Source organism: Nocardia sp. NPDC059229 (assembly GCF_042754165.1).
In the GTDB taxonomy this organism is placed as follows: Bacteria; Actinomycetota; Actinomycetes; order Mycobacteriales; family Mycobacteriaceae; genus Nocardia.
This window is the reverse complement of the sequence record NZ_JBHZAK010000009.1, coordinates 1-56,372: the sequence shown is the minus strand read 5'-3', so window position 1 is coordinate 56,372 and position 56,372 is coordinate 1. Positions and strand designations below refer to the sequence as shown.

Genomic DNA, 56,372 nt, shown 5'->3' with positions numbered 1-56,372 from the left:
AGCCGCTGCTCGTCCCAGTCCGCGTCGGCGTCCGCACCGAGCCGCCCGAGTCCGGTCAGCGGCCGGACATACAGCGGGTACAGGTACAGCTCCTCCGGCCGCCAGGCCAGCGCCGCGTCCAGCGAGGTCTGCCAGGTCGCCTCGGTCTGCCCCTCGATGCCGTAGATCAGATCGATGTTCAGCACCGGAATCCGCGCCGCCCGAATTGCTTCGAGAGCCGCCTCGACCTCACCGCACCGCTGCGGCCGCACCGCGGCCCGCGCCTCGGCGTCGACGAAACTCTGCACGCCGATGCTCACCCGGGTCGCGCCGCGCCGCGCCAGCACGGCCAGCCGGTCCGGGGTCGCGGTCCCGGGCGAGGTCTCCACCGACAGCGGAATCGCCGGCAGCTCCGCGCCCATCACCGATTCCATGATGTCGCACAGCCGTTCCAGCTCACCGGCGGTCAGGAACGTGGGCGTCCCGCCGCCGAAGGCCGCGGCCGCGAATCGCAATGGTCCGTCGCCCAGCGCGGCCCGCACCGCCCCGGCCTGCCGCTCCAACGCGTCGAGATACCGCGTGGTCAGCTCCTCCGGCGCGCCTACCCGGGTGAACAGATTGCAAAAGCCACACCGGTATTCGCAGAACGGAATGTGCGCGTAGAGCGAGAGCGCGTCCTTCGGTTCCGCCGCCCACAGCTCGCTCAGCAGCGGCCGATCCGCACCGAGCGGCCGGTACGCCGTCTTGTGCGGATAGCCGTAGACGTAGCTCTGATACGGCCGCGGCCGGGTGGCAATCGTGGTCATGCGGATCTCTCCAGGAAGAACTGAGCGTAGGGCACCGTCCACACCGCCTCGTGGCCGAGCCGATGCCCGGTGAAACCACTGTCCCCGTAGGCGGTTCCGTGATCGGAGCACACGATGGCGAAGCAGCGGCGGCGGCGGGCGGCCGCGGCGAACAGGCGGCCGATGTGCCGGTCCACGTATTCCAGTGCGGCGGCGTGGGTCTCACGCGAGTCGCCCGCCTCCCGCGGCGCGCCCGGGAGATGGAACCAGTTGGGCTGGTGCAGCGCCGACACATTCACGAACAGGAACAGCCGCCGCTCGGCGGGCAGTGTCGCGATCACCTCCTCGGCGCGGGCGACCTGCGCTTCGAAGGAGGTCGGCGAGGCCACCGAGAAGTCGCTGTCCCAGTGGCTCTCCTCGAACAGCCCGGGCAGCACCGAGCCCATCGGCCCGCGCTTGTTGAAGAACCCGACACCGCCGATGCACACCGTGTGATATCCACGCCCGGCCAGCGCCGACACGAAATCCGGTGTGTCATAGACGAAGGTGCGCCCGGCCGTGGTCTCGCTGCCCTCGAATCGCGCGGCGAACAGCCGCGGATGCGGGCCCGGCGTCGCCGGCGTGGGCAGGAATCCGGCGAAGATGGCCTGATGCGAGGCGTAGGTGAAACTGCCCGGCGCATGCCGCTTTTCCCAGCGGCCGCCCGGCAGATGCCGGGCCAGGTTCGGCAGTCGTCCGGCGGCGGCCAGTTCGGCCGCCACATCGAACCGCAGCGTGTCGAGGGTAACCAGCAGCAGGTCGTCGCGGCCGATCACCTCGTTCATATTCGGGTCCGGCGCAGGGGTTTCCACGCTCGGGTGGTCAGGCGATGACATGCTGCTCGCTTCCGATCCGACGCAGGATCGCGGCCACCTGGGCGTCATAGGTGTCCGCCTGCTCCGCCCCGCTCCCGTCGAGACCGCGCAGCCGGGGCAGCAGGTCGCCGAAGGCATTGACCTCACCCACCGCGAAGCGCCGCCAGCCGGTGGCGGGCAGCAGATCGACGCCCACCCGGGAGAATCCGGGGAAGCAGGCGGCGGCGCGCTCGCAGATGGCCAGGGCGTCGTTCCAGCTGCCGCCCGCGGCGGTGATGGCCGCGCGGGCCTCGGCCAGATCGCCGCGCGCGCCGCCCAAATGGAGATTGGTCATGGGGGAGCCGCTGGTGCGCACCACCGCGTGGGTGGCGCGCCCGTCCACGACCACCACGCGCAGGTCCGCGCTGCGACCGTGCTGGGAGGCTTTGGGCAGCCAGTGTTCGATGTGCAGACCGTCCGGCGCCAGGGCGTCGACTATGCCCGCGACCTCGGATTCGGTGGTGTACCGCCGGACCCGCAGCGAATTGAACAGCCGCCCATCCGGATCGCGCTGCACCGAGGTGGTCGCCTGGACCCGGCCGCGACCGGCGGTCTCGACGGCCAGCACCCCGGAGGCCGAGGAGCCGTGCGCGAGCTTGACGAATACCCGCGGTAGCCGGTGCGTGGTCATGAGCTCCCGGACATCGTCCCAGCCGCGCACCTGCGTCCCGGTCCCCGAGGTCGGTGAGAACGGCACGGGCACACCGGCTTCCCGCAGTACCGCGTGGCAGCGGCGTTTGTCGAAGAGCACGGCCAGCGCTTCCGGGTCGTCGAGCAGCCGTGCGCCGCCGGCGTGCACCTGCGTACCGGCCGTTCGCGCGGCCGCGACGAATCGTTCGTACCAGACGGCCGTGCCCTCGACCCGCGTCGCATCCTCGACATCCCGCAGCCGCCGCTCGACCTCGGGATCCTCACCCGGCGAGTCGAGCCGCACCAGCTCGCCCGCACCGAATTCCGCACGCCCGCAGAGCACAGCCAGCCACGGCACCACCCGCGCCTCGGCGATTCCAGCGCGCTGCACCGCGTCCTGGAACATGGTCACGCGCCGGTTGCCCGGATTGCCCACCACGGCAAGGCGCGTCGCCCCCGCACCGGTCATTCCGCCACGGCCGTGTAGCGGCGATCGGCCGGATTCTCTTCGTCGTTCTCGACCTCGGCCTCCGACAGATTCACCGTGACACCCGGCAGCGCCGCGGTGAGCCGCGCCCGCAGGGAGGCACTGATGAAGTGGTGGTGCAGATCGAGGGTGTGCAGATGGGTGAGCGGCTGTCCGTGCAGCAGCGCCGTCGCGCCCTCGTCGCCGAGCGTGCCCAAGGACAGGTCGAGGGTCTGCAGACGCGCCACCACGGGCGCCCTGGCCACCGCGGCGGCGACCTCGTCCTGAATCTCGCTGTTGCGCAGGCCCAGTGAGGTCAGCTTCGGCAACCGGTCCCCGGACAGCAGCGGGGCGAGATCGGCGACGGTGGCGTCACCGCCGTAATTGGAGACGCCCAGCCACAATTCGAGGTGCGCGAGCGCGGGCAGCGAACTCGCGCCGATCCCGCGCACCACGTCCCCGCCCAGGCCGCCGGTCTCCACGACCAGCGTGCGGAGCGCTGCCTGCTGGGTCGGCGGGAACGCCAGGTGCTCGCCGCCGCGGATCCGAAGTTCCTCCAGCGCGGGGAAATTGGCCAGCAGCGGCGTGACATCCGACTGCTGGATCCAGGAGATCTCCGCCTCCTCGTAGGTGATCTCGCCGAGGAAGACCCCGCGCAGCGCCGGGAACCGTTCCCGCACCCGGATGAGCTCGTCGATCACCAGATCGGAGTTGTGGTCGTAGACCTCACCCCACTGCCCGATCACCAGCGCCCGCACCCGGGTGGTGTCCACCGCCGCGAGGAAACGCGCGAAGGCCGCCGGCCACTCCTCCGGGGAGTCGCCGTACGGATCGACGGCGATTCGCCATGCGGCCGCGTCCGCCGCGGGCAGCGCGACTTCCGCCGCGTCCCCGGGGAACTCGACAATGGGAAGGCCGTGGAATTCCTGCAGATGGGTGGAAATGGTCATATGACGGGCTCCGTACGCCAGGGCTGTGATCTGTCCGTGCCCGCCAGTTCTACCAAGACCGCCCGACAGGTCACCGGCGCGGGGCGCGGCCGAGCGCCCTCGGCGCGCCGACCATTCGGCGACAGCGATGGAGCGATGGCGTGGGGTGTTCGACCGTGACCGCGAATTGTCGTACCCCACCGCTAGTTTCGAGTGAGCCGGACGCACGGGGCGCCGGTGCTCACGGGGAGGACCTCATGTTCCGTCAAGGAGATGTGCTGATCATGCCGATCGCCGAGTCGGAGCTGCCGGCGCACGCGACCGAGACGCCGCCCGAACCGCGGGATGCGCGCGGGCGCATGGTGCTCGCGCTGGGGGAGGTGACCGGGCATGCACACGCGGTGGCCGCACCCGGGCAGCTACTGCGCTCCGGCGCCCGCCTACTGATGCACCTGCCCGAGGGTGGGCGCGTGGTGCACGAGGAACACGCGCCGATTCCCCTGCCCAAGGGCTGGTTCCGCGTCATCCGCCAGCGGGAGTACTTCCCCGGCGCAGTCCGCATCGTCGCCGACTGAGCCTGCCTGGTGCCGATCCGCCTGATAGCCAAGGAATCTCACATGCAGCTTCTCGATGAGTGGCGCGCGGTCGCAGCCGCCACGGGACCCGCCGATCGCTCCGCTGCCGAGCAGGCCGCCCGGCGTGCCTATGCCAGCGCCGGTCTGGCCGCCCCGACCCGATATGTCTGGGTGGCTTCACCTTTGGCGGCTGTCGCCGCCATCCGTGCTCTGGACGACCCGGGTCGCAGCGTCCGCGACGAGGTGCGCACCCGGCCCTGGGCGGCTGAACGCGGCCGTGTGCACGACCAGCTCGGCCCTGCCGGTTGGTCGGAACTGTGGAACGCGACCGGCGCTCGTCTGTGGGATGCCACCCGCACCCTCACCGACCGCATCCGCCTCGGCGTCGTGGACGCCGCCGTCGCCGTCGATCCCGCCGACCGGAAGGCCCGCGCCAAGGCGGAGCGCGACATCCAGGCCATCTTCCTCGATGCCGTCCTCGGCCAGCACGACGCCGCCTGGCTGTCCGCCTTCCCCGACAGCGAACGCCTCGCAGGCCTGGCGGGTGTCGCCCGCACTGCTGGTTGGTGGTGGCCCTTCGAGCACGTCATCGTCTTCTGCGAGCGCCCCGACCGGCTGGAACGTGACGAGGCGGGCCGCCTGCACGCTCAGGACGGCCCCGCCCTGGTCTATCCCGACGGATTCGCCCTGCATGCCTGGCGCGGAATGCCGGTCCCCGCTTCCCTTTTCGACGACCTGACCACCCTCACCGCCGCCCGCATCCGCACCGAGGAGAACGCCGAACTCCGCCGCGTCATGCTCGAATTCTTCGGCTACGACCGCTATCTCGCCGAATCCGGCGCCGAGCCGGTCCACCGCGACGAGACCGGCATTCTCTGGCGCATCCAACTCCCCGACGACGAGGATGTCGTCATGGTCGAGGTGGTCAACTCCACCCCCGAACCCGACGGCACCCATCGCACCTACTGGCTCCGCGTCCCACCGACCACCCGCACCGCCAAGGAGGGCGTCGCCTGGACCTTCGCCCTCGACGCCGACACCTACGCCCCCGTCCGCCAGACCTAGTCCGAGATCGCTTCGGCCGCAGCTGTATCCGGGGTCGTGCGGGTGGTGCGCAGCATGGAGCAGGCCAGGCACACCAGGCCGAAGAACAGATAGCCGAGGGCGACCTTCGGGGCGGCGGCCCAGCCGACCTCGGGTGCGTGGATCAGCCCGACGAAGCTGAGCACCGCACCGGCGGCGCAGGCGAGAGCCGCTGCCCGGAACCGTTTGTCGAGGACGAAGGTGACCATGGCGCCGAGTACCAGTCCGGCCAGCACCGCGCCCTCGCCGAGCGTCTTCAGCCCGTCGTAGACCACCCCGGCCTGTCCCAGCGCACCCATGCCGACCTTGTCCGCGGTGGTGCCCGCCGCGCTGAGCGCATTGTCGATCTGGCCGACGCCCCACTCCGCCAGGTTCGGCAGCAGCGCGGCCACCACCGCCACCGCATGCGGGCGCGGCACCGCCTGGAACGCCTGCGCCCCGATCAGCAGACCGATGTACAACAGGATCGGCACGATCGCCGGGATGGGCAGCAGTGTGGCGAGCACTCCGAAAAGCCCCAGCAGACACATCAATCCGATGATCGCGCCGCTGGCCAGCGAGTACCCGGTGCGCCCGCCGGCGTCCTTCCAGCCGGGGTGGCCGATATAGACGGCGGGCGGGAACGGCGACCCGAATCCGGATCCGATGATCGCGCCGAACCCGTCGGCCAGCAGCACGCTGCGCAGGTTGTAGTTGTCGCCCGCCGCCGCGGCGCTCTCCACATTGCTCATGGCCTCGGTGAAGTTGTAGACGCCCAGCGGAATCGCGGTGGCCAGCAGCGGCGCCAGATGCGCGAGCCCGTCGAAGAGCAGGTGCAGCCGCAGATCCGGCAGTCCGAGCGCGATATCGTGGGCGGCCTTCGACACATCCGGCACCGACATGTAGCCGCCGATCCAGCCGATGGCCGTGCCCGTCAGCAGCGCCACCAGCCCGACCGGAACATTGCCCGGCAGCCGCACATCGGTGAAGAAGCCGATGAGAATGATGGCCAGCACCGGCAATCCGATCCAGGCGGCCTCCCACATCTGCGCGGCGGGCCGCATGGCGATGAACGTGATGGAGATGCCGGCCAGGGTGCCCAGCATGGCCGCGCGCGGCGTGATGCGGCGGATGAAGGGCCCGACGAACGCGCCGATCATGACGATCACGCCGATCATGAACGCCCAGGCCAAGCCTGCCGACCACGCCTTCATCGGGTCGCCGGTCTTCAGATAGATCGGCAGCATGACCACGAACACGACGATGAACATGTGCGGCACGCTGGGCCCGTAGGGCAGCGCCGTGACCGTGGCGCGGCCCTCCCGGCGGGCCAGCCGTCGCGCCAGCATCAGGTAGTAGAGGTTGCCCAGCACCAGCGCGACGCCCAGGGCCGGCAGCACGGTCCCCAGCACATCGGCGCTCGGGATCTTCACCACCGCGACCGACAGGGTGGTGAGGGTCAGGACATTGACGAGGATATTGAACGACAGGCCGAAGAAGGCATTGGTGTCGCCGCGGGTCCACCACGGCAGCGACAGCGGTGCGGCCGAACCGGTTTCACCGGGCAGCTCGGTATCGACGGACATGGGAGTTCCTGTTCACTGGGCCGGGGCGGGGGAGACGGCGGAGGTGAGCGCGCCGAGGACGGCCGCGGAATCGGCGACCCAGCCGAAGATGCCGCCCTGCGCGGCGATCATGGCCAGGCCGGCGCGCTGGAACTCCGGGAAATACGAACCGACGCAATCGGAGACGACCAGGCATTCGTAGCCGCGGTCATTGGCCTCGCGCACCGTGGTGTGCACACAGACCTCGGTGGTGACGCCGGTGACCAGCAGTGCGCGAATCCCCGTGCGGGCCAGCACATCCGCCAGCTCGGTGGCGTAGAACGCGCCCTTGCCGGGCTTGTCGATCACCACCTCGTCGTCGCGGGGCGCGAGTTCGTCGATGATGTCGTGGCCGTATTCGCCGCGGATCAGGATGCGCCCGAACCGGCCCGGGTCTCCGATGCGCTGGGCGGGGTTGCCCCGCGTCAGCTTCGCCGGTGGGCAGTCCGACAGGTCGGGCAGATGGCCTTCGCGGGTGTGGATGACGGGGAGCCCGGCGGCGCGGGCGGCGGCCAGCAGCGCCGCCAGCGGCTCGATGACGGTGCGCAGCAGCGCCACGTCATTGCCGAGGCTCTCGCCGAAACCTCCGGGTAGCAGGAAATCGCGCTGCATGTCGATGATGAGCAACGCCAGGGTGTTCGGGTCGAAGGGGAAATCCGCGGGTTGCGCCGGAATGTGGTGAACTGCCGTCATTGTCGTTCTTTCTGTGCGAGCCGGAATTCCGAATGCGCCACGGCCGGGCGCGGCTCGTCGAGGATGCGGGCGGCCGCCGCGAGTACGGTGTCGTCGGCGAGGGCCGGTCCGAAGACCATGACCGCCAGCGGGCGGCCGTCCGCGGTGCTGCCCACCGGTACCGAAATCGCGGTGAGATCCAGCAGATTCCCGAAATGCGTGTAGTGGCCCAGCACGGTGTTGGTGGCGATGGGATCGGCCTGCACCTGCGCCACGGTGAAGGTGGTGCCGATGGTGGGCACCGCGACCACATCGAATTTTGCCCACATCCGCGCGACCGCGGCCCGCAACTCCTGCAGGCGCTGCTGTGCGCGGAACACGTCGACCGCGGTGAATCGGAAACCCCCGGTGAGGATCTCGCGGATCACCGGCAGGATCGAGCCGGGCCGCGCGGCCACGAAGGTCTCGAACTCCACCAGCCGCTCGGCCACCCACGGACCCTGGTACAGCAGCTCGCCCGCGGCCAGGAAGGGCTCCAGCGTGGTGGGTACACAGTCGAATCCGTGCCGTCCCAGCCGATCTCGCACACCCAGATGGGCCGCCCGGAAGACCTCGTCGCCGAAGAATTCCAGTTCGGCCGCGTCGGGCAGGCCGACCCGCACCCGCCCGCCGGCGAAACGCGGCCCGTGCTCCCGGCTCCATGGATCGTCCGAATCCACGCCCGCCATCACCTCGAAGACCCGGTCCAGATCCTCCACCGTGGTCGCCATCAGGGACAGGCAGTCCAGCGATCGGCAGGCCGGTACCAGGCCCACCGTGCTGATCAGCCCGCGCGAGGGCTTCCAGCCGAGGATCCCGTTGAGCGCGGCCGGCACTCGGCCCGATCCGGCCGTATCGGTGGCCACACAGAACGGCACCTCGCCCAGCGCCACCGCGCGTGCCGACCCGGAACTGGAGCCGCCGCAGATCAATTCGTCGCCGTAGACGCTGCGCGGAATGGGATAGGGCGTGCGGGTGCCGTTGAGCCCGGTCGCGAACTGGTCCAAGTTGGTCTTGCCGACGAACAGCGCGCCCGCGTCCAGCAGGCGCTGGACCGCGGGCGCGGTCTCGGTGGCCGTGTAGGCGAAATCGGGACAAGCGAGGGTGGTGGGCCACCCCGCCACGTCGATGGAGTCCTTCACTCCGAACGGCACGCCGTACAGCGGCAGGGTGCGCGCCCCCGGGCGGCGTTCGATCTCGGCGGCGGCGGCCAGCAGCTGCTCACGCGGCACCGGGGTGATCCAGGTGCCGTCCGCGCCGCGGGCGGCGATGGCGTCGGCGACCCGCGCGGCGGTGTGCGTCGGCGAGCCGCTGCCGCTTTCGTGTGAAGCCAGAATCTCCACGACCGTGGGACCGGTGGTACTCATCTGTCGATTGTCGACAGAATGTATGAAATCGGCGGTCCCGCAATGTATCCGCTGTGTTAGCGGATATCCAGGTCCAGATAGGCCAGCTCGCCGTGCCGCACCAGCGCGTCGCAGGCGACGGCGGAGTCGCCCGACTCCAGGGCGGACAGCAGTTCGGCGTGGCGCCGAATACCATTGCGGCGCTGCGCGATCCGCGCCTCGGTGCGCAGGTTACGAGCCATCGGCAGCTGAAGTTTCAACAGGATCGGCTCATACGCCAGATTCAGTTGCCGGTTGCCCGCCAGCGCCACGATGGCGGCATGGAAGCGCCGATGGGCATTGTCGCGCTCGAACAGGTCCCCGGCGGCGTCGGCCGCGCGCATCTCCTCGAGCGCGGCCCGTACCTCGCGTAGCGGATCACCTTCTGCCGCAAGCGGGAAAGCCTTCTCGATGGCGTGCCGCTCCAGCACCCGCCGCAACTCGAACAGCTGCAGGATGTCGGTGGCCGACCACACCGCGACCCGGAACCCCCGGCGCGGCACATGCTCGATCAGCCCCTCCTGGGCCAGTAGCCGCAATGCCTCCCGGACCGGCGCGCGACTGGTCCCCAGCCGCGCGCACAGCGCCTCCTCGCCGATTCGCTCCCCGGGTTCGAACACCCCGCTGAGCACCTCGGCCCGCACCTGCCGGGTCGCCACCTCCACCAGACTCGGCGGCAATCCCGCCCCATTCGTCCCCGGCACCATGAATCGAGACTATGCTGTCCCGTCCGCGACAGCCCGTTCGCTGCGGCGATCGCGGAAAGGGCTGTGCCCTGGCCGAAACCGGGCCGGGCGGCCGAGGTCAGTCGGCGGGCGACGGCGAGGTGATCGGGGTGTGGTCGAGGTCGGCGATGAGGTCCAGGGCCTGGGCGAGGTTGGCCAGCTTGGTGTCGAGGGTGTCGCCCGCGGGGTAGAGGCGGACGGTGTCGACGCCGACGTCGCTCCACGTCCGGAGCCGGCGTCGCACCATGTCCGGGGTGCCGATCAAGGTGGTGGCGAGGATCATGTCGTCGGTGACCAGGGCGGTTGCTCCCGCGCGGTCGCCGGCCTGCCAGCGTTGCCGGATCTCGCCGGTGACGTCGGACCAGCCCTGGCGGGCGTAGGCGGCGTTGTAGAAGTTGGTCTTCTCGCTGCCCATGCCGCCGATGCTGAAGGCCAGCTCCAGTTTTCGGCCGGCGACGTGGCGGGTGACGGCTTCCTCGTCGTCGAAGAATGCGACCTCCGCGCCCTGGCAGACATCGATGTCGGCGCGGGTGCGGCCGGCCGCGGCGAGGCCGGCGTCGAGGTGGTCGAAGTAGGCGTGGGAGCCCTCGGGGACGAAACTGGTGCCCAGCCAGCCGTCGGCCACCCGGCCGGTGAGCTCGAGCATCCTGGGCGACATGCTGGCGATGTAGATCGGGATGCCGGTGTTGGCGGGGATCGACAGCCGCATCGGTTTGCTGTTGCCGTCCAAGGGGATTCGGATCGTGTCACCCTGGTAGGAGATCTTCTCGCCGGCCGTGGCCTGCTTGATGACGTCGATGGTCTCGCGCATGCGGGTGAGGGCCCGGGCGAACGGGACGCCGTGCAGCCCTTCCATGACCTGCGGGCCGGAGGAGCCCAGGCCGAGCAGGAAGCGGCCCTGGGAGAGTTCGGCCAGGGTGAGCGCGGCCTGGGCGATGGCCACCGGTGACCGGGTGCCGACCTGGATGATGCCGGAGCCCAGCAGGATTCGATCGGTGCGGGCGGCGAGGTAACCGAGCACCGAGGGGGCGTCGGAGCCCCAGGCCTCGGCGACCCAGCAGATGTCCAGGCCCGTGGTCTCGGCCTCGCGGACGAAGTCGATGACCTGCTGGGAGTCGCGGGAGAGTTCGACGGTGGTGGCGGTGCGCATCAGCGGGTCCCCTCCTCGGCACGGCGCTTGATGTCGGCAACCACGGCCTGCATGGCGGCCTCGAATTCCCGCATGCGCACGAACACGATCTTCTCCTCTTTCTCGGGCATGGCCTCGATGGCGATGCTCAGCCCGGACCGGCCGGGGCCCATGCGGACCCACTGCCGCAGAGTCGTGCCGCCGTCCGCGGACTCGACGGTGAAACGCCAGGTGGCTGAGGGATTCTCGGGATCACTGACCGCCCAGGCGAAGACGCGCGGCGGATCCCATTGCACGACATGGGAAGTCGTCGACCATTCGCCCAGCGCCTCGTGCCGGCTGGTGCCCACGAAGGTGCTGCCCACGCCGGGCGGGGTGTCCGGCCGCACCCAGTGCGCCGATTGCAGTTCCGCGCTCATCTCCGGCATCAGCCCGATATCCGAGACGAGCGCCCACACCGCCTCGGGCGTCGCGTCGATCCAGATCTCGGCCTGCGCCGTCGGTCCATCGGCATACTTCGCGCCGGTCCACTCCATGCGTCACCTCGCTGTGAAAGCTGCTACTGGCTCGATAGTTGCATAAATAGACGATGCAGGTCAACGCATGATTCCGGGATGTCACCCGGAATCCGGGAAAGCTACTTGGTCTCCTGCCGGGCGAACCGCGCCTGGATATCGGGCCGCTCGCGCAACCGCTCGGGATAGCCGGGCCCCATGCGCAGCCGCGACTCCTCGATCGGCACCGGTTGATCGCAGTGCTCGCACACCACCTTGAGCTGGGTGTCGTGCCCGCACGCGGTGTGGTTCAGGATCACCGGGGGCCCGTCCGCGTCGGCCAGCCAGCGGTCGCCCCACCGCGACATCACCAGCAGCACACCCCAGAAGTCGCGGCCCTTCTCGGTCAGCACGTACTCGTACCAGGTGGGTTCGGTGTGGTACGGCCGCTTTTCGAGCAGCCCCTCCTCGACCAGCCGCTTGAGCCGATCGCTGAGCGTATTGCGGGCGATTCCCAATTCCTGCTGGAACTCGTCGAATCGCCGCACCCCGTAGAAGGCTTCACGCAGCACCAGCGGCGTCCACCAGTCCCCGAGCAGATCCATGGTCCGGGCGACCGAGCAGGGCCACCGCGCGAACGACGTACGCTTCATCCCCCGAGAATACTGGTCTCACCATAGGACCATGCAGATGACAGCGATGCTCTCAGGCGATCACAGCTGGCACGCCAGAGCGGCCGTACCGGTGCCGTGCACGAATTCGCGATCGCCGTAACGCAGTTGGCCGTCGTTCCACGCGCCGCCGAGTCCGGTCACGAAATTCCGCACCAGATCCTGATCGGCGCGGTCGGCCACCAGCACCAGATCGCCCGATTCGGTGACCGATCCGCCACCGAGCCGGTCACGCACCTGCGGATCCGCGACCAGGGCATCGTGGAAGCGGGTGCGGTCGATGCCCGGGACGGTCACGGTGAAGCCATCGGCGCGGACGTCGTCGCCGGGCAGGTACTCGAAGGTCAGCACCGATTCCTGGTTGTAGCGCACCCGCAGGTCGTCGGCGACCCAGCACAGATTCTTGAAATCGGTACAGGCCAGCTGGAATTGGCGGGACCGCTCGTAGGTGACCGCCCCGGTGTCCGAGGACCAGAACACCCCGTTCAGCAGTTCCGAGCCGACGGGCAGCGCGAGTTCGGTGAGCGCGGTCGCGTCCACCTCCAGCTCGAACTGCGACAACCGGTCGCTCAGCCGGGGATCGGCCGGGTCGGTGATGGTGGCGGTGTTGGTGGTGGCGAACAGCTCGGAGGTGGGCTGGGTGGGATTCCCCGGAACGCACGACGCCGGTCCGTACGCCCGCGCGGGCGCCGCGGCCGGACCTGTCGCGACAGCGCAGGCGCCGGCGATCACGAGGACGGCGGCCAGCGTGGCGGTGATGCGAAGGGCGGTCATAGTTTTCGAGTCTGACTGGCGTCGGGGCCGGGCGGGAGCGGGATGACCGAATTCGGGGTGGTCAGATCCAGGTCGGGGCCGGCGGCACGGTGTCGGCGCCCGCGGCGGTGAGGCCGGTCGCGGCGGGCGGGATCCGGCCGCTGAGCCACCCGAGCAGGTCGGCCTGCGTGCCCGTGATGCCGATCGGCGACGCGTGCCCGTCCCCCTGCAGCTCCCGGCGGAAGTCGCTGTCGGTGGCTCGCAGTCGCAGTGCCGGGCCGTCGGGTGTCCGGCCGGAGAGCGCGTCGGCGATATCGTCGAGAATCCAGCGCGCCGCGGATTCGGGAATGTCGGAGAACGAATATCCGGCATTCAGGTCGGCATGGTGAATCTCCAATTCCCGCAACCGCATCGGCACCAGCGTCTCCGGCGTCCGCAGTTCCCCGGTGCGCGGCCGGACGGTCCGCTCCCACGCCTCGGCCGGCAGCAGCCGCACCGCGTCGGCGAATCGCTGCGCGCCGGCGGCCGCATCGGCCAGCTGTTCGGCCACCGGTCGCGCCGCGCCGGCCTCGATCTCGGCGGCCCGCGCCGCCATGCTCGCGTACTGCGGGGTCTCCACGCCGGTGCGCGCCCAGGTCAGCAGGCGCACCAGGCTGTCCCCGGCCCGGCAGACGTGCGCGATGACATGGCCCCGCGTCCACGGCGGGATCAGCGAGGCACCGCCGATCCGGTCGTCGGTGAGCGTGTCGACCGTCGCGAGGAACCGCTGTGTGGACTCCTCGATCGGTTCCAGCCAGCCCACGCCCTTGCCTGCCACTACCTGCGTCCTTCCTGTCGTCGATCGCCGTCAGGGCCACCCTAGGGCGGGTTCGGTGGCGGATGATGCTGGCGCGCAAAGATATACGGCTCTCGTCAAACGGCCCCGCCGATCCCGTGCCCGTGCGCCGGGCCCGCCCGTGCCGGGTGACCTGCGTCGCGTTCCTTGACTGAAAATTCAGTCAGGAATACAGTCCTTGGTGCCCGGCTCGGGGTCGTCGTGTGCGGACGGCCGTTCTACCAGCGGGTTCAGCGGATTCAGCGCGCCGGAGAGGGAAACGCCGCGCCGTGCCCCTCACACAAGGAGACTGCGAGATGCAACGACGCCGGTTCATGCGATCCGGGATTTTGACCATGGGCGGGCTGCTGCTCGCGGGCTGCGACGGGCCGATCTCGTCGTGGTTCAGCGGCGACACCTCGTCCTCGACGCCCAGCGACGGCCGCTCCTGGGTGATGCCCGACGAGGGCGCGCCCCACAAGCGCACCTGGATGGCCTTCGGCGCGAGCGAAGCCATCTGGGGTAGGCAGCTGCTGCCGCAGGTCCGCCAGAACCTGGCCACCATCGCCGCCACCATCTCCCGCTTCGAACCGGTGTCCATGCTGGTGCGCCAGGACGAACTCGACATGGCGCGAAAGCTGCTGGGCGGCGCGAATGTCGAGCTCATCGTCGCCGACCTCGACGACCTCTGGATGCGCGACACCGGTTCGGTGTTCGTGCGGGGCAACGGCACCAAGGCCGGCGTCGACTTCAACTTCAACGGCTGGGGCGGCAAACAGCAGCACCGCCGCGACGCCAAGGTCGCCACCGTGGTCGACGGCCGTGCCGGGGTGGAGACCGTGCACACCGATCTGGTACTCGAGGGCGGCGGCCTCGAGGTCGACGGCGAGGGCACCGCGCTCATCACCGAATCCTGTGTGCTGAACAACAATCGGAATCCGGGCTGGAAGAAGCCCGATGTCGAGGCCGAGCTCCACCGTTTGCTCGGCCTCCAGAAGGTGATCTGGTTGCCGGGCATCGCCGGGCACGACATCACCGACGGCCACACCGATTTCTATGCCCGCTTCGCCCGCCCCGGCGTCGTGGTCGCGGGACTCGACAACAACGAGGAGTCCTTCGACTACGACGTGACCCGCCGTCACCTCGATATCCTGCACAATGCCACCGACGCGCAGGGCCGCCCGCTCGAGATCGAAACCCTCGAAGCGCCTTCGGAATTGCGCTACCGGGGAGCGGGCGACGACTTCGCCGCGGGGTACATCAACTTCTATGTCTGCAACGGCGGCGTCATCGCCCCCGAATTCGGTGACCCCGAGGCCGATTCGGCGGCGCAGTCCACCCTGCAGCGCCTGTTCCCGGATCGGACCGTGGTGCAGATCAATATCGACGCCATCGCGGCCGGTGGCGGTGGCATCCACTGCACCACCCAGCAGGAACCCGTCGACTGAGGCATCCGAGCCCCCGGTGAAGCCTGTAATTCGCCGGGGCGCGGCCGGTTCGGAGACGCCGCCCGTTCCGGACCGGCCGCGCAATCGTTCTAGAGTGAGGAATCGTGTCGGACCGTCAGAGCCAGATCCTGGAAGCCGCCGTTCGAGTCATCGCGCAGGACGGAGTCCGCGGACTGCGGGTCGAGAAACTGGCCGCCGCCGCGGGCGTGTCCACCGCGCTGATCTACTACCACTTCAAGGACCGCGCGGGCATCCTGCGCGCGGCTCTCGAACACATCAATCACCGGGCGGAGTCCTACACCGACCAGGCCTTCGCCGACCTCGTGGACCCGCGCGCGCAGGTCGAGCGCATGCTGCTGCTGGAACTGCAGGACACCGACGAGGTCCGCGAGAACAGCGTCGCCTGGGGTGAACTGCGCGCCAGCGCGGCCTTCGATCCCACACTGCGCGAACCGCTCCGGGCCAGCACCGAATCCTGGAACTCCGATGTGGAGACGCTCATCCTGCACGGTCAGGAAACCGGTTCCATCCCACTGGATCTCGACGCCGCGGCCGTCGCGGAACGCCTCACCGCCCTGGTCGAGGGTCTGAGCGAGCGCTGGCACAGCGGCTCGCTCACCCTCGACCGGGCCCGCACCCTGCTGGCCGGCGCGATTGCCGCCGAGCTCGGTGCGGGCTAGCGCTGTCCGGTTCCTTCTCTCGGGGATGGGGCCGGAATCTGCTGGGGCTCAGGCGTGCCCGTCGGTGAGGAAGTCGATGATGGTGCGGTTGATCTCCTCAGGGCGTTCCAGATACCCGTAGTGGCCGCACTTCTCGATCTCGACGAAGCGCGCGCCCGGAATCGCCGCGGCCACCTCCCGGCCGAAAACCGGTGGCAGCATGCGATCGTCGGCGAATCCGACGACCAGGCTGGGGATGGTGATCCGGGCGTAGTCGGGGAGACGATTGCCCGAGCGGTCCATGCGCATCTGGGCCAGCACCCCCGGCGCGGGCTCCGTCGCGCTCGCCGAGTATTCGAAGATGTCGAGCCACTGCTGGGCCTGGTCGTCGGCCTCGAGCGTGTGCGGGGAGAGGTTCAGCATCGCCTTGATGGCCGCCGCGTATTCCGGCGGCAGTTTCACGCCCTGCTCCTGCAGGGCCTGCTCGCCGCGGCTCAACGTGCTCGTCAGCGGATGCGGCCGCCCGGCGGTGGCCAGCATGACCGCCTTGCGCACCAGCTCCGGCCGCGCCAGCGCGAGCTCCTGCGTCACGCGCGCACCCAGGGACGTGCCCACCACATGCGCTGGGCCGCCGAGGTGTTCGATGAGGGCCGCGGTGTCGGCGACCAGATCCTCGATGCGCATGCCGTGCGCGCTCTCCTCCGAGGGCGCGATGCCGCGATTGTCGAAGGTGGCGACCCGGAAGCCCGACTTCACCAGTGCCGGAACCTGATACGTGCGCCACACCCGGCCCGGGCTGCCGGTGCCCATGACCAGCACGACCAGCGGCCCGCTGCCGGTGACGTCGTAGTTGAGTCGGATGCCGTTCAGGGTGGCGAGGGGCACGGTTGGTCTTTCTGGTAGGCGGTCCGGCGAACGACCGAACGTACCATGCACGCGGAATCTCATCGCTCGGCAAAACGGTTCATCCCTGGCTGACACGCGCGGCCGTCGCACGTCCGTGCCACGCCGGGGCGCGTGGGCCTTGATTGGCCTGGTTGCTAAACTCTGCAATTGCCGGGTGGGTCGTGCGCAGGGATGATCCGCCGCCAGTGGAAGGAGTGGCTCGCAGGTGCCAGGAATGCAACGGCCGCTCTATCAGATGAAGGCGGACTTCTTCAAAACGCTGGGCCATCCCGTGCGCATCCGAGTGCTCGAACTGCTCAGTCAGCGGGAGCACGCGGTCTCGGAGATGCTCACCGAAATCGGCGTGGAGGCCGCGAATCTGTCCCAGCAGCTGTCCATTCTGCGGCGGGCCGGTCTGGTCACCGCTCGCCGGGAGGGACTCTCGGTCACCTACGCGCTGACCTCGCCGCAGGTCGCCGAACTGCTCGCGGTGGCCCGCGCGATTCTCACCGGCGTGGTCTCCGGCCAGGCCGAGGCGCTCGAACAGCCCGCGTAGCGGGTGTCCCGGCACCGTCCGGCGGCCCCGCCCGCCTTTCTGCTTGCGTGTTTTCTAAACTAAATACCTAGTTGTTTCCGTCAGAGAGGCTCGCCGTGCTTGAACGTCCCCTCGCCGCCGTCGCCACCACGCCGACCGACCATCCCGGCATCCTGGCCTGGGTCGCGGAGATCGCCGAGTTGACCACGCCCGAGCGCATCGTCTACTGCGACGGCTCTCGCGACGAATGGGATCGGCTCACCGCCGAGCTGGTGGCCAAGGGGACCTTCATCCCGCTGTCGGCCAAACCCAACTCGTTCTGGTGCGTCTCGGACCCCGGCGACGTGGCACGGGTGGAGGACCGGACCTTCATCTGCTCGGAGCGCGAGAGCGACGCCGGACCGACCAACAACTGGGTGGATCCGGTCGACATGCGCACCGTCATGACCGAGCACTACCGCGGGGCGATGGCCGGGCGCACCATGTACGTGATTGCCTTCTGCATGGGCCCGCTGGACGCCGCCGAGCCGAAATACGGTGTGGAGATCACCGATTCGGCGTACGTCGCGGGGTCGATGCAGATCATGACGCGCTCCGGCGCGCCGGTCTGGGAAAAGCTCACCGGCGACACGGAATACGTGCGGTGCCTGCACTCGGTGGGCGCGCCGCTCGGCCCTGGGCAGCCCGATGTGCCGTGGCCGTGCGACAGGACCAAGTACATCGCGCACTTCCCCGAGACCCGCACCATCTGGAGCTACGGCTCCGGCTACGGCGGCAACGCGCTGCTGGGCAAGAAGTGCTTCGCGCTGCGCATCGCCTCGGTCCTCGGCCGCGACGAGGGCTGGCTGGCCGAGCACATGCTCATCCTGAAACTGACTTCGCCGCAAGGGAAGACGCACTACATCGCCGCGGCCTTCCCGTCCTCGTGCGGCAAGACCAACCTCGCCATGCTCGAGCCCACCCTGCCCGGGTGGCAGGCCGAGACCGTCGGCGACGACATCGCCTGGATGCGGTTCGGGGCCGACGGGCGGCTCTACGCGGTGAACCCGGAGGCCGGATTCTTCGGCGTCGCACCGGGAACCAGCATGCGGACCAATCCGAACGCCATCGCCACCATCGACGCGGGCAATTCCATCTTCACCAATACCGCCCGCACCGACGACGGCGACGTGTGGTGGGAGGGCCTGACCGAGCAGCCCCCGGCCCACCTCCTCGACTGGCACGGCAAGGACTGGACGCCCGGCTCGGAAACCCCGGCCGCGCACCCGAATTCGCGCTACTGCACCCCGATCGAGCAATGCCCGTCGGTGGCCCCCGAATGGAACGACCCGCGCGGCGTGCCGATTTCGGCGATCTTCTTCGGTGGCCGGCGCGCCACCACCATCCCGCTCATCGCCGAATCCTTCGACTGGGCACACGGGGTGTTCACCGCCTCGGTGCTGTCGTCGGAGACCACGGCCGCCGCGGCCGGCCAGGTCGGCGTGGTGCGCCGCGATCCCATGGCCATGCTGCCGTTCCTGGGCTACCACGTGGGCGACTACTTTGCGCACTGGCTGGCGATGGGGGAGCGCGCGGGCGTGCAGCTGCCGAAGATCTTCCAGGTCAACTGGTTCCGGCGCAGCGCCGACGGGAAGTTCCTGTGGCCCGGCTTCGGCGACAATGTGCGCGTGCTGAAGTGGGCGCTCGAACGGCTGGACGGCACCGCTCCGGCCGAGCGCACCCCGATCGGCTTCGTGCCCACCGCCGCCGCGCTCGATCTCGACGGACTCGGCGACGGCTACCGCGGCCTGATCGACGCCGCCCTCACCGTCGATCGCGGCGAATGGGTGCGCGAGCTCGAATCGATCGACGAGTGGTACGCCCGCATCGGCGGCAACCGCCTGCCCGATGCCCTGCGCGTCGAACTCGCCGCCCTGAAACTCCGCCTGGCCGAGGAAGTCTGACCGTGCGTGACCAGACCAGCCCGAATCCGCTGCAGCGCCTGCGCTACATCTGCGGCGGGACGCTGCCGCCGGCCATGGCGCAGTGGGTGATCGACGATCTGACCGGGCCGGGGGCGGCGCGGCGCTACATGCTGCGCATCCTCCTCCCGATCATCCCGCCGCTGTGCCTGTTCCTGCTCATTCCCGGCCCGCTGTGGATCGGGCTGGCCATGATGGCGCTGCTGTACCTGCCGCTGATCTACTTCACGGCCGCGCTCATGTACGTGTTCCGCCGGGCCCGCCTCACCAAGCACGGCCTGGATCCGGCCCTGGCCGACCAGCGCGAACGTGATCGCGCCGCCGCCGCGCGGGCCGCCTACGAGCGGGCGCACGGCCGCGGCTGAACCGGGCGCGGATCAGCTCAGGTAGCGCTGGGTGAATTCGGTCAGGATGCCGGTGCCGTTGCCCTTCACCTGATCCCAGGAGAAGGGCAGCTGCTTGACCTCGTCGTAGGAGCGGGTGCCGGGTGCGACCGGGACGTCGGTGCGGGCGGGAATCATCTTGTGCGCGGCGGTGATCTGCTGGGCCTCGGGGGTGAACATGTAGTCCACCAGGGCTTTCGCGGCCGCCGGGTTGCGGGTGGTGTTCAGGATGAAGACCGGCCGCGGGGTGATGACGGTGCCGGAGGCCGGCGAGATGACCCGCAGCGGAACGCCTTTGGCGGCCGCGTCGTAGGCCGCGTAGTCGACGCCGCCGAGGACGACGGCGTAGGCGCCCGCGGTCACCTGGTCGAGGGCGGGGCCGTTGCCGCCGCGCACCACCATGCCATTGTCGAAGAGGGCGTCGAACATGGCCCAGGTGCGGTCCTTGCCCCACGCGCTGACCATGGCGGCCAGCAGGTCCCGGGCGGTGCCGGATTCGCGCGGGTCCGGCATGATCACCCGGCCGCGGAACTCGGGCGCGGCCAGATCGGCCCAGTCGTTGGGCAGGCGCGGGCTCGCCTTGCTGTTGACCACCATGGTGAGCGCCGACCCGTCCCGGCCGATGAAGCCGTGATCCTTGCCGATCCAGCCGTCGTGCACCCGGTCCGCGCCGCGCGGGGTGTAGGGCAGGGTGCGGCCCTGCAGGTCGTACTCTGCCGCGGGCGTCCAGGACGCCAGGTACACCACATCGGCCTGCGGCTGCGGGCCCTCCTTGTCGAGTATGGCGGTGATCTTGCCGGTTTCGCCGTTGACGACGTTCACCTTCACCCCGGACGCCCGGGTGAACCCGGCCAGCAGGTCGTCGGTGAGGTCCTGCGGATTCGCCGAGTACAGGGTGAGCTGCCCGGACAGCCCCGGCGGCGGGGTCCACGAACTGGTCACGGCGGGAACGGATGCCGGTTCGGCGTGCGTGCCGCAACCGGTGGTCGCGAGCGCGGCGGCGACGGCCGCGACGACAGCGCGGCGGGGGAGCGACATTCCGCGGAACCCTTTCCGAAGGACCCCGTCTCACTTCGGGTTCCACAGCAATCTGGCGCGAGAGATTAGGCAGCGTCTCTGACTCGGCAGGGTGCGGCGGGTGAACAGCCGGTGACATCTCGGCCCGCGGCAGTCCTTTTGCGTGACGCAGTGAGCTGTGTCACAGTTTGATAGCGGTTCGCCTCAACTGTCGCAAATGCTTTTCATTTCCTTTGCACCGTCTTTACGATTACCCGCGATCTGCCAAGCGTCGTGGTTCTCCAGCCTCGCCCGCCGCTGCCTCTCGATTCGATGCCAGTACATGTTGACCGATGAACCGGGCGGCCCTGTCGTGCCGGCGAAGGAGAGATATGTCCACCGACACCGATCAGCCTCCACGGACGTCGCTTCCCGGCTTCGCCGCCCTGGTGCGCCACGATCTACCCGCCTCGTTCGTCGTCTTCCTGGTCTCCCTGCCGCTGTCCATCGGCATCGCCGTCGCCGTGGGCGCGCCGGTCGCCGCCGGACTCATCGCCGCGGTGGTGGGCGGCGTGGTCGCCGGACTCTTCGGCGGATCGACCCTCCAGGTCAGCGGGCCCACCGCCTCGCTGACCGTGGTGGTCGCCGAATCCATCACCCAATTCGGCTGGGCCGCCACCTGTTTCATCACCATCCTGGCCGGTGGCCTGCAGATTCTGTTCGGGCTCAGCCGGATCGCACGCGGGGTGCTGGCCATCGCGCCGGTGGTGGTGCACGCCATGCTCGCCGGAATCGGCATCGTCATCGCGCTCGAACAGGTGCACGTGCTCATGGGCGGCGATTCGCTGACCTCGTCCTGGGACGCCATCGTCGCGCTGCCGCACCAGCTGGCCTCGGTTCACCCCGGTGACCTGTGCATCGGACTGGTCGTCATCGCCATCCTGCTCGGCTGGCGGCGCCTGCCCGAACCGGCTCGCCAGGTGCCGGCGCCGCTGGTGGCGGTGGTGGTCGCGACCCTGCTGGCGCGGGTGCTGCCGGTACGGGTCGAGCGCATCACGCTCAACGGCTCACTGCCGGCGGAACTGCACCTGCCCCAGGTGCCGCACGGCAGCTGGGCCACGGTGGCGCTGATGGCGGTGACCATCGCGCTCATCGCCAGCGTGGAGACCCTACTATCGGCCGTGGCGGTGGACCGGATGCGCCAGAACTCCAGGCGCCGAACGGATCTGGACCGCGAGCTGCTCGGCCAGGGTGCGGCCAACATGGTCTCCGGACTGATCGGCGGCCTGCCGGTGGCGGCGGTCATCGTGCGCAGCATCACCAATGTCAAAGCGGGAGCGCGCACCAAGACCTCGACCATGCTGCACGGGCTGTGGATCCTGCTCTTCTCGGTGGCGCTGGTCGACGTGGTGCGCTCGATTCCCAAGGCGGCGCTGGCCGGACTGCTCATCGTGGTCGGCATCCAGCTGATCAAACTCGCGCACATCCGGCGCGCCCAGCGCGCCGGCGACCTGGTGGTATACGCCGCCACCGCCTTCGTGGTGGTGTTCTGGAATCTGTTGCTGGGCATGCTGGTCGGGCTCGCACTGGCCTTCGGCCTGCTGCTGTGGCGGGTGGTGCGGGTGTCGGTCGCGGCCGAGAAGGTGGACGCGCTGCGCTGGCGGGTGACCGTCGACGGCAGCTTCACCTTCCTCGCGCTGCCCAAGCTCGCCGCCGAACTCGCCAAGGTGCCCGGCAGCGCCGAGGTGGTGGTCGAGATGACCGTCGACTTCATCGACCACGCCGCCTACGACGCCGTGCAGGACTGGGTGGACCAGCACCGGAGTGCAGGCGGCACAGTCGAATTCGTGGAGGTCGGCGCGGTGCGCATGGCCGATGTCGCCGACGGGCCGCCCGCCCGCGGGCACTCCCGGCACCTGCTGAACGAGGTCCTCGGACCCTGGCGGCGCACCGCCACCGACGTGGACCCGATCGTCGCCGGTGTGGCCGCCTATCACCGCAGCCACGCGCACGTCGTGCGCCCGCACCTTGGGGTGCTGCGCGACGGCCAGGAACCGGACTCGCTTTTCGTCACGTGTGCCGACTCCCGCATCGTGCCGAACGTGATCACCAACAGCGGTCCGGGCGACCTGTTCACGGTGCGCAATGTGGGCAACCTGATTCCGCGTGACGCCCAGGACTCGTCGATGGAGGCCGCGCTCATCTACGCCCTCGACAAGCTGGATGTCCGCTCGGTGGTGGTGTGCGGGCACTCCGGGTGCGGCGCCATGGGTGCGCTGCACAGCGAACTGGTCACCGGGTCCCAGCTCGACGACTGGCTCGCGCACGCCCGGCCCAGCCTCGAGCGCTTCCGGCTCGGGCATCCGGTCGCGGTGGCCGCGGCGGCGGCCGGGTTCGGGCCCGTCGATCAGCTCGGCATGGTGAATGTGGCGGTGCAGCTGGAAACGCTGTACGCGCATCCGGTGGTTCGCCGCGGCGTGCAGGAGCGCGGCGTGGTGCTCTCGGGCCTGTTCTTCGATATCGCCACCGCGCGCGTGGTGGAGGTCACCGTGGACGGGATCGCCGAGATCGATGACGTCGGGCGGGTGGCCCAACCCGCGTGACGGCCGGGGAAGAAGGGGTGTGGGCCCGAGAGGGTTCACGCCCCTTTTGCGTTGGCGACCACCTTTCTCAGACTTTGGTAAGTCTTTACCTTTAATCTGGGCTCTGCTCGTCCGGTGAGTCTGCGGCCAGAGCTGTCCGCAGCCCTTATTCGATGCCCCCTGTACATGCTCGCTGAGGAGCGAAATGTCTCGCGACACCGATTCACCGCCAGGCAGAACCGACGGCCGGCTCGACAGCCTGCTGCGTCATGATCTTCCTGCATCCCTTGTCGTCTTTCTCGTCGCACTGCCGCTCTCGCTCGGCATTGCGGTCGCCTCCGGCGCGCCCATCGCCGCCGGACTCATCGCCGCCGTGGTCGGCGGCTTCGTGGTCGGCCTGCTCGGCGGTTCACCGCTGCAGGTCAGCGGGCCCGCGGCCGGCCTGACCGTGGTGGTCGCCGCCACCATCAACGAATTCGGCTGGAAGACAGCCTGTTTCATCACCGCGCTGGCCGGTGTGCTGCAAATCCTGTTCGGGCTCAGCCGCATTGCCCGCGCCGCGCTGGCCATCGCGCCGGTCGTGGTGCACGCCATGCTCGCCGGTATCGGTGTCACCATCGCGCTGCAGCAATTCCATGTGCTGCTCGGCGGCACCTCGCAGAGCTCCGCGTGGGAGAACCTGAAGGAACTGCCGAACCAGCTGCTCAACCTGCACGGCGACGACTTCGTCGTCGGCCTGGTGGTCATCGCCATCATGCTCAGCTGGAAGTACGTGCCGGGCAAACTGAAGGTGCTGCCCGGCCCCCTGATCGCCGTGGTCGCCGGCACCGTGCTGTCACTGGTGCTGCCCGGTGATCCGGAGCGAATCGTGTTGAGCGGCTCGCTGTTCGACGCCATCGGCCTGCCCGACCTGCCCTCCGGCGAGTGGGGTGAGGTGGTGCTCGCGGCACTGACCATCGCCCTGATCGCCAGCGTGGAGAGCCTGCTGTCGGCGGTCGCCGTGGACAAGATGCACACCGGCGCGCGCACCAACTTCGACCGCGAGCTGGTCGGGCAGGGCGCGGCCAATGTGATCTCCGGCGGCCTCGGCGGCCTGCCGGTCACCGGCGTCATCGTGCGCAGTGCCACCAATGTGCAGGCCGGCGCCCGCTCGCGCGCCTCGGCCTTCCTGCACGGCCTCTGGATCCTGGTGTTCTCGGTGGCGCTGGTCGGCCTGGTGCAGCAGATTCCCAAATCGGCCCTGGCCGGTCTGCTCATCGTGGTCGGTATCCAGCTGGTCAAGCTCGCCCACATCAAGCTGGCCCGGCGCACCGGCGACCTGCTGGTGTACCTGGTGACCGTGTTCGGCGTGGTGTTCCTGAACCTGCTCGAGGGCGTCATCATCGGCCTGGCGCTGGCCTTCGGCCTGCTGCTGTGGCGGGTCGTGCGCGTCTCGGTGACCGCCGGCGAGGTGGCCGGCACCGATCGCTGGCTGGTCAGCATCGACGGCACCTGCACGTTCCTGGCACTGCCGAAACTGTCCTCGGAACTGGCCAAGGTGCCCGGCGGGACCGACGTGCTGGTCGAGATGAGCGTCGACTTCCTCGACCACGCCGCCTACGAGGCCATCCACGACTGGGCCGGCCAGCACGAGAGCACCGGCGGCACAGTCGAATTCGTGGAACTCGGCACCGCCCGCATGGCGCACGCCCTGACGGGCCCGCCGGTGCGCGGGCGCGCCCGTACCCTGCTCGACGATGTGCTGCGCCCCTGGCGCGAGGGCGACGGCAACCCGATCACCCAGGGCGTGGCCGCCTTCCATCAGCGCAACGCCCATCTGGTGCGCCCGCACCTGGACGAGCTACGCGACGGGCAGAACCCGCACTCGCTCTTCCTGACCTGCGCGGATTCCCGGATCGTGCCCAACATGATCACCAACAGCGGGCCCGGTGACATGTTCACCATCCGCAATGTCGGCAACCTGGTGGTCCCCGGCGGCCGCGACAGTTCCATCGAGGCGGCGCTCGCCTTCGCCGTCGACGATCTGGTCGTGGACAATGTCGTGGTCTGCGGTCACTCCGCGTGCGGGGCGATGAAGGCACTGGTCGCGGGCGGGCCCACCGGGCCCGGCCTGGGCAACTGGCTGGTCCACGGCCGGGCCAGCCTGGATCGCTTCCACTCCGGCGACCCGGTCGCCGCCGCCGCAGCGCGTGCCGGATTCGGGGTGGCCGACCAGCTGTCCATCGTGAATGTGGCCGTCCAGCTGGACACGCTGCGCGCCCACCCGGTGGTCCGGCGGGCGATCCTGGAACGCGGCCTCGAGGTCTCCGGCCTGTTCTTCGACATCGGGACCGCCCGAGTCCTGGAGGTCACCGCCATGGGCATCCGGGAAATCGACGCACCCGAGCTATCGGCGTTGGCCCACACCCACTGATAGCGCCCACCCTGCGATGGTGCGGGCTTCCCGTTCGGGAATGCCCGCACCATCGTGTTTTCCGGGGTGGCGATCCAGGCAGTGCTCGCCGCCGGGCGCGTCGGCGCGGTGGGGGAGCCCACGCGGCATACGCTGAGCGCGCCTCGCGGCATCGCGAGTCGAACGGGTGCGCCGGGGGTCGCGGGGGAGCGGCCCACATCGGCGCGGAAACGTGACATCGTGGGTAGTAATCACCGTGGATCGGCCGGATCGGAGTCGAATGGAAATGGTTGCGCAGCCCCCCGTTTCACAGGCGCTGGTGCCGGGCACCGACCTACTGCGACCACAGTGGCTGGCCGAGCGGATCGCCGACATGGGGATCTCGTGGGGGACTGCCAACACGCGGGTGTCGGGGACGCTGTGGTGGTGCATGGCGGCCTCGTCGCTGGTGGATCCGATCGTCGCGGCCATCGCGAGCGGGCGGCCCGCCTTCGACCCCGCGCTCGAGCGCATCGCCCTGGAGATCCGGCCCGACGGCGGCGTGGAGCGGGTGCTGCCGGAACCGCGCGGCTACCTCGTCGGCGCGGGTCCGCTGCCCATCGAATCCTGGTCTCCGATCGCGCCATCGCCGCGATCCGGGGAGGCCGCGGGCCCGGCGAGTGCCGGTCCGGTGGTGCCCGCCGAGGACGCGGATGCCGAGTCCGGAGGCTGCTGTACGACCGCGTCCGTCGGACATGCGTTGCGGCACACGCTGTCTCGCGTGATTCCGGTGGTGGCGGAGGTGTCCGGCGCGGGCGCGGCCTCGCTGTGGGCGATCGTGGCCGACGCCATCGGCAACCGCGCGCTGGACATCGGGGCCGAGGACGCCGGTGCCCGCCTGGCCCGCGATGTCGCGGGCCGGCTGCCGGTGCCACGGTTCCAGGACGTCGGCGGCCGCACCTTCGTCCGCCGCATCTCCTGCTGCCTGGTCTTCGAGGTGCCGGGCTGCGAGATGTGCACCAGCTGCCCCAAACGCCCCGCCCCCGAACGCGAAGCCCTGCTCGCCGAGGTCGCGGCGCGCGGCTGACGGCCCGGCGGAGCGCGTCGGCGCGACCGTGCCCGCCCGCAGCCGCCACCCCGGCTGCCCGAAACCTCCTGCGGCGCAGGACAAGCGCACACGTCCGAGGCCGCCGCACGCGGGTGGCGGTCTCGGCCCTGCGATGAATTCGCTTGCCGTGCCGGTGCGGTCGCTCGGAGAATCATGCGGTCGACCTGCCCGGGAGCGCTGGACTCCACGGTTTGGGCCGATCTTGTTCCACAGGCGCCGCCGGATCCTCGATTCTTCGTGCTGATCGGGTGTTTCACCTGGTCACCGGGACGGGATCGGCCCGGGCCGGGACCTGCGCGGTGGCGGGCGACGCGGCGGGGCCGGTCCATCGGCGCGCGGTGACAACCGTGCCGATAGAGTGGTGCCGCCGGGGCTCTGCCCTTCACGAAGGGGGTGCCCGGTCATCCAGTCCAACCTGTACGGCGGATCGACCACCCGCCGTGAACCGCCAAGGAGTGTCCAGCCGTGACCACCTCACCCCAGCAGACCCCAGTCGCCCGCGTCCGGGTTACGGCTGGGACTACCGCCGGGGCCGCGGTGCGCGAGGCGGACCTGCCGAGCAAGGGCCCGGCCGCGGTCATCGTGGTGCGTGACGCCGAGGGCGCGCTCAAGGACCTGTCCTGGGTGCCCGAACTCGACACCGAGGTCGAGGTTGTCACCGCCGATTCCCCGGACGGCCGCAATGTGATCCGGCACTCGGCCGCGCACGTGCTGGCCCAGGCGGTGCAGCAGGAGTTCCCCGAGGCCAAGCTGGGCATCGGCCCGTTCATCAAGGACGGCTTCTACTACGACTTCCAGGTCGACCGCCCCTTCACCCCCGAGGATCTGGCCAAGCTGGAGTCCCGGATGAAGAAGATCATCAAAGGCGCGCAGCGGTTTTCGCGCCGGGTGGTCGAGGTCGACGAGGCCCGCGTCGAGCTGGCCAAGGAGCCGTTCAAGCTCGAGCTCATCTCCGACAAGTCGGGCATCGACGATCCGGAGGTCATGGAGGTCGGCGGCAAAGAGCTGACCATCTACGACAACCTGGACCCGCGCACCGGCGAGAAGCTGTGGGGCGACCTGTGCCGCGGCCCGCACATCCCGACCACCAAGTACATTCCGGCCTTCAAGCTGACCCGCTCCTCGGCCGCCTACTGGCGTGGTGACCAGTCCCGCGAGGACCTGCAGCGCATCTACGGCACCGCCTGGGAATCCAACGAGGCGCTGGACGGGCATCTGCGCTTGCTCGAGGAGGCCGAGAAGCGCGACCACCGCAAGCTCGGCCTGGAACTGGACCTGTTCTCCTTCCCCGACGAGCTCGGTTCCGGTCTGCCGGTGTTCCACCCCAAGGGCGGCATCATCCGCAAGGAGCTCGAGGACTACTCGCGCCGCCGCCACATCGCCGCGGGCTACGAGTTCGTCAACACCCCGCACATCACCAAGGGGCATCTCTTCGAGGTCTCCGGCCACCTGGACTGGTACCGCGACGGCATGTTCCCGGCCATGCACCTCGACGCCGAACTCAACGAGGACGGCTCGGTGCGCAAGCCCGGCCAGGACTACTACGTCAAGCCGATGAACTGCCCGATGCACAACCTGATCTTCCGGTCGCGCGGGCGCTCCTACCGCGAACTGCCGTTGCGCATGTTCGAATTCGGCTCGGTCTACCGCTACGAGAAGTCCGGCGTCGTGCACGGCCTGACCCGGGTGCGCGGCATGACCCAGGACGACGCGCACATCTACTGCACCAAGGAGCAGATGCACGCGGAGCTGACCAACACCCTGCAGTTCGTGCTCTCGCTGCTGCGCGACTACGGCCTCGACGACTTCTACCTGGAGCTGTCCACCAAGGACCCGCAGAAGTTCGTGGGCTCCGACGAGCTGTGGGAGGAGGCCACCGAGACCCTGCGCAAGGTGGCCACCGACTCCGGCCTGGAGCTGGTGCCGGATCCGGGCGGGGCCGCCTTCTACGGCCCGAAGATCTCGGTCCAGGCCAAGGACGCGCTCGGCCGCACCTGGCAGATGTCCACCATCCAGCTGGACTTCAACCTGCCCGAGCGTTTCGAGCTGGAGTACACCGGCTCCGACGGCGGCAAGCACCGCCCGGTCATGATCCACCGTGCGCTCTTCGGCTCCATCGAGCGCTTCTTCGGCGTGCTCACCGAGCACTACGCGGGCGCGTTCCCGGCCTGGCTGGCACCGGTGCAGGTGGTCGGCATCCCGGTCGCCGAGACCTTCGTCGAGCACCTGGACGGCGTGATCGAACGCCTGCAGGACAACGGCATTCGCGCCGAGGTCGACCGCAGCGATGACCGCATGCAGAAGAAGATCTTCAACCAGACCGCGCAGAAGGTGCCGTTCATGCTGCTGGCCGGCGCGCGCGATGTGGAGAGCGGCGCGGTCAGCTTCCGCTTCCGCGACGGCACCCAGGTCAACGGTGTGCCCGTGGCCGACGCGGTGGCCACCATCGTGGACTGGATCGGGCGCCGCGAGAACGAGTCGCCGACCGCGGAGGGCTTCGAGATCCGCAAGGCGGATCGATGAGTGAATGGATTGCACCCGTGTCCGAGCAGATCGTGGATACCGGTGCCGGGGATCCGGACCGCCTGCAGCGGTTGTGGACCCCGTACCGGATGTCCTACATCACCGGCGAGGCCGAGGATCAGAAGATCGACGCGGCCAAGAAGACCGGGCACCCCTTCACCGACATTCCGGAGATGTCGGACGAGGACGGCCTGATCGTCGCGCGTGGTGAATGGGTATACGCGGTGCTGAACCTGTACCCGTACAACCCGGGCCACATGATGGTGGTGCCCTACCGCCGGGTCGCCAACCTCGAGGACCTGACCACCGAGGAGAGCGCCGAGCTGATGGCGTTCACCCAGCAGGCGATCCGGGTGATGAAGCAGGTGTCGCGGCCCCATGGCTTCAATGTCGGCCTGAATCTCGGTGGCGTTGCCGGTGGTTCACTCGCCGATCACCTGCATCAACATATCGTGCCGCGCTGGAGTGGGGACGCGAACTTCATTACCGTCGTCGGCGGAGTGAAGGTGATGCCGCAGCTGCTCCGGGAAACCCGGGCGCTGCTGGCACAGGCGTGGAAGGAAGCCGACGCATGGAAGGACGCGGGATAGCGTGCTGAGCTTCTTCGGTCGCGAGACGTTCGCCAAAGCGACTGCGCCCCTGGGCAAAGCGCTGGTGAGCACGGGGCTCACGCCCGATGCGATGACGCTCATCGGCACCACCGCCTCGATCGTCGCGGCGGTGACCCTGTTCCCGACCGATCACCTGTTCTGGGGAACGATGGTGATCTGGCTGTTCGTCATGTTCGACATGCTGGACGGGGCCATGGCCCGCGCCCGGGGCGGCGGCACGAAATACGGTGCGGTGCTGGACGCCACGTGTGACCGCGTGGCCGACGGCGCCATCTTCGCGGGGCTGGCCTGGTGGTCGGTGTACCACGCGAACTCCAAGCATCTGTTCGTGGCGACCCTGGTGGTGCTGGTGACCTCGCAGGTCATCTCGTACGCGAAGGCGCGGGCGGAGGCCAGCGGGCTGTCGGCCGACGGCGGCCTGATCGAGCGGCCCGACCGGCTGGTCATCGTGCTGGTCGGTGCCGGATTCACCGGTATCGGCGGCTATTTCGGCATCACCTGGCTGTCGTACGCGGTGTACGCGGCCATGTACGCGCTGGCCGTGCTCAGCATCATCACCGTCTTCCAGCGGGTGCTGGCGGTGCGCAATTCCCCCGGCGCCCGTGACATCATCGCCCCCACAACGAAGGCTCCGGAGGAACCGTAGCGGTGACAACCGATTTCACGTCCGCGATGACCGACAAGGCGTACGCGGCCGGGTGGCGGCTTGTCCGCGGACTGCCGGAGGGCATGGCGCGCAAGGGCTTCGACGCGGGCGCGAACGCCGTCGCCCGGCGATCGAACCGGAAGGCGCACCGCGGGCACCCGAACCAGCTGCGCCGCAACCTCGCCCGCGTGCTGGGCACGACACCGGAGGCGGTGCCGGACAGCCTGATCGCGGCGAGTATGCGGTCCTATGCCCGCTATTGGCGCGAGGCGTTCCGGCTGCCGTCGATGGACCACACGGCGCTCGGACAGCTGCACGTGGACGGGGTCGAACACCTGGACGCGGCGCTGGCCCGGGGCAAGGGTGTGCTGCTGGTGCTGCCGCACTCGGGCAACTGGGATATGGCCGGGGTCTGGCTGGTGCAGAACTACGGCCAGTTCTCCACGGTCACAGAGCGTTTGAAGCCGGAGTCGCTGTTCGAGCGGTTCGTCGAGTACCGGGAGAGCCTGGGCTTCGAGGTGTTCCCGCTGACCGGCGGCGAGCAGCCGCCGTTCCCGCAGCTGGCCGATCGGCTGCGGGACAACAAGGTGGTGTGCCTGATGGGGGAGCGCGACCTCACCGGCAAGGGGGTGCCGGTCACCATGTTCGGTGAACGCACCTGGCTGCCCGCCGGCGCGGCCAAGCTGGCCGCCGGCACCGGTGCCGCGCTGCTGCCCGTGCACTGCTGGTTCACCACCGAGGCCGACGGCCGCGAGGGCTGGGGCATGCAGGTCTTCGAGGCGCTGGATCTGTCCGGGGGCGTGGCCCCCGCCACCCAGGCGCTGACCGACGTGTTCGCCGCCAATATCGCCGCCCATCCGGCGGACTGGCACATGCTGCAACCCCTGTGGGAAAGCGACCTGTCGCAGGCCAGACTGGAACGTATCGCCACTGCGCAACGGGCGCTGGGCTATGACGCGCAGGGGTCGCAGGGAACAGGGGCGCTATGAGAATCGGCATGGTCTGCCCGTATTCGTTCGACGTGCCGGGCGGGGTGCAAGCCCATGTCGTGGAGCTGGCGCAGGTGCTCATCGAGCGCGGCCACAAAGTGAGCGTGCTCGCGCCCGCCGCCGACGACACGCCGCTGCCCGATTTCGTGGTGTCGGCGGGCAAGGCCGTGGCCATCCCCTACAACGGCTCGGTCGCGCGACTGTCCTTCGGGCCCACCGCCTATACCCGGATCCGCCGCTGGATCGCCGAGAACGACTTCGACGTCCTGCACATCCACGAACCCAACGCACCCAGCCTGTCCATGCTGGCGCTGAAGATCGCGGAGGGGCCGATCGTGGCCACCTTCCACACCTCGACCACGAAGTCGCTGGTGCTGAGCACTTTTCAGGGTGTGCTGCGGCCGTACCACGAGAAGATCAGCGGCCGGATCGCGGTGAGCGAGCTGGCGCGGCGCTGGCAGGTGGAGGCGCTCGGCGGGGACGCGGTCGAGATCCCCAACGGTGTCGACGTGCCCGCGTTCGCGCACGCGCCGCTGCTGGCCGGGTATCCGCGCGCGGGGAAGTCGGTGCTGTTCCTGGGCCGGTTCGACGAGCCGCGCAAGGGCATGGAGGTGCTGCTCGGCGCGCTGCCGGAACTGGTGCGCCGGCATCCGGAGCTCGAGCTGCTGATCGTCGGCCGCGGTGACGAGGACCGGCTGCGCCGCGAGGCGGGGGAGAACGCGGGACACCTGCGCTTCCTCGGTCAGGTGTCGGATGCCGAGAAGGCCTCGGCCATGCGCAGTGCCGATGTCTATGTCGCGCCCAATCTCGGCGGTGAGAGCTTCGGCATCGTGCTGGTCGAGGCCATGGCCGCCGGGACCGCCGTGGTGGCCAGCGATCTGGACGCCTTCCGCCGCGTGCTGCGCGACGGCACCGCGGGCCAGCTGATGCCGGTCGGGGACTCGGCGCGGCTGGGTGAGGCGATCAGCGGCATGCTCACCGACGACGTCCGGCGCGAGGAGTTCATCCGCACCGCGAATCAGGTTGTCGGCGAATATGATTGGCCGGTCGTGGCCGAGCAGATCCTGCGGGTGTACGAGACCGTGACCGTCGGCGACGTGCGCGTCAGGACCGCCGGATGATCACCTTCTCCGCGACGGCCATCCTGGTCCTCGCCCTCGTCGCGGCCCTCATCGTCGCGGCCGCGGTCTGGGCCTACACCACCGCCAACCGCCTCGACCGCCTGCACGTGCGCACCGACCAGGCCCGCCATGCGCTGGACGCGGCCCTGGCCCGGCGCGCGGTGGTGGGGCGCTCGGTGGCCACCACCCTGGCCGGGCTCTACGATCCGTCCCTGGTCGAGCAGGCCCGCCGGCTGACCGCCCTGGCCGACCGCGCCGAACGCTCCAACTGGCGCGACCGCGAAACCGTCGAGAACCAGCTCGCCGCCGCCCTGTCCGCGGTCGACATCGCGCTGCTGCCACCCCAGCTGGTGGCCGAGCTCGCCGATGCCGAGGCCCGAGTCCTCATCGCCCGCCGCTTCCACAACGACGCGGTCCGCGACACCCTCGCCCTGCGCACCCGCCGCCTGGTCCGCTGGCTGCACCTCGGCGGTACCGCACCGCTGCCGACCTACTTCGAGATCGCCGAACGGGTCACCCCCGCCGCCTCCACCGGCCTCGACGTCGACACCGTCCGCACCTCGGCCCGCGTGGTCCTGGTCGACGAGAACGACCGGGTCCTGCTGCTGCAGGGCGTCGACCCCAAGGTCCCCGACGTCCCGTTCTGGTTCACCATCGGCGGCGGCGTCAACCCCGGGGAAACCCTGCGCGAGGCCGCGATCCGCGAGCTCTACGAGGAAACCGGCCATGCCGCCGACTCCTCGGCCCTGCGCGGCCCCCTCTGGCGCCGGGTAGCGGTGTTCCCCTTCAACGGCGAACTCATCCGCTCGGAGGAACTGTTCTTCGCGCTGCGTGCCAAGGCGTTCGACCCGGTTCCCACCAACCTCGACTACATCGAACGCCGCTCCATCACCGGCAGCAAATGGTGCACCCCCACCGATATCGCCCAGATCGACCACTCCGGCGAGACCGTCTACCCCTACCACCTCGACCAACTCCTCGCCGAGGCCATCGCGGCCGCCGACTCCGACATCGACCCCGAAGTCCGCTCCATCCGCTGACAACCGCCGGCCTCGGTCCGGTGGGTGGGATCGGGGGCTGAAAGCTCGCATTCCGGGCGGCGGGCGGGGCTACGGTGGGGCGATCAATGGTGATCTGTGGCAAGGACTTACGGCATGAAGTTGATGTATGTGTTGTGGGGCGCGGGGCTGGGGGAGCGGCTGCGGGGCGAGGAGCTGCGCAAAGAGCTGGCCGGGGTGGGGGTGACGGCCTATCAGGTGAATGTGCGGGATGCCGATGTCGAAGCCGCGCAGGTGAAGCACACCACCTATGACGCGCCGATCGACGCCATCGTGAGCGTGTGGACCGAGGGCGAGCACGCGGCGGTCACCGAGGTGCTGCGGACGGTGGCGGACGACGTGAACGGCTGGGTGGTGGACGAGCGCCGGCCCATCGAGCCGCCGGTGGTCGAGGACGGGGTCCGGACCGACGCGCTGGCGAATATCGCGATTCTGCGGATTCCCGAGGACCTGACGCGCGAGGAGTGGCTGCATCGGTGGCACGTCCTGCACACGCCAGTGGCTATCGAGACGCAGGACACGTTCGGCTACGTCCAGAACACCGTCACCGAGGCGATCACCGACGGCAAGCGGGTCGACGCCCTCGTCGAGGAATTGTTCCCGATGGCGGCCATGACCAGCGCACATGCCTTCTACGGCAGCGGCGGGGACGATGCGGAACTGCAGCGGCGCGTGACGGCCATGATGGAGAGCGTCGTCCGCTTCGGCGCGCACCTGAACCTGGATCTGGTGCCCACGAGCCGGTACGTCTACACCCTGGGCTGACCGGCGGCTTCCCGGACCTTTCGTGATCTATGGCGCAATCTCCGCTAGGGTCCCTGGGAAGGTTTGCCGCGCAACGGAATCGGCGGACCGTGTGTGGAAGGTGGAAAATTCTTCGTGTCTTACCTGCTCTATGACTTCCTGGAGCCGTTGATGGGTCCGGCCGCGGCCGAGTACTGGGCGACGATTTTCGTCGTCGGACCGCTGTAGTAGTGACGCGGTAACCCTGGCGCTGTGACGCCCGTCATCCCTTGCGGGGCGGGCAGTCCAGTCGTGTCGGACTGGCTATGAAGTGGCCTGAAAGCGCCGCCTAGAATCGACCTGTTCGATTCCGAGCGATCCGACCGATTGGCCCACATGACCCAGGAGTTTGCCGTGACCACGCCCGACACCACCCCCACCATCGGTACCGCCCGCGTCAAGCGCGGCATGGCCGAGATGCTGAAGGGCGGTGTGATCATGGATGTCGTCACGCCGGAGCAGGCCAAGATCGCCGAGGATGCCGGCGCCGTCGCGGTCATGGCGCTGGAGCGGGTCCCCGCCGACATTCGCGCCCAGGGTGGCGTGTCCCGCATGTCGGATCCGGACATGATCGACGGCATCATCAACGCCGTCTCCATCCCCGTCATGGCGAAGGCCCGCATCGGTCACTTCGTCGAGGCGCAGATCCTGCAGTCGCTGGGTGTCGACTACATCGACGAGTCCGAGGTGCTGACCCCCGCCGACTACGCCAACCACATCGACAAGTTCGCCTTCACCGTCCCGTTCGTGTGTGGCGCGACCAACCTGGGCGAGGCGCTGCGCCGAATCACCGAGGGCGCGGCCATGATCCGCTCCAAGGGTGAGGCCGGCACCGGCGACGTCTCCAACGCCACCACCCACATGCGCAAGATCCGCGACGAGATCCGCCGCCTGACCTCCCTGCCCAAGGACGAGCTCTACGTCGCCGCCAAGGAACTGCAGGCCCCCTATGAGCTGGTCGCCGAGGTCGCCGAGACCGGCAAGCTCCCCGTCGTGCTGTTCACCGCGGGCGGCATCGCCACCCCCGCCGACGCCGCCATGATGATGCAGCTCGGCGCCGAGGGCGTCTTCGTCGGCTCGGGCATCTTCAAGTCCGGCAACCCGGCCGAGCGTGCCGCCGCCATCGTCAAGGCCACCACCTTCCACGACGACCCCGACGTCCTGGCCAAGGTCTCGCGCGGCCTGGGCGAGGCCATGGTCGGCATCAATGTCGAGGAGATCCCCCAGCCCCACCGCCTCGCCGAGCGCGGCTGGTAATCGGCTCCGGCCGGTAAACGGCTCCGCGACAATCTGATTCGACATCGCCGGGTGGTCTTCGAAACCACCCGGCGATCGTCGTTCACTTGCTCCCGGTGATGTTGCTCAGATCCGTGGTGCGGGTGGCCGGGAGGGATAGGTCGTCGAATCGGTCGGGGAATCCGTTGGTATCGGGCGGAATTGGAGATTCTCGACGAAGTCGGCAGACCGAGGGTCTCAGGTGATTTCGCGGTTCCATTGTGCACTGTTCCGCAATTGCATTGTGCACGAGTGACCTTCGGCCCTTGTCGGGTTGCCGGGTGGGTGCTAGGTGTCAAGGACCGCATACGTGGGACGCGCGGTGCTCCAGGCCCGCCCATACCGGCGGCTACCTGCGTGCATACCGTTCAGCAAACCCCAGCTAATTATTTCGGACGGTACTGCGGCAAATTTACTACCTGGTACTTCCTCGCTAGTCTTCGGCTCAGTCACCGGTGAACCGTGATGAACAGCCATTCCGGCAAGGAGCCCGCATGCTGGTAATCGACCACTTCACCTATGGGTGGCTCACCCCTGTCCTGGCCTATGTCATGTCCGTCACCGGGTCGTTGCTGGCGCTGCGATGCATGGTGCGGGCACGCAATCAGAACGGTCACGGCGGGTGGATCGTGACCGGGGCCATCGCGCTCGGGGGGACCGGGATCTGGGTCATGCACTTCATCGCGATGCTGGGATTCTCGGTGCAGGACAGCACGATTCGCTACAACGTGCCGATCACCCTGTTGAGCGCGGCCATCGCGATGGGGGTGGTGTGGCTGGGGCTGTACATCGTGGTGCACCAGCACGGGGAGACCTTCGCGCTCGTCACCGGTGGCACGATCACCGGCCTGGGCGTCGGAGCGATGCACTATTCGGGCATGTACGCCATGAAAACCGATGCGGCCGTGCAGTACGACCCGTGGATCGTGTTGCTGTCCATCGTGATCGCGGTCGTCGCCGCCACCGCGGCGTTGTGGTTCGCGCTGCACGTGCGCGGCCTCATCTCGACCATCAGCGCCGCGCTGATCATGGGCGTCGCGGTCTGCGGTATGCACTACACCGGCATGTTCGCCATGCGGGCGCACGTGGCCGACCACATGCATTCGCCGTCCGGCGCGCAGGCCGGTCAGCTGCTGACCCCGTTGATCATCGCCGTCAGCATGGCCACCATGATCCTGCTGTTCCAGGTCGGCATCACCGAGATCGACGAGCCGGATCTGAGCCGCATCCGCGGTCAGTACGCCAGCCGCTTCTGGCCCGCGCGTCGCGCCGGCGGCACGCCGGTCGAGGACGAATACCCCACCGAAACCTTCGACGCTCGCCATCGCCGGTGGTGAGCTGACCGGGCTCGGCGAAGCCGGCGCGGACACGCCGCCCGGGTGGTGGCCCGGCCGCCCGCTTGCTGGTGTCATGAACCAGCATCGCTGCCGAACACCCTCGAGGCGAAAGGACCGCCATGCCCGCCGCGTCCCGTACGGTGACCATCGCCCGCCCCATCGACGAAGTGTTCGCCTTCTTCGCCGACTCGGCCAACAGCGCCCGCTGGCGCACCGGCGTCAAGCAGATCACCGCCGAAGGCCCGCCCGCCGTGGGCACCATCTACCGTCAGACGGTCTCGGGTCCCGGCGGCCGGGGCATCCCCGCCGACGTCCAGATCACCGAGTACATCCTGAACGAGAAGGTCGTTCTGAAGGGCATCGCGGGACCGCTGCGTCCCACGGTCACCTATGCCTTCGCGCCGGTGGCGGAGGGCACCGCGGTGACCTTCTCGCTGGCCGCGGAACTGTCGGGCCTCAAGAAGCTGCTCATGAACGGCCCCGTCCAGAAGACCATGACCGCAGAGGTTTCCGGCCTGGATCGCGCCAAGGCCCTGCTCGAGTCCGGCACGGCCTGACCGCGCCGGGACCGTCCGGTCAGGCCCGGCGCGCGGTCCGGAACTGGGCCCGATAGGCGGACGGGGTGATGCCGAAGCGCCGGAAGAAGATGCGGCGCAAGGATTCCTCGCTGCCCAGACCGGATCGGTGGGCGGCGGCGGTGACGGAGGCCCCGGCCTCCAGCATCGCCTGTGCGGCCTCGACGCGCGCCGATTCCACGAATACCGCCGGGGTGGTGTCGAGTTCGTCGCGGAACAGGCGCGTGAGCTGCCGGATGCTCACGGCGGCGCGGGCCGCCATGGCGGTGAGCGAATGGTCGGCGGCCGGGTCGGCGAACACCTCGTCGACGACGGCGCGCACATCGTCCCGGCGCGGCACCGCGGTGCGGGACGCCACCGAGAACTGCTATTGCCCGCCCGGCCGCCGCAGGAAGACGACCAGTTCCCGCGCCACCTCGCGGGCGAGGTCGGCGCCTTCGTCCTCCTCGACCAGGGCCAGGGTCAGGTCGAGGCCCGCGCTGACTCCGGCCGAGGTGAGGTATTTGCCGTCGCGAATGTAGATGGCATCCGGTTCGACCGTGATCGACGGGTAGGCGCGGGCCAGCCGGGCGGCATGCCGCCAATGCGTGGTCGCGCGGCGGCCGTCGAGAAAACCGGCCTGCGCCAGGACGAAAGCGCCCGTGCACACCGAAGCCGTCCGGCGCGTGGACGGCGACAGGGCGCGAACGGCGTCCAGAATCCCGCTGTCGACGGGGGAGTGCGGAAACCGGTCGTCGCCCGGCACGATCAGCGTGTGCACGCGGCCCACCTCGGCCGCGGCCGCGTCGACGAGCAGGCGCGTACCCGCGGCGGTGGTGACCGGTGCGCCGTCCGGTGAGCACAGCGTCACGTCATAGCGCGCACCCGACCCGGCGGCGGTGCTCAGCACCTCCAGTACGGCGGTGACATCGAGCAGCCGGACGCCGTCGAAGGCCAGCACCGCGATTCGCTTCCTGCCCACCCACCCGAACCTAGCACTCCGGCATGTCCGGATCTGTGGGGTTCCTGTCCGGAAAGACACGGTGCCACAGGCGTCGGTCCGGCGAGTGTGGTTGCCATGGAACACATTGCCGATATCGCCATCCCCGACAGCACTCTGGCTCGCGAGGCCACCGAACTGGTCCGCGACACCGCGGGCGAACTGCTCTTCGATCACTCCCGCCGGGTCTACCTGTTCGGTGCGCTGCAGGGTGCGCGCCGCGGGCTCGGCTACGACCGCGAACTGCTCTACGTGGCGGCCATGTTCCACGACCTGGGTCTGACACCCCGGCACCAGGATTCCCGGCAGCGCTTCGAGATCGACGGCGCGGACGACGCCCGGGCCCTCCTGCGCGCGCACGGCATCCCCGCCGAGCGCGCCGATATCGCCTGGACCGCAATCGCTCTGCACACCACCCCGGAGATCCCGGCCCACATGGCACCCGAGATCGCCCTGGTCACCGCCGGTGTCGAGCTCGATGTGCTCGGCATCGGCTACGACGATGTCACCGAGGAGCAGCGCGCCGCCGTGATCCGCGCCCACCCGCGCCCGGATTTCAAGCGCCGCATCCTGGCCGCCTTCACCGACGGGATCGCCCATCGCCCGGATACCACGTTCGGGAATGTGAAAGCCGATGTCCTGGAACACTTCTCGCCAGGATTCCGGCGTGGCGACTTCGTCGAGGTCATTCTCGATTCGCCCTGGGCGGCCTGACCTCGCCCCGGTGGTGACCCGCTGCCGAATAGCCGCGGATCAGTGGCAGGTACACGGTGTCGACGATGTCCACCAGCACCTCGTCGGGCACCGTCGGCACGCCACGCGTCACGAACTCGTTGCGCAGCAGGTCGATCGGCGTGGTGGCGACCCGGGCCACGCACGCCGCGGGCGGGGCCTCGCCGCGGTCGACCGCCCGCTCGAGGATGGTGAGCCACGGCCGGGCCCCCGCGTCCCCGGACTGTTCCCGCAATTGCGCGAGCAGTTCGGGCTCGTTCGCGAGCTGGGAGAGCAGGCTGCGCAGGATCTCGCCGAGCGGCGAGGACAGATGGGAGTTGGCGCGGCGCAACAACTCCAGCGCGTCCGCGCGCAGGGTGCCGGTGTCCGGCAGTTCGAGCGCGGCCGAGGTCAGATGCCGATACGCCGCGACGCCCAGTGCGGCGCGGTTGGGCCAGCGCCGGTAGATGGCGTTCTTGTTGGTGCCCGCCCGGGCGGCGACGGCATCCATGGTCATCCCGGGGTATCCGGATTCGAGCAGTTCGTCCACGGCCGCGCGCAGGATCGCCTGTTCCAGTGCCGGGCCGCGGCGGCGGGTCGGGCGCTCTGTCGATTCGCTCATAACGGTACTGAGCGTACCTTGCGAGACCGGTTCGAAGCGGGCTATGGTCGCAACTAGGGTACGAACCGTACCGTAAATGGAGGAGGTAGCCGATGAGAGCGATCGGCGTTTGCTACGACACCGGCTTCGTGAACCTGGGCAGCAGCACCCACGAGCCGTTCGACATCGCCCGGGTCCGCGAGGACATGCGGGTCATCCGCGCGGACCTGCACTGCGACGCGGTCCGCATCACCGGCGGGTACCCGGAACGGCTGAATCTGGCGGCCTCCGAGGCCGCGGCCGCCGGATTGGAAGTCTGGGTGTGCCCGTTCCTGAACGACGTGACCGAGGACGAGGTCCTCGCCGTCGTCGCCGACTGCGCCGAACACGCGGAACGCCTGCGTGCGAGCGGCGCGGAGATCGTGCTGGCGGTCGGATCCGAGCTCGCCATGTTCGTGCTCGGTTATCTGCCCGGCGAAACCCTGGCCGAGCGGGCCGCCGCCCTCCGCACCCCGGCGGGTCAGGCCGCGCTCGCCGGAATCCCCGCTCGCGTCAACGATCTCCTGGCCCGCGCCGCCGCGATCGCCCGGGGCCGGTTCCGCGGCAGGCTGACCTATTGCAGCCTGCCGTTCGAGCAGGTCGACTGGGAGCTCTTCGACATCCTCGCCACCGACGCCGGATACCGCGGCGCGGAGCTGGCCCCCGGCTATCGGGACACCATGCGCGCCTACGTCGCTCAGGGTGAGCAGCTCGGAAAGCCGGTGACCATCACCGAATTCGGCTGCCCGTCCTTCCGCGGTGCGCCCGATGCGGGCCCGCACGGCTTCGACATCATCGAATGGGACCCGGACACCGCGAGGCCGCTACGCCTCGATGGCCGCTACGAGCGTGACGAGCCGGCCCAGGCCGACCACCTCACCGAACTCCTCGGCATCCTCGATACCGCGGGCGTGGACGCCGCCTTCTACTACTGCTTCGCCCGCTACGACCTGCCGCACCGCGACGACCCCGCGCTCGACCTGGACCTGGCGAGCCCCGGACTGGTGAAAGTCCTTCAGCCCGAAAGCGGTTCGCTGACCTGGGAGCCCAAGGCGGCGTTCGGGGCCCTGGCGGAGCAGGCGGAATCGCGCTGAGTTCCGTGCCGCGGCTCGGCCGATCAGGATTGTCGGGCGGGTTCAGCCGACCCGGATCGCCGGCCGGTCCGGATGGTCCCAGGCGACCTGGATATCGGGCTCTTCGGCGTGCTCGCGCTGGAACTCGAGCAGTCCGTCCACGGTGAACAGGCTCGCGGCGTCCGTCCGGCGGCGCAGCGCCCCCGCCGACATGCGCAGGCCGACAGTCAGATCGAAGTCCAGGCCGCGCCCGAGCAGCATGGGTCCGGCGATGAACAGCACCGTGGTGTCGTCGGCGGTGCGGATGCGAGCGCGGGCGGAGCGATCGGCGCGTTCGTCCCAGAGCGCGGGCAGGTAGCGCCCGGTGTCCCGGAGCGGTTTGAGGACTTCGCGATTCAACGCCGCGTAGTCGAACCATCCTGTGCGGTAGGTGAATTCGCTGTCGCGATCGTATTCCAGGCGCACCGAGGCGGGCCGGACGAAATCGTGCAGCGACACCACCGCGGCGGGACGGCCCCGGGTGCGCAGGACTTCGGCGACCCCGTTCGCGACGGTGAGCGGATCTGCGGCATCCGCGCCGTCGACCGCGATCACCGCATACCCCGCCAGCATCATGGCCCGCTCGGCGATGAGTTCGTACAGGGCGTCGGGGCTGATGGCGGTGAAATCGGGCACGAGACCATCTTGGCCGAGGTCTCGTGCCCGGTCACCTCCGGTCAGCGGTACTCGGCCAGGCGCGGGCGGACACCGAGCAGCACCAGCACCGCGACGACCACGGCCGCGCCGTACGGGAGCCAGGTGCTCCAGCCCGACAAATCGTTCTCGCCCTGGGTGATCGCGGTGTCGAAGGCGTGCTGGTTGATGTCGATGGTCGACACCAGGGCCTTGTCGTAGGCGGCGAAGTGGTCGTTGGAAGCGCCGGTGTCGAGGGCGATGGCCGCCCGCAGGTCCGAGCCCGCCAGTCCGCGCAGCGCGTGATCGTCGTGCTGGTAGGCCTGGTAGGTGAGCAGGCTCTGCTTGGCGGCCTGGCGCTCACCGGAGAAGGTGATGTTGCGCAGTTCCTCGCCGAGGAAGGAGTCGGCGCTGATGGCCTGCGCGAGATCGCCGCTGTGTGCGCCGATCGCCTGGTCGAGCGCGCCCGCGTAGTCGTCGACGCCGCGCGCCTGGACCCCGGCCAGTCGCTGCGCTTTCTCGAAGTAGCTCTGGTGGTATGTCGCCGCGTGTGCGGGGTCGAGCAGGTAGCGGCTCTCGTCGGCATTGGCGTCGTAGCTCAGCGCCCGCGCCTGCCGCAGCGCCAGCAGCGAGCCGAAGGCGTCCTGCTTGGCGACGGTGAGCTGGTGTGCCGCCGAGGCATTCGCGAGGTAGCCGCCGGTCAGCACCCCCAGCATCAGCACGGTGGTCGCGGCCAGTGCCGGGTTGACCCGCCGGTGCAGCATCACCCGCAGCACGACCTGCAGTCCCGCCAGCACGCCGAGCAGCAGCAGGCCCGATACGGCGATGCGCACGCGGGCCGCGACCGTGGTGTGCTCGCTGTCCTGGTACGCCTGACTCAGCACGCCGCTGTTGGTGTCGGCCAGCTTCTGGGCACGCGACAGCAGATCCGGCACCATGCCCGTCGCCGCCCGGTAGGCCTCCAGGGTGCGCGCCGAGGGCTGTCCCGCGGCGCCGCGGTCGAGATCTCCGAGCTGGAAGGTGTCCGCGGCCAGTGCCTCGTACTGTCCGAACTTGTCGAGCAGCTCCCGGATCTGCCGGGACGTATCGTCATTGGTGGCGATGGTCATGGCCTGCTGCAGGTCGGCGTCAGCCTGCACCCGGCGTTGCTCGTAGCCGGCGAGCGCGTTCTTGCGCACCGTGGCCAGCGTCGAATCGTTCCCGGCGAGCAGGACATTCGCCAGCTGAGCGTCCATATCGGCCAGTGCGAAGTACAGGTCCTCGGTGGCGGTCACGGTCGGCGCGGTGTGCCGGCCGATCACCTCGATGCCGTGCCGGGTCGACCGCGCGTCGGCGGCCATGACCAGCGCGGTCACCGCGGTGAGCAGTACCGCGGCGACGGCCAGCAGCCGGATCCAGCCCGGGGTGTCCGTGCGGCCCGGGAGCAGCCCGCGCACCTGCGTGAGCACCCCGACCCCACCGGTCTCGGGGCGCGGAGTCTGGGGACGGGTGAGCAACGTCGTCATGACGGGGTGTCCTGCTTCAGGGTGAGAGTGGTCCACGCGCCCAGGTGGATACGGTCACCGGATCGCACCGGCACCGCCTGCCCACGCGGAATGGGAGCGGCGGCCGCGTTCACGCGGGTGCCGTTGGTGGAGCCGAGATCGATGACGGCCCAGCCGTTTCCGGGCTGGGCGACGAACAGCACGTGCAGGTGCGAGACGCCCGGATCCTGTGGGGGACCGGTGAGATCGATCTCGGGATCGATGCCCTTGGAGGCGCTGTAGCGGCCCACCCGGACCTGCGCGCCCTGCAGCGCGAAGACGCGTTCGGGGCAGTAGGCGGGGAATTCGACGTCGTCGTCCTCGCTGCGCATGGTATCGAAGTACTCGCGGTCAGCGAAAACCGTTGCCGTCCAGGCGGTTATGGAAGCCTCGGAGTCGGGCGGCGGCGCGACCATCGCCGATGCGGGCGCGACCACTGTCGGTGCCGGCACGACCACCGTGGCAGTCGGCGCGGCCCTCGTCACCCCGAGCCCGCCCGCCACGAAGTCGTAACTGCACCCTTCGCAGAACCGTCCCGTTTGCGGTTCGCCGCACACCGGGCACGGCACGCCCGTGGGTTCCGGTGCGGGCGCGGGTTTCTCGCCCGCCTCCATGAGCAGCCCGCACACATCGCAGTAGTCGCTGGCCGCCGAATCGTGTCCGGCCGGACAGGTCAGCATGGTCGTCCTCCTCACCGCTTGTGCACGCGGGAGGTCTTGGTCGACCGCGTGTCCAAGGTCATCTCGTCGGCCTTGCGCACCGCGGACTTCAGCCGCACCGTCCCGGTCCGCGCGTCGAGCACGTCGACCACGCCCTCCAGAAGTTTGGCCGTGTCCGCATTGCCGGAGGCTGCGGCGATCTGCACTGCGCGCCCGAGTTTCCTGGTGGCCGTGTCGAGGTCGCCGTCGCGGCGCGCGGCGAGGCCCTCCTGGATGACCCCGGCGAGTTCGGCCTGCCCGGTGTAGTGGGCCACCTCCGGGCTGATCTTGCTGGACTGGGCGTCGTCGTCGGTCCACACGGCCTTGATCAGTCCCTGCCCCAGCACCTCGGCCTGATCCCCGCTGCCGCGCACCAGCGCGACCCGCCCGGCGAGCATGACATCGCCGAGTCCGCCGGGCGCGACCTCGACGCAGATGTGGTAGTCGCGGCTCTCCGCGCTACCCCAGGACCCGGTCGGGTATTCGCCGGTCTGCGTGCCGGTTTCGGTGCGCCGCCCGGTCAGGTCGAGCAGCTCCGGCGCGACCTGCTTGACGAATTTCACGGTGGCCCCGCGCGGGGTCCACAGCCGCAGCGCGACATCGGCGACCGACTTGCCCATGGCGGCGGTGGTCATGGCCTGGAAGTCGGCCACCAGATCCCGGGGGTCGGCGACGATGTCGACGGTGCCGAGCAGCGCGCTCGAGATCTTGCGCAGTTCCGCGATCTCCCAATCGGTGCCGACGCCGCGGCAGTCGCACACGTACACCCCGGTGCTGGTCCGGATTTCGGCGTCGAGCTGCTGCGGCGTCTCGTGCTCGTCACGGCCGTCGGTGAGCAGGATGGCGTGGCGCAGCCCGCCGCGGTCCCCGAACAGCTGCCGCGCCAGCCGCAGCCAGGCGCCGATCGCCGTGCCGCCCCCGGCGCGCAGGTTCTGCACGGCTGCAATGGCATTGGCCTTGTTACCGGGCGAGGCGGTGATCAGCGACGGCGTGACCGGGTACACCATGCGCGCCTGGTCGGTGCCCGCCACCACGGCGAAGTCCACGCCGTCGCGCACCGCCGAGATGGCGGCGGCGGTGGCGTTCTTGGCGGCGGCCAGTTTGCCGTAGGCGTGGTCCATGCTGCCCGAGCAGTCGACGACGATCACCTCGGCCGCCCCGCCGCCGGCCGGTATCGCGCCGCCGCCGGTCGCGGTCACGGTGACGACCGCGTCGACCCGCGTCGCACCGGCGGGCAGGTACTCGTTCTGGAAGGTGTCGATGCGGAAACCCAAGGGGTCGTTCATGATCGGTCATTCCTCGAGAGGGCGGGAAATGGTGCGACGGCGACGGTGATGTTGTCACCGCCGCCGGCGGCCAGCGCCAGATCGGCCAACTGGTGGGCCACCGCGCGGGGGTCGGTCAGGGCGGACGGCAGGGCGAGCGCGGTGAGCGCGGCGGCGTCGGGGTAGTAGTTCCACAGTCCGTCACTGCACAGCAGCACCGCGCCCGGGCCGTCCGGGACGAAGGTGCGCAGATGGGGTTCGACGCCCTCCGCGTCGGCCCCGAGCCAGGCGGTGAGGGTGTGCGCGTGGGGCATGGACATGGCGGTCACCTCGTCCACACCCAGGTCCACCAGCCCCGACGCCACCGAATCGTCGATGCTCAACCGGCGCGGCGGGGTGGCGGCCAGGTCGGTGGTGAGCCAGTAGGCGCGGCTGTCGCCGATGGACCCGACGGTGACCGCGGTGGCTGTGACCGCCGCGGTCACGATGGTGCAGGACGGTGTCAGCTCGCCCCGATCACCCAGGGCCGCAACGGCTTCGGCCGCCGCTCCGATGGCCAGTATGGTTGCCGCCTCCGCGCCGAGACCCGCGCCGAGCTCGGCCGCCAGCCGGTCCGCGGCGGTGGTGGCGGCCCGCTGGGCGGCATCGGCGGCGTGTTCGGAGCTGGATACCCCGTCGCACACCACCAGGATCCGGGTGCCGTCGAGGACGCGCAGCGCCATCGCATCCTCGTTGTGCGCGTGCCGTTTCCCGCGATCGGTGACCGCGGCGAGCGTGCCGAGGTCGAGCTGGCACCGGTCGGGCACGGCCGCCGGCGTGATCTCACCGGTCAGCGATGCGCCGCAGTCCTCACAGAATCGGTCGCCGTCGGCGCATCGCGCTCCACACGCCGGGCACACGTCAGTCGTCTCCTCGAGTGTCGTCGTCATGGCTCACACCCAGCTGACGGGGCGAATGGCATTGGCGCGGTTGACCAGATCCCGCCGCGTCAATTTGTCGGGGGCCAGTCGCGCCAGCGTCCGGAACTGGGATTCCAGCGCGGTCCGCAGCTCGCGATCGGCGAATCGGCAGCCCAGCACGGTCGCGCCCGGTTCGACCGGCTGTGCGGCCGCCAGGGTCCGCGCGGCGTCGAGGACGGCGATGCTCCGCCACGCCTTGTGCTCCGGATCGAGCGGCAGGCCGTGGAGGCGATCGCCGGCGGCGACGAGATACCCGTGCCGGCCCGACCCGCCCGCGAGTTGCGCGCCGAAGGCGGCGAGCTGGGCGGCGGTGTGGTGGCTGGAGCCGGCGGGCACCGATTCCGCGGCGGCGATGGCGCCGTCGATATCGCGCTCCTGCAGCCGGCTGCGGGCCAGACCGAAGGCGGCACTGGGGTATCCGTGGTCGGTCCGCCACACCTGCAGGTACAGCCGGGACGCGGCGTCGAACTCACCCGCGCACTCCCGGGCCGCCGCGAGCGCCAGCTTGGCCGCGGCCTCACCGGGCAGCATGCCGTAGACGGTGTCGAAATGCTCGCGGGCGGCGGTGCAGTCGCGGCGGGCCAGGGCGGTCACCCCGCGATACCAGGTGATCCGCCAGTCGGCGTCCTCCGACTCCTCGAGTGCGGCGAGTTCGGCTGTGGCCGTGTCGAAGTCGCCGCTCTCGATGCGGGCGCGGACCAGCGCCAGGGCCACCTCCGGCGAGGACACCGGTGCGGCCTCCAGCGCGGTCACCAGCTGCCGGGGATCACCGATCGAGGTGGTGGCCAGGAAGCCCGCTGCGGGATCGGACGGATCGACCATGGGCACCGGCAGTGCCGCCACGATGGCCAGCGGGTCCGGTGTTGCGGGCCACTGCTGCGGGTCGGCGCCGAAAGCCGCACGCTCGCCACTGAACACGGTCGACAGCGCCGGCCGCGGCTGCCCGTCCTCGGCGGCCACCACCTCGCGCAGCACGCTCGTGACCTGCTCGGCCATCTCCGAGGCGGACCCGAACCGCTCGTTCGGGTCGGCGGCGGTGGCACGCTCGAGCAGCCGCCGGAACGACGGGAACTGCGCCAGCAGCGGCACCTCCGTCGCGGGCGGCAGGGTGTACCGGTAGGCGTGCTGGTAGTCGAAGTTGAAGGTCAGCACGGCCAGTGTCCGCGCCACGGTGAACAGATCCGACTCCACCGACGCGCCTTCGGTTTCCAGCTCCGGCGCACAGTAGCCGTCGGTCTTGAACCCGGCGCTGTCCTCGTCGTCCATGTGCCGGACCGCGCCGAGGTCGATGAGCTTGAGCTGCTCCTCGGTCTGAATCATATTGTCGGGCTTGAAATCGCAGTACAGCAGATTCATGCCGTGCAGGTGGCCGAGCGCGGGCAGGATCTCGAGAATGTAGGCCAGTCCCCGGGCCAGCGGCAACGGCTGCAGCCGCCCGACCGGATCGTGCTGGGAGCGGAGCTCTTTCAGCGATGCCCCGCCGATGTACTCCATGACGATGTAGCCGACCGGCTCCTGCGTGCGGGGGTCGGGATGGCGGACGAAGTTGAAGATCTTGACGATGTTCGGGTGCTCCACCGACGCCAGGAATTGCCGCTCGGCCACCGCCGCCGCCAGGGCGTCGGCGTCACCGGTGTCGAGCAGGCCCTTGAGCACCACCCAGCGGTCGCTGACATTGCGGTCGCGGGCCAGGTAGATCCAGCCCAGGCCGCCGTGGGCCAGACAGCCCAGCACCTCGTACTGCCCGGCCACCAGATCACCGGCCGTCAGCTTCGGGGTGAAGGAGTAGGCGGTGCCGCACTGGCGACAGAAGCCCTCGGTGCGGCCCGGCACGCCCTCGCGGCCGCGGCCCACCCGCTGATTGCAGTTGCTGCAGAAGCGTTGGTGCTCGGGCACCTGCGGATCGGCCATGACCGCCGTGGACGGATCCCGGTAGGGCACTTGCGGAATCGACACCAGGCCCGCGCCCAGCCGGCCCCGGCTGGACCGCGCGGTGCGGGTCGAGCGGGAGGAGGAACGGCTGGAGCCGCGGCGGCTCTGCCGACCCGAGCGGGACGAGCCCACCCCGGTCCGGGAAACCGGATGCCCATTGGGCATCGGCGCGCCCCCGGTGAAGGTGGCCGCGACGACCGGTGTCGAAACGTGCTGTGCCGGTGCGGCGGGCGCCAGCCCGCATTCGTCGCAGAAACCGTCCTGAATGGTGCCGCCGCAGTCCGGCCGCAGACAGTGGGTCATGGTCATGCCGTCTTCTCGGTGATAGCCCGCTGATACTCGGCCACCGCGCGGGTCGCGGCGGCGAGATCGCAAGGGGCGGAATGGAGTAGCTCGTAGGCGCGGCGGTAGCGAGCGTCGACGGCCGGGTCCTCGCTCAGCCGCAGCCGCGCGCCCTTGACCCGATAGGCGTCCACCCGGACGCGCAGTTCGTCACGCCGGTCCAGCAGGGCGAGGGCATTGTCGCGGGTGGCGCTCGCACCCGTCAGCGGCACCCCGTCCAGAAACCGGACGCCCGGATCGTCTTCCGGCTCCGCGAGATTCGCGGCGATCTCACCATGGTCGGCATCGAGCCGGGCCAAGGCCTGATCGACCTCGGCGATTGCCAACACTGGCACCCCCCGTTTCAGCGATGTCCCTCAACGGGTGTGAGCCCGTCAGCACATGCTGCCACCGCTGAGCGTAAGCAAACCGTAAGGATTTTCCGGGTTCCGGGTCGCTGTCACGGCCGGGCCGGGGGATGATGTGCTGTCGGTCTAATTCCGGGCGCCGGTGGGGGCGGTGATCTCGGCGACCGCCTCCGCGTACCAGCGGAACAGCCGAATCGGCGGCAGGGGAGCGGCATTCAGCTCCGCCCAGCACTCCGCGACAGCGGCGCGCGCGGTCACCCCGATCCAGTGCCGGGGAAGCAGTTCGGGCGGCAGCAGCGGATCGGACACGACCGCACGATCGAACTCGCTCGCCAAAGTGATTGCCAGCGAAAGCTGTCGGGTCGGATCCGCGGTGTGCAGTGCCGGCAGGGTGCGCTCGGCGGCCGCGAGCAGCCGCTCGTGCCCGGCGGCCAGCCGGTCCAACGGCCACAGTCGCGCCGCGAGCTCGACACCCCCGGTGATCCCCCCGACCGACAGCTCACCGGTCGACAGCGTGGTGAGCTGCCCGTCGATGCCGAGTTCCCTTGCCAGGGAACGGATTCGGTCCTCCCACGCGTGCGGCGACACATACAGCCCGCCCTGGATCGGCGCGCCGCCGCGGTACACGATGGCCTCGCGCATGGCGTCACGCGCCTGCCGATTCGCCTCGGGCACCGCGAACGCCGCCAGATGCCAGACGCCGTCCCACTGCACCTCCCCGCGATCCTGGGCGTAGGCGAAGCGCAAATACTCCAGATCGGGTTCGATGGTCCCGCGGGTGTCCTCGGTGGCGCGCAGCACCGCCTTGCGCCCGCGTCCCTCGTGCGTGAATCGCCCCTCGGCCACCAGCCTTTTGATGCACAGCCGCACCTGCTGATCGCTCATGCCGAGCACGGCCGCGACATCGTAGAGCTCACCGGCATCGATCGTGGCGTCCTCCCGGATCATGCTCTCCACGAGCGTCCGGGTAGGAATCTCGGTGGCCGGAATCAGATCGTCCACGGCGTACTCCTCACTCCACGATGCACGGTGCTACCCGACCGGTTCCCGCTCGATGACGACCGGTGAGCCGCCGCCGAATTCACGGCCCAGATCCGCGAAGAACCGCGGCGCGTCGATGACCGCCTCCGGCGGGTGCACACCCGGCCGGCGGGCGCAGCCGTCGATGACCTGGGACATGCCCAGCGCCAAGGGAATCCCGGTCGCCCGCGCCATATCGCCGAACAGCTTATCGATGCCACCGGCCACCGACGGGTCCAGGTGTGCCAGCACCCGATATTCGCGCCCGGCTCGCCGGCCCGACAGAGCGGCGAAGAACGGCGGCAGATTCCCCGGCCCCCGGGTCCGCAGGGCCGTCGGCACCGAGCGGGCGATCCGCGCCAGCGTCGGCCGCGCCAGCTCCTGCGCGGCCGCCTCATTGGTGAGCCGGCCCGCGTCGATATCGCGGCGCAGCATCTCCAGATAGGCCAGCGTCGACGGCGTCACCACCATGAGATTGGCCGCGTCGCCGACCGGTTTCAGGCTGCGCTGCATGGTGATCGGCTCGGGGTGGCCGATGGTGTAGGCGGTGCCGCGCCGCCCGCCGGGCAGGGTCAGCTCGACCGGGCGCAAGGGGCGCTGCGCGACCACCCGGCCCGCCGTCACCGCCGAGATGCTGCCGCTGCTCTGCTGCATCCAGTGGATGGCCGCCGCTGTCGGCTGCTCGTCGCCGAGCAGTGACTCCGCACCGCCGCCCGCGCCCGGAACATCCACCGGCCACGCGGTATACGCGTCCAGAACGGTGTCGAGCTCGGCCGCCGCCAGCGCCGCCAGCAGATTGCTGATCCCGGGACTGGCGCCCATTCCCACGATCGCGCACACCCCGGCCGCGCGCGCCCGGTCATCGAGCCCGAGCATGTCGACCGTCGGCTCCCAGTCGTCGCAGATATCGAGATAGTGCGTGCCGGTGTCGATCGCGGCGCTCAGCACGGTGCGGCCGAATCGGTAGTAGGGGCCGACGGTATTGAGCACCAGATCGACCTGCGCGAGCGCGTCGCGCAGCGCGGGGGCGTCGGTGACATCGAGCGGCCGTGCGGACACCGGTACCCGGGCGCCGGCGAAGCGCCGGGCCACCGCGGCGGCGGCCTGCCCGTCCCGATCGGCGATCACGATCCGCTCGACGCCCAGCAGCCGGGCGGCGGTGCCGACGGCGGCGGCGCCCATCGCGCCCGCCGCGCCCAGGGCGAGGATCTTCATGGCGTACTCCTGTGCAGCATCAGTGGTTCGGTGGCTGGGCGGCGTATTCGCGCAATACGTCGAGATAGCCCGGGGCATAGAGGGATCGGGGCGCGAACAGCGCGACCAGGAAGGACCGCAGGCCGTCGGGCTTGTCGAGATCGAACTTCACGATGTTGTGCGAGGCGTCCGGGAAGGTCCGGACGGTGAGCAGGCTCGCGGGTATCGATTCCCGGTACACGCGCGCCGTTTCGGCGACATCGACATTGAGGTCGCGCTCGCCGAGCAGCAGTAGCGTCGGAACCCGCAGTTGCGCAAGGGCTTCGGTGGCATCGGAGCGGAAGTTCTTGCCCACGAACCGCCAGCGGTCCGCCGACATGGGCGGGGAATCCGCGGTGGCCGCGAGGTAACGGTCATAGCTCGCGCCCGCGCGCAGCAGTGACAGATCGTTCTCGCGCCGCCGCAGTTCGGCGGCGATCTCGTCGTCGGAGGCGTGCCGCTCGCGCAGTTCGGCGCGCAGGTTGTACTCGCCCTGCCGGATCCAGTTGACGGCCGTGCCGACCGCGATCATGAACCGCAGCTCCGGATGCCGGACCGCCACCTCGGGCAGGACCCACCCGGCCTGGCTGATGCCCCACAGGCCGATGCGGCCCGCGTCGATGTCCGGACGCCCGCGTGCCCACGCGATCGCGGCCTCGGTCTCGGCGGCCCGATCCGGCATGCTCTGGTCCAGCCAGTTGCCCGGCGCGCCGTCGACACCCGGCTTGTCCCACGCCAGTGACGCGTACCCGGCCTGCGCGAAGGTCTCCCAGATCGGCCGGTAGAACTCGTCGCGGTCGGCGGTGGCCGCGCCGTCGCCGTGCACGAAAACCACCAGCCCGAACGGTCCGTCCCCGTGTTCCGGCAGCGCCAGCGTGCCCTGCAGCGGTTGAGCGCCCCCGGTGATGGTGACCCGCTCCGCGCGAATGTCGAAGTCGTGCTGGACGATCACCCATCCGCCCGCCGACAGCACCAGTGCGGCAACACAACTCACGGCGATGAGGGTCCGGCGCTTCCAGCTCATGAAACTATCGTAACAGAAACGATCGTGTCGATATTGATAGATTTGTGCGGTTGTTAGCCTGAGCGCGACAAACGCGAAGGGACGAGTGCATGGCGACGATCGAAGAGGCGCTCGAAATAGAGCAACTCGAACGCGACATCTTCCGTGGCGCGTCCACCAAGACGCAGCTGCCACGCACATTCGGCGGGCAGGTGGCGGGGCAGGCGCTGGTGGCGGCGGTTCGCACGGTGGATCCGCACTATCAGGTGCATTCACTGCACGGGTATTTCCTGCGGCCGGGCAATCCGGAGCGACCCACCGTCTACCTGGTGGACCGCATCCGCGAAGGCCGCTCCTTCTGCACGCGCCGAGTCACCGGCGTGCAGAACGGCGAGGCCATCTTCACCATGTCGGCCTCCTTCCACGTCGGCGACGCGGGACCCGAGCATCAGGACCGGATGCCCTCGGTGCCGCCGCCGGCCGAGCTGCCCGACGCCAAGGAGTCCATGAGCCCGGAACGGCTGTGGGCCATGCGCGAATGGGAGCACTGGGATATTCGCACCATCCCGCAGGAGGAGGTGGACCGCCGCGACGGCCTCGTCGCCCAGCAGCAGGTGTGGTTCCGCTACCGGCACGCGCTGCCCGACGATCCGCTGTTCCACGTCTGCACCCTGGCGTACATGAGCGATATGACCCTGCTCGGCTCGTCCAAGGTCATCCACCCCGACGAGCCCACCCAGAACGCCTCGCTCGACCACGCCATGTGGTTCCTGCGCCCGTTCCGCGCCGACGACTGGCTGCTCTACGACCAGCAATCGCCCTCGGCGGGCGCGGGCCGCGCGCTGACCGGCGGGCGGATCTGGAACCAGGCCGGGGAACTGGTGGCGGTGGTCATGCAGGAGGGGCTGACCCGCACCTTCCGTGACGAGCAGGCCGAGTCGTACCCGGCTGGAACCGCCTGAGCCGCACCCGAAACCGTCCGAGCCACAAACAAATCGAGCGCGCCGCCGGTGAATTCCGGCGGCGCGCTCGGGTTTTCGGAGATCAGGCGGTCTGCACCCGCAGGTGGCACACCACCGTGTCGTTCATCTTGCGCAGCACCCGCTCCAGCTCGTCACTGCGATGGCTGGGCAGCACGTGGTTCCACCCGGCGGGCGGCTCGATCTCGGCGATCACCACCACCTTGCGGCGGCCGGTGAAATGGTCGGCGACATAGCGCGCCACCGGGCCGCCGACCGTCGAATCACCGTCCTCGAGCAGCACCAGGCGCACGTCCGGATGCCAGGCCTCCCACTCCTTGGTGAAGACGGTGATGTTCTCGCCCGGCAGGCACACGTGCACGGCGGTCACGTCCCGGCCCAGCGACATGGCCGCCGAGAGCGCCTCGCGGCTCAGCTCCGACACCTCCGACACCGGCACCACGATCGCGGTCTCGGTGGCCTTCGGCTCGGCGGGCACACAGCCGACGCCGCGGCAGCCGTCGATGCGGGTGTAGATCGTGCGGATCCGCTCCATGGCCACCACCAGCAGCGGCAGCACCAGCACGATCAGCCACGCGCCCTCGGTGAATTTCATTGCGGCGGTGACGATCAGCGCCACGCAGGTGAGCACCGCGCCGAAGCCGTTCAGCGCCGCCCGCCACTGCCAGCCCTGCGTGCGCACGTCCAGCCAGTGCCGGACCATGCCGACCTGGGCGATGGTGAAGCCCACGAACACGCCGATCGCGAACAGCGGCACCAGTGCGTTCATATCGCCGCGGGACGCGGCCAGTAGTACCGCGGAGGACACGCCGAGCGCCAGCACGCCGAACCGGTACACCTGCCGTTGCGAGCTCACCGCGAACCGGTGCGGCAGCGAATTGTCGTCGGCGAGAATCTTGGTCAGCGTGGGCAGGCCGCCGTAGGAGGTGTTGGCCGCCAGCGCCAGCAGGATCACGGTCGCGAATTGCACGATGTAGTAGGCGATTCCGTGGCCCAGTGCCGACTCGGTCAGCTGCGACAGGATCGTGGTGCCCTCGATCGGGTGGATCGAGAACTTGCCGATCAGGGTGGCCAGCCCGAGGAGCATGAGGCCCAGCAGCACACCCAGCGCCACCTCGGCCCGCTGTGCGCGCTTGACCTTGGGCTGGGCGAAACTGGGCACCGCGTTGGCGATGGCCTCCACGCCGGTCAAGGCCGCGCAGCCACTGGAGAAGGCCTTGAGCAGCAACAGGATTCCGATGGTGCGTGCGTTCTCCGCGACCGCCGCGCCGGTGGAGACCGTGGCCGGTTCCGATCGCAGCAGGCCCGCGATGATCACCGCGAAGATGCCGAGCACGAACACCACGGTCGGGGCCATGAAGGCGCGGGCGCTCTCGCGGATGCCGTACAGATTGAGCACGGTGATCCCGGCCAGCACAGCCAGGCAGATCCACACCGTGTAGGGGAACAGCTGCGGGAACGCGGAGGTCAGTGCCGCCACGCCCGCGGCGATCGACACCGCGACATTCAGCACGTAGTCCACGATCAGCGAGGCCGCGGCCACCAGACTGGTCCGCCGGCCCAGCCGGGCCTTGGCCACCGCGTACGCGCCGCCGCCGTTCGGGAAGGCGGCGATGACCTGCCGGTAGGACGCGATGAGCACGGCCAGCAGCACCACGATCGCCAGGGTCACCGGCAGCGTGAAGCCGAGCCCGGCCGTCCCGGCGGCCGCCAGGACAAGCACGATCGCCTCCGGCCCATAGGCCACCGAGGCCATGGCGTCGAGTGAAAGTCCGGCCAGCCCGGTCGCGACGGTCAGCCCGTGCGGCGGCGGAGGTGGAGCGTCAACCCCTCCGCGCGGCCCGGGCGAGGTTTGCGGTAGCAAATCAGTCACATGCCGCAGTGTTCACCCGAAAGAGCTGATGGACACCCCTCCTTACGGTTCCCTGACACCCTGGGTGAGCAGGGCCACACACCCCCGCAAACGTATGCTCGACGGCGTGAAACCGAGGATTGGTGTGCTGGCATTGCAGGGCGATGTGCGTGAACATCTGCATGCTCTCGAGGCGTGCGGGGCGGATGTGGTGCCCGTGCGCCGCGAATCCGAGCTGGCCGCCGTCGACGGTCTGGTGCTGCCCGGTGGCGAATCCACCACCATCAGCAAGCTGCTGGAGGTCTTCGACCTGCTGGAACCGGTCAGGCAGCGACTCCGTGACGGCCTGCCCGCCTACGGCTCCTGCGCCGGCATGATCCTGCTCGCCTCCGAGGTCCTCGACACCCGCCCGGACATGCAGCCGCTGCACGGCATCGATATGACGGTGCGGCGCAATGCCTTCGGACGTCAGGTCGACTCCTTCGAGGCCGACCTGGACTTCGCGGGTCTCGACGACGGGCCGGTCCGCGCGGTGTTCATTCGCGCCCCCTGGGTCGAGCGGGCCGGGGACGGCGTCGAGGTGCTCGCGCGGGTGCCCGCGGGCCCGGCGGCCGGGCGCATCGTCGCGGTGCGGCAGGGCAATGTCATGGCCACCTCCTTCCATCCGGAGGTGACCGGCGATCTGCGGGTGCACAAGCTGTTCGTCGACACCGTGGTGCGTCCGCGCGCCGGAGTCTGAAAGTGCACTCGAGTAGACTGGTGCAGTTGTCCGTCCTCCGGGGCGGGTAGTTTGCCACTTGAACGACAGCGCCCCCTGAAACGAGGAAGTAGGGAATGAGCGGCCACTCAAAATGGGCCACCACCAAGCACAAGAAGGCCGGGATCGACGCGAAGCGCGGCAAGCTCTTCGCGAAGTTGATCAAGAACATCGAGGTGGCGGCCCGCACCGGTGGTAGTGACCCGGACGGCAACCCGACTCTGTACGACGCCATCCAGAAGGCGAAGAAGTCGTCGGTCCCCAACGACAACATCGAGCGCGCCCGCAAGCGCGGCGGTGGTGAAGAAGCCGGTGGCGCGGACTGGCAGACCATCATGTACGAGGGCTACGGCCCCAATGGTGTCGCCGTGCTGATCGAGTGCCTCACCGACAACCGCAACCGCGCCGCCGGTGAGGTGCGCGTGGCGATGACCCGCAATGGCGGCAATATGGCCGACCCGGGTTCGGTGTCGTACCTGTTCCACCGCAAGGGCCTCATCACCCTGGAGAAGAACGGTCTCTCCGAGGACGACGTGCTCATGGCGGTGCTCGACGCGGGTGCCGAAGAGGTCAACGACCTGGGCGAGGCCTTCGAGATCATCTCCGAGCCGGGTGACCTGATCGCCGTGCGCACCGCCCTGCAGCAGGCCGGAATCGACTACGATTCCGCCGAGTCGAGCTTCCAGCCGTCGATGTCGGTGGCCGTCGACGCGGAGGCCGCGCGCAAGGTGTTCAAGCTGATCGACGCGCTCGAAGACAGCGACGACGTGCAGAACGTTTTCACCAACATCGACGTCTCCGACGAGGTGCTGGCCGAGCTCGACGCCTGATCGAGCTCCGAACGACGCGGGGCGCCGCCCCAAACCGGGGGCGGCCCCCGGCGGATTTTCCCGGCGGAGGGGGGGGCCGGGGGGGCAAAAGCGGCGGGCCCCCAA

General features: G+C 69.6%; 52 protein-coding genes and 1 pseudogene (1 of these 53 running past the window's edge). 25 read left to right on the top strand and 28 right to left on the bottom strand.

What is annotated here, in order from left to right; all coding sequences use genetic code 11:
- The 4 genes in view from ACFXHE_RS21340 to ACFXHE_RS21325 are tightly spaced (at most 10 nt apart) and all read right to left on the bottom strand, a layout consistent with a single transcriptional unit that may run on beyond the window.
- On the bottom strand, nucleotides 1–785 hold the 5' portion of the coding sequence (locus ACFXHE_RS21340) for an STM4012 family radical SAM protein (RefSeq protein ID WP_379385502.1). The gene continues 553 nt to the left of window position 1, outside the view; the window shows 785 of its 1,338 coding nt (coding positions 1–785); the start codon lies at nucleotides 783–785; its stop codon lies beyond the left edge, outside the window.
- Nucleotides 782–1,615, bottom strand: a complete 834-nt coding sequence (locus tag ACFXHE_RS21335) for an STM4013/SEN3800 family hydrolase (RefSeq protein ID WP_379385500.1) — start codon at nucleotides 1,613–1,615, stop codon at nucleotides 782–784. Before ACFXHE_RS21335 ends, ACFXHE_RS21340 begins: the two co-directional genes overlap by 4 nt.
- Nucleotides 1,616–1,625: 10 nt before the next feature.
- Nucleotides 1,626–2,756, bottom strand: coding sequence for an STM4014 family protein (locus ACFXHE_RS21330; RefSeq protein ID WP_379385498.1), 1,131 nt, complete (start codon nucleotides 2,754–2,756; stop codon nucleotides 1,626–1,628).
- Nucleotides 2,753–3,703: an STM4015 family protein gene (locus ACFXHE_RS21325; protein WP_379385496.1), complete on the bottom strand. Its 951-nt coding sequence runs from the start codon at nucleotides 3,701–3,703 to the stop codon at nucleotides 2,753–2,755. Before ACFXHE_RS21325 ends, ACFXHE_RS21330 begins: the two co-directional genes overlap by 4 nt.
- A gap of 236 nt (nucleotides 3,704–3,939) precedes the next feature.
- On the opposite strand from ACFXHE_RS21325, the gene ACFXHE_RS21320 reads away from it, so the two are divergent.
- Together ACFXHE_RS21320 and ACFXHE_RS21315 are read left to right on the top strand one after the other, a co-directional pair.
- Nucleotides 3,940–4,257 (top strand): hypothetical protein, encoded by a 318-nt coding sequence (locus tag ACFXHE_RS21320; protein ID WP_379385494.1) that lies wholly within the window; start codon nucleotides 3,940–3,942, stop codon nucleotides 4,255–4,257.
- Nucleotides 4,258–4,299: 42 nt separating this feature from the next.
- Nucleotides 4,300–5,322, top strand: a complete 1,023-nt coding sequence (locus ACFXHE_RS21315) for a DUF6745 domain-containing protein (RefSeq protein WP_379385492.1) — start codon at nucleotides 4,300–4,302, stop codon at nucleotides 5,320–5,322.
- Here ACFXHE_RS21315 and ACFXHE_RS21310 read toward each other — a convergent pair.
- The 9 genes from ACFXHE_RS21310 to ACFXHE_RS21270 form a co-directional block, all read right to left on the bottom strand.
- Complete coding sequence (locus ACFXHE_RS21310) at nucleotides 5,319–6,905, bottom strand: regulator (RefSeq protein ID WP_379385490.1); 1,587 nt, start codon at nucleotides 6,903–6,905, stop codon at nucleotides 5,319–5,321. The genes ACFXHE_RS21315 and ACFXHE_RS21310 overlap by 4 nt on opposite strands.
- A 12-nt stretch (nucleotides 6,906–6,917) precedes the next feature.
- A complete protein-coding gene (locus ACFXHE_RS21305; RefSeq protein ID WP_379385488.1) occupies nucleotides 6,918–7,616 on the bottom strand; it encodes a cysteine hydrolase family protein in 699 nt (232 codons plus the stop codon).
- On the bottom strand, nucleotides 7,613–9,001 hold the full coding sequence (locus ACFXHE_RS21300; RefSeq protein WP_379385486.1) for an allophanate hydrolase: 1,389 nt from the start codon (nucleotides 8,999–9,001) through the stop codon (nucleotides 7,613–7,615). Before ACFXHE_RS21300 ends, ACFXHE_RS21305 begins: the two co-directional genes overlap by 4 nt.
- A gap of 56 nt (nucleotides 9,002–9,057) precedes the next feature.
- Complete coding sequence (locus tag ACFXHE_RS21295; protein WP_379385484.1) at nucleotides 9,058–9,726, bottom strand: GntR family transcriptional regulator; 669 nt, start codon at nucleotides 9,724–9,726, stop codon at nucleotides 9,058–9,060.
- A gap of 97 nt (nucleotides 9,727–9,823) precedes the next feature.
- Entirely contained in the window at nucleotides 9,824–10,894 is a 1,071-nt protein-coding gene (locus ACFXHE_RS21290) for an LLM class flavin-dependent oxidoreductase (RefSeq protein WP_379385482.1), read from the bottom strand.
- Complete coding sequence (locus ACFXHE_RS21285) at nucleotides 10,894–11,409, bottom strand: SRPBCC family protein (RefSeq protein ID WP_379385480.1); 516 nt, start codon at nucleotides 11,407–11,409, stop codon at nucleotides 10,894–10,896. Before ACFXHE_RS21285 ends, ACFXHE_RS21290 begins: the two co-directional genes overlap by 1 nt.
- Nucleotides 11,410–11,510: 101 nt before the next feature.
- Nucleotides 11,511–12,020: a winged helix-turn-helix transcriptional regulator gene (locus ACFXHE_RS21280; protein ID WP_379385478.1), complete on the bottom strand. Its 510-nt coding sequence runs from the start codon at nucleotides 12,018–12,020 to the stop codon at nucleotides 11,511–11,513.
- Nucleotides 12,021–12,080: 60 nt separating this feature from the next.
- The gene (locus tag ACFXHE_RS21275) at nucleotides 12,081–12,812 is read right to left on the bottom strand and encodes a hypothetical protein (RefSeq protein WP_379385476.1); all 732 of its coding nucleotides are present in this window, start codon (nucleotides 12,810–12,812) and stop codon (nucleotides 12,081–12,083) included.
- A gap of 61 nt (nucleotides 12,813–12,873) precedes the next feature.
- On the bottom strand, nucleotides 12,874–13,608 hold the full coding sequence (locus ACFXHE_RS21270; protein ID WP_379385474.1) for a maleylpyruvate isomerase family mycothiol-dependent enzyme: 735 nt from the start codon (nucleotides 13,606–13,608) through the stop codon (nucleotides 12,874–12,876).
- Nucleotides 13,609–13,922: 314 nt separating this feature from the next.
- Here ACFXHE_RS21270 and ACFXHE_RS21265 point away from each other — a divergent pair, with 314 nt between their 5' ends.
- Nucleotides 13,923–15,053 (top strand): agmatine/peptidylarginine deiminase, encoded by a 1,131-nt coding sequence (locus ACFXHE_RS21265; protein ID WP_379385472.1) that lies wholly within the window; start codon nucleotides 13,923–13,925, stop codon nucleotides 15,051–15,053.
- A 104-nt stretch (nucleotides 15,054–15,157) separates the two neighbouring features.
- Nucleotides 15,158–15,733, top strand: a complete 576-nt coding sequence (locus ACFXHE_RS21260; RefSeq protein WP_379385470.1) for a TetR/AcrR family transcriptional regulator — start codon at nucleotides 15,158–15,160, stop codon at nucleotides 15,731–15,733.
- A 48-nt stretch (nucleotides 15,734–15,781) separates the two neighbouring features.
- Here the strand turns inward: ACFXHE_RS21260 and ACFXHE_RS21255 are convergent, their stop codons facing one another.
- Entirely contained in the window at nucleotides 15,782–16,597 is an 816-nt protein-coding gene (locus ACFXHE_RS21255; protein WP_379385468.1) for an alpha/beta fold hydrolase, read from the bottom strand.
- Between the two features lie 235 nt (nucleotides 16,598–16,832).
- On the opposite strand from ACFXHE_RS21255, the gene ACFXHE_RS21250 reads away from it, so the two are divergent.
- From ACFXHE_RS21250 to ACFXHE_RS21240, 3 genes are all read left to right on the top strand, one after another.
- A complete protein-coding gene (locus ACFXHE_RS21250) occupies nucleotides 16,833–17,153 on the top strand; it encodes a metalloregulator ArsR/SmtB family transcription factor (protein WP_364624478.1) in 321 nt (106 codons plus the stop codon).
- A 95-nt stretch (nucleotides 17,154–17,248) separates the two neighbouring features.
- A complete protein-coding gene (locus ACFXHE_RS21245) occupies nucleotides 17,249–19,075 on the top strand; it encodes a phosphoenolpyruvate carboxykinase (GTP) (RefSeq protein ID WP_379385466.1) in 1,827 nt (608 codons plus the stop codon).
- Nucleotides 19,076–19,077: 2 nt separating this feature from the next.
- Complete coding sequence (locus ACFXHE_RS21240) at nucleotides 19,078–19,458, top strand: DUF5313 family protein (RefSeq protein ID WP_379385464.1); 381 nt, start codon at nucleotides 19,078–19,080, stop codon at nucleotides 19,456–19,458.
- Between the two features lie 12 nt (nucleotides 19,459–19,470).
- Here the strand turns inward: ACFXHE_RS21240 and ACFXHE_RS21235 are convergent, their stop codons facing one another.
- The gene (locus ACFXHE_RS21235; protein ID WP_379385462.1) at nucleotides 19,471–20,514 is read right to left on the bottom strand and encodes an extracellular solute-binding protein; all 1,044 of its coding nucleotides are present in this window, start codon (nucleotides 20,512–20,514) and stop codon (nucleotides 19,471–19,473) included.
- 350 nt (nucleotides 20,515–20,864) lie between these two features.
- On the opposite strand from ACFXHE_RS21235, the gene ACFXHE_RS21230 reads away from it, so the two are divergent.
- The 13 genes from ACFXHE_RS21230 (at nucleotide 20,865) to ACFXHE_RS21170 (ending at nucleotide 37,433) form a co-directional block, all read left to right on the top strand.
- Nucleotides 20,865–23,075 (top strand): SulP family inorganic anion transporter, encoded by a 2,211-nt coding sequence (locus ACFXHE_RS21230; RefSeq protein WP_379385460.1) that lies wholly within the window; start codon nucleotides 20,865–20,867, stop codon nucleotides 23,073–23,075.
- A 184-nt stretch (nucleotides 23,076–23,259) separates the two neighbouring features.
- Nucleotides 23,260–25,467 (top strand): SulP family inorganic anion transporter, encoded by a 2,208-nt coding sequence (locus ACFXHE_RS21225; protein WP_379385458.1) that lies wholly within the window; start codon nucleotides 23,260–23,262, stop codon nucleotides 25,465–25,467.
- A 265-nt stretch (nucleotides 25,468–25,732) separates the two neighbouring features.
- Nucleotides 25,733–26,512: a (2Fe-2S)-binding protein gene (locus ACFXHE_RS21220; protein ID WP_379385456.1), complete on the top strand. Its 780-nt coding sequence runs from the start codon at nucleotides 25,733–25,735 to the stop codon at nucleotides 26,510–26,512.
- 486 nt (nucleotides 26,513–26,998) lie between these two features.
- Complete coding sequence (gene thrS, locus ACFXHE_RS21215) at nucleotides 26,999–29,056, top strand: threonine--tRNA ligase (protein ID WP_379385454.1); 2,058 nt, start codon at nucleotides 26,999–27,001, stop codon at nucleotides 29,054–29,056.
- Nucleotides 29,053–29,646, top strand: coding sequence for an HIT family protein (locus ACFXHE_RS21210; protein ID WP_379385452.1), 594 nt, complete (start codon nucleotides 29,053–29,055; stop codon nucleotides 29,644–29,646). The genes thrS and ACFXHE_RS21210 overlap by 4 nt, the downstream gene beginning before the upstream one ends.
- A 1-nt stretch (nucleotide 29,647) precedes the next feature.
- The gene (gene pgsA / locus ACFXHE_RS21205; RefSeq protein WP_379385450.1) at nucleotides 29,648–30,313 is read left to right on the top strand and encodes a phosphatidylinositol phosphate synthase; all 666 of its coding nucleotides are present in this window, start codon (nucleotides 29,648–29,650) and stop codon (nucleotides 30,311–30,313) included.
- A gap of 26 nt (nucleotides 30,314–30,339) precedes the next feature.
- Nucleotides 30,340–31,302, top strand: coding sequence for a phosphatidylinositol mannoside acyltransferase (locus ACFXHE_RS21200; protein WP_379385905.1), 963 nt, complete (start codon nucleotides 30,340–30,342; stop codon nucleotides 31,300–31,302).
- On the top strand, nucleotides 31,299–32,423 hold the full coding sequence (locus tag ACFXHE_RS21195) for a glycosyltransferase family 4 protein (protein ID WP_379385448.1): 1,125 nt from the start codon (nucleotides 31,299–31,301) through the stop codon (nucleotides 32,421–32,423). The genes ACFXHE_RS21200 and ACFXHE_RS21195 overlap by 4 nt, the downstream gene beginning before the upstream one ends.
- Nucleotides 32,423–33,463: an NUDIX domain-containing protein gene (locus tag ACFXHE_RS21190; RefSeq protein WP_379385903.1), complete on the top strand. Its 1,041-nt coding sequence runs from the start codon at nucleotides 32,423–32,425 to the stop codon at nucleotides 33,461–33,463. Before ACFXHE_RS21195 ends, ACFXHE_RS21190 begins: the two co-directional genes overlap by 1 nt.
- A gap of 114 nt (nucleotides 33,464–33,577) precedes the next feature.
- Complete coding sequence (locus ACFXHE_RS21185; protein ID WP_379385446.1) at nucleotides 33,578–34,246, top strand: hypothetical protein; 669 nt, start codon at nucleotides 33,578–33,580, stop codon at nucleotides 34,244–34,246.
- 354 nt (nucleotides 34,247–34,600) lie between these two features.
- The gene (gene pdxS / locus ACFXHE_RS21180) at nucleotides 34,601–35,521 is read left to right on the top strand and encodes a pyridoxal 5'-phosphate synthase lyase subunit PdxS (RefSeq protein ID WP_354837128.1); all 921 of its coding nucleotides are present in this window, start codon (nucleotides 34,601–34,603) and stop codon (nucleotides 35,519–35,521) included.
- Nucleotides 35,522–36,033: 512 nt separating this feature from the next.
- Nucleotides 36,034–36,876, top strand: coding sequence for an MHYT domain-containing protein (locus ACFXHE_RS21175; RefSeq protein WP_379385443.1), 843 nt, complete (start codon nucleotides 36,034–36,036; stop codon nucleotides 36,874–36,876).
- Between the two features lie 119 nt (nucleotides 36,877–36,995).
- Nucleotides 36,996–37,433 (top strand): SRPBCC family protein, encoded by a 438-nt coding sequence (locus ACFXHE_RS21170; RefSeq protein ID WP_379385441.1) that lies wholly within the window; start codon nucleotides 36,996–36,998, stop codon nucleotides 37,431–37,433.
- Between the two features lie 19 nt (nucleotides 37,434–37,452).
- Here ACFXHE_RS21170 and ACFXHE_RS21165 read toward each other — a convergent pair.
- Nucleotides 37,453–38,412: pseudogene (locus tag ACFXHE_RS21165) on the bottom strand (GlxA family transcriptional regulator).
- Between the two features lie 96 nt (nucleotides 38,413–38,508).
- Here ACFXHE_RS21165 and ACFXHE_RS21160 point away from each other — a divergent pair.
- The gene (locus ACFXHE_RS21160; protein ID WP_379385439.1) at nucleotides 38,509–39,144 is read left to right on the top strand and encodes an HD domain-containing protein; all 636 of its coding nucleotides are present in this window, start codon (nucleotides 38,509–38,511) and stop codon (nucleotides 39,142–39,144) included.
- Here the strand turns inward: ACFXHE_RS21160 and ACFXHE_RS21155 are convergent.
- Nucleotides 39,116–39,763: a TetR/AcrR family transcriptional regulator gene (locus tag ACFXHE_RS21155; RefSeq protein WP_379385437.1), complete on the bottom strand. Its 648-nt coding sequence runs from the start codon at nucleotides 39,761–39,763 to the stop codon at nucleotides 39,116–39,118. The genes ACFXHE_RS21160 and ACFXHE_RS21155 overlap by 29 nt on opposite strands.
- Nucleotides 39,764–39,855: 92 nt before the next feature.
- On the opposite strand from ACFXHE_RS21155, the gene ACFXHE_RS21150 reads away from it, so the two are divergent.
- Nucleotides 39,856–40,875, top strand: coding sequence for a hypothetical protein (locus ACFXHE_RS21150; RefSeq protein WP_379385435.1), 1,020 nt, complete (start codon nucleotides 39,856–39,858; stop codon nucleotides 40,873–40,875).
- A gap of 42 nt (nucleotides 40,876–40,917) precedes the next feature.
- On the opposite strand, the gene ACFXHE_RS21145 is transcribed toward ACFXHE_RS21150, so the two are convergent.
- The 10 genes from ACFXHE_RS21145 to ACFXHE_RS21100 form a co-directional block, all read right to left on the bottom strand.
- Nucleotides 40,918–41,529 (bottom strand): hypothetical protein, encoded by a 612-nt coding sequence (locus ACFXHE_RS21145; protein WP_379385433.1) that lies wholly within the window; start codon nucleotides 41,527–41,529, stop codon nucleotides 40,918–40,920.
- Between the two features lie 41 nt (nucleotides 41,530–41,570).
- On the bottom strand, nucleotides 41,571–43,031 hold the full coding sequence (locus tag ACFXHE_RS21140; RefSeq protein ID WP_379385432.1) for a hypothetical protein: 1,461 nt from the start codon (nucleotides 43,029–43,031) through the stop codon (nucleotides 41,571–41,573).
- On the bottom strand, nucleotides 43,028–43,729 hold the full coding sequence (locus ACFXHE_RS21135) for an FHA domain-containing protein (RefSeq protein ID WP_379385430.1): 702 nt from the start codon (nucleotides 43,727–43,729) through the stop codon (nucleotides 43,028–43,030). The genes ACFXHE_RS21140 and ACFXHE_RS21135 overlap by 4 nt, the downstream gene beginning before the upstream one ends.
- Nucleotides 43,730–43,740: 11 nt before the next feature.
- Entirely contained in the window at nucleotides 43,741–45,033 is a 1,293-nt protein-coding gene (locus tag ACFXHE_RS21130; RefSeq protein WP_379385428.1) for a VWA domain-containing protein, read from the bottom strand.
- The gene (locus tag ACFXHE_RS21125) at nucleotides 45,030–45,941 is read right to left on the bottom strand and encodes a protein phosphatase 2C domain-containing protein (protein WP_379385426.1); all 912 of its coding nucleotides are present in this window, start codon (nucleotides 45,939–45,941) and stop codon (nucleotides 45,030–45,032) included. The genes ACFXHE_RS21130 and ACFXHE_RS21125 overlap by 4 nt, the downstream gene beginning before the upstream one ends.
- Nucleotides 45,942–45,944: 3 nt before the next feature.
- Complete coding sequence (locus ACFXHE_RS21120) at nucleotides 45,945–48,212, bottom strand: tetratricopeptide repeat protein (RefSeq protein ID WP_379385425.1); 2,268 nt, start codon at nucleotides 48,210–48,212, stop codon at nucleotides 45,945–45,947.
- Nucleotides 48,209–48,571 carry a hypothetical protein gene (locus tag ACFXHE_RS21115; protein WP_379385423.1) on the bottom strand — a complete coding sequence of 121 codons (363 nt, stop codon included), beginning with the start codon at nucleotides 48,569–48,571 and terminating at the stop codon, nucleotides 48,209–48,211. Before ACFXHE_RS21115 ends, ACFXHE_RS21120 begins: the two co-directional genes overlap by 4 nt.
- A 147-nt stretch (nucleotides 48,572–48,718) precedes the next feature.
- Nucleotides 48,719–49,540, bottom strand: coding sequence for a PaaX family transcriptional regulator C-terminal domain-containing protein (locus ACFXHE_RS21110; RefSeq protein ID WP_379385902.1), 822 nt, complete (start codon nucleotides 49,538–49,540; stop codon nucleotides 48,719–48,721).
- A gap of 84 nt (nucleotides 49,541–49,624) precedes the next feature.
- Nucleotides 49,625–50,827: a saccharopine dehydrogenase family protein gene (locus tag ACFXHE_RS21105; protein WP_379385421.1), complete on the bottom strand. Its 1,203-nt coding sequence runs from the start codon at nucleotides 50,825–50,827 to the stop codon at nucleotides 49,625–49,627.
- Between the two features lie 19 nt (nucleotides 50,828–50,846).
- Nucleotides 50,847–51,869, bottom strand: coding sequence for an alpha/beta hydrolase family protein (locus ACFXHE_RS21100; protein WP_379385419.1), 1,023 nt, complete (start codon nucleotides 51,867–51,869; stop codon nucleotides 50,847–50,849).
- Between the two features lie 89 nt (nucleotides 51,870–51,958).
- On the opposite strand from ACFXHE_RS21100, the gene ACFXHE_RS21095 reads away from it, so the two are divergent.
- On the top strand, nucleotides 51,959–52,810 hold the full coding sequence (locus ACFXHE_RS21095; protein ID WP_379385417.1) for an acyl-CoA thioesterase: 852 nt from the start codon (nucleotides 51,959–51,961) through the stop codon (nucleotides 52,808–52,810).
- Between the two features lie 82 nt (nucleotides 52,811–52,892).
- On the opposite strand, the gene ACFXHE_RS21090 is transcribed toward ACFXHE_RS21095, so the two are convergent.
- A complete protein-coding gene (locus tag ACFXHE_RS21090; protein WP_379385900.1) occupies nucleotides 52,893–54,584 on the bottom strand; it encodes an APC family permease in 1,692 nt (563 codons plus the stop codon).
- 211 nt (nucleotides 54,585–54,795) lie between these two features.
- Here ACFXHE_RS21090 and pdxT point away from each other — a divergent pair, with 211 nt between their 5' ends.
- Nucleotides 54,796–55,419, top strand: coding sequence for a pyridoxal 5'-phosphate synthase glutaminase subunit PdxT (gene pdxT, locus ACFXHE_RS21085; RefSeq protein WP_354837552.1), 624 nt, complete (start codon nucleotides 54,796–54,798; stop codon nucleotides 55,417–55,419).
- Between the two features lie 95 nt (nucleotides 55,420–55,514).
- A complete protein-coding gene (locus tag ACFXHE_RS21080; RefSeq protein WP_379385415.1) occupies nucleotides 55,515–56,267 on the top strand; it encodes a YebC/PmpR family DNA-binding transcriptional regulator in 753 nt (250 codons plus the stop codon).
- The last annotated feature ends 105 nt before the right edge of the window (nucleotides 56,268–56,372 follow it).

Bases quoted from the DNA above. Each gene is read 5' to 3' on its own strand.
- ACFXHE_RS21330 (WP_379385498.1), bottom strand. From the start codon at position 2,756: ATGACCGGTGCGGGGGCGACGCGCCTTGCCGTGGTGGGCAATCCGGGC.
- ACFXHE_RS21325 (WP_379385496.1), bottom strand. From the start codon at position 3,703: ATGACCATTTCCACCCATCTGCAGGAATTCCACGGCCTTCCCATTGTC.
- ACFXHE_RS21320 (WP_379385494.1), top strand. From the start codon at position 3,940: ATGTTCCGTCAAGGAGATGTGCTGATCATGCCGATCGCCGAGTCGGAG.
- ACFXHE_RS21315 (WP_379385492.1), top strand. From the start codon at position 4,300: ATGCAGCTTCTCGATGAGTGGCGCGCGGTCGCAGCCGCCACGGGACCC.
- ACFXHE_RS21310 (WP_379385490.1), bottom strand. From the start codon at position 6,905: ATGTCCGTCGATACCGAGCTGCCCGGTGAAACCGGTTCGGCCGCACCG.
- ACFXHE_RS21305 (WP_379385488.1), bottom strand. From the start codon at position 7,616: ATGACGGCAGTTCACCACATTCCGGCGCAACCCGCGGATTTCCCCTTC.
- ACFXHE_RS21300 (WP_379385486.1), bottom strand. From the start codon at position 9,001: ATGAGTACCACCGGTCCCACGGTCGTGGAGATTCTGGCTTCACACGAA.
- ACFXHE_RS21295 (WP_379385484.1), bottom strand. From the start codon at position 9,726: ATGGTGCCGGGGACGAATGGGGCGGGATTGCCGCCGAGTCTGGTGGAG.
- ACFXHE_RS21290 (WP_379385482.1), bottom strand. From the start codon at position 10,894: ATGCGCACCGCCACCACCGTCGAACTCTCCCGCGACTCCCAGCAGGTC.
- ACFXHE_RS21285 (WP_379385480.1), bottom strand. From the start codon at position 11,409: ATGGAGTGGACCGGCGCGAAGTATGCCGATGGACCGACGGCGCAGGCC.
- ACFXHE_RS21280 (WP_379385478.1), bottom strand. From the start codon at position 12,020: ATGAAGCGTACGTCGTTCGCGCGGTGGCCCTGCTCGGTCGCCCGGACC.
- ACFXHE_RS21275 (WP_379385476.1), bottom strand. From the start codon at position 12,812: ATGACCGCCCTTCGCATCACCGCCACGCTGGCCGCCGTCCTCGTGATC.
- ACFXHE_RS21265 (WP_379385472.1), top strand. From the start codon at position 13,923: ATGCAACGACGCCGGTTCATGCGATCCGGGATTTTGACCATGGGCGGG.
- ACFXHE_RS21250 (WP_364624478.1), top strand. From the start codon at position 16,833: ATGCAACGGCCGCTCTATCAGATGAAGGCGGACTTCTTCAAAACGCTG.
- ACFXHE_RS21235 (WP_379385462.1), bottom strand. From the start codon at position 20,514: ATGTCGCTCCCCCGCCGCGCTGTCGTCGCGGCCGTCGCCGCCGCGCTC.
- ACFXHE_RS21230 (WP_379385460.1), top strand. From the start codon at position 20,865: ATGTCCACCGACACCGATCAGCCTCCACGGACGTCGCTTCCCGGCTTC.
- ACFXHE_RS21225 (WP_379385458.1), top strand. From the start codon at position 23,260: ATGTCTCGCGACACCGATTCACCGCCAGGCAGAACCGACGGCCGGCTC.
- ACFXHE_RS21220 (WP_379385456.1), top strand. From the start codon at position 25,733: ATGGTTGCGCAGCCCCCCGTTTCACAGGCGCTGGTGCCGGGCACCGAC.
- ACFXHE_RS21210 (WP_379385452.1), top strand. From the start codon at position 29,053: ATGAGTGAATGGATTGCACCCGTGTCCGAGCAGATCGTGGATACCGGT.
- ACFXHE_RS21200 (WP_379385905.1), top strand. From the start codon at position 30,340: ATGACCGACAAGGCGTACGCGGCCGGGTGGCGGCTTGTCCGCGGACTG.
- ACFXHE_RS21195 (WP_379385448.1), top strand. From the start codon at position 31,299: ATGAGAATCGGCATGGTCTGCCCGTATTCGTTCGACGTGCCGGGCGGG.
- ACFXHE_RS21185 (WP_379385446.1), top strand. From the start codon at position 33,578: ATGAAGTTGATGTATGTGTTGTGGGGCGCGGGGCTGGGGGAGCGGCTG.
- pdxS (WP_354837128.1), top strand. From the start codon at position 34,601: ATGACCCAGGAGTTTGCCGTGACCACGCCCGACACCACCCCCACCATC.
- ACFXHE_RS21175 (WP_379385443.1), top strand. From the start codon at position 36,034: ATGCTGGTAATCGACCACTTCACCTATGGGTGGCTCACCCCTGTCCTG.
- ACFXHE_RS21170 (WP_379385441.1), top strand. From the start codon at position 36,996: ATGCCCGCCGCGTCCCGTACGGTGACCATCGCCCGCCCCATCGACGAA.
- ACFXHE_RS21160 (WP_379385439.1), top strand. From the start codon at position 38,509: ATGGAACACATTGCCGATATCGCCATCCCCGACAGCACTCTGGCTCGC.
- ACFXHE_RS21155 (WP_379385437.1), bottom strand. From the start codon at position 39,763: ATGAGCGAATCGACAGAGCGCCCGACCCGCCGCCGCGGCCCGGCACTG.
- ACFXHE_RS21150 (WP_379385435.1), top strand. From the start codon at position 39,856: ATGAGAGCGATCGGCGTTTGCTACGACACCGGCTTCGTGAACCTGGGC.
- ACFXHE_RS21140 (WP_379385432.1), bottom strand. From the start codon at position 43,031: ATGACGACGTTGCTCACCCGTCCCCAGACTCCGCGCCCCGAGACCGGT.
- ACFXHE_RS21135 (WP_379385430.1), bottom strand. From the start codon at position 43,729: ATGCTGACCTGTCCGGCCGGACACGATTCGGCGGCCAGCGACTACTGC.
- ACFXHE_RS21130 (WP_379385428.1), bottom strand. From the start codon at position 45,033: ATGAACGACCCCTTGGGTTTCCGCATCGACACCTTCCAGAACGAGTAC.
- ACFXHE_RS21125 (WP_379385426.1), bottom strand. From the start codon at position 45,941: ATGACGACGACACTCGAGGAGACGACTGACGTGTGCCCGGCGTGTGGA.
- ACFXHE_RS21120 (WP_379385425.1), bottom strand. From the start codon at position 48,212: ATGACCATGACCCACTGTCTGCGGCCGGACTGCGGCGGCACCATTCAG.
- ACFXHE_RS21110 (WP_379385902.1), bottom strand. From the start codon at position 49,540: ATGATCCGGGAGGACGCCACGATCGATGCCGGTGAGCTCTACGATGTC.
- ACFXHE_RS21105 (WP_379385421.1), bottom strand. From the start codon at position 50,827: ATGAAGATCCTCGCCCTGGGCGCGGCGGGCGCGATGGGCGCCGCCGCC.
- ACFXHE_RS21100 (WP_379385419.1), bottom strand. From the start codon at position 51,869: ATGAGCTGGAAGCGCCGGACCCTCATCGCCGTGAGTTGTGTTGCCGCA.
- ACFXHE_RS21095 (WP_379385417.1), top strand. From the start codon at position 51,959: ATGGCGACGATCGAAGAGGCGCTCGAAATAGAGCAACTCGAACGCGAC.
- ACFXHE_RS21090 (WP_379385900.1), bottom strand. From the start codon at position 54,584: ATGGCCTCGGTGGCCTATGGGCCGGAGGCGATCGTGCTTGTCCTGGCG.
- pdxT (WP_354837552.1), top strand. From the start codon at position 54,796: ATGCTCGACGGCGTGAAACCGAGGATTGGTGTGCTGGCATTGCAGGGC.
- ACFXHE_RS21080 (WP_379385415.1), top strand. From the start codon at position 55,515: ATGAGCGGCCACTCAAAATGGGCCACCACCAAGCACAAGAAGGCCGGG.